47 protein-coding genes and 1 pseudogene (2 of these 48 only partly in view) are annotated in these 57,671 nt (G+C 57.1%); 19 read left to right on the top strand and 29 right to left on the bottom strand.

The window, feature by feature from the left end; all coding sequences use genetic code 11:
- The 3 genes in view from F8562_RS28905 to F8562_RS28915 are tightly spaced (each overlapping or abutting the next) and all read left to right on the top strand, a layout consistent with a single transcriptional unit that may run on beyond the window.
- Nucleotides 1-1,324, top strand: the 3' portion of a protein-coding gene (locus F8562_RS28905) for a TcfC E-set like domain-containing protein (protein WP_014837730.1). 1,214 nt of this gene lie to the left of the window's left edge; only the last 1,324 of its 2,538 coding nucleotides appear in the window; its start codon lies off the left edge, out of view; it ends in the stop codon at nucleotides 1,322-1,324.
- Complete coding sequence (locus tag F8562_RS28910) at nucleotides 1,314-2,933, top strand: hypothetical protein (RefSeq protein WP_014228277.1); 1,620 nt, start codon at nucleotides 1,314-1,316, stop codon at nucleotides 2,931-2,933. The genes F8562_RS28905 and F8562_RS28910 overlap by 11 nt, the downstream gene beginning before the upstream one ends.
- Nucleotides 2,930-3,613 (top strand): fimbria/pilus periplasmic chaperone, encoded by a 684-nt coding sequence (locus tag F8562_RS28915; protein WP_032694585.1) that lies wholly within the window; start codon nucleotides 2,930-2,932, stop codon nucleotides 3,611-3,613. The genes F8562_RS28910 and F8562_RS28915 overlap by 4 nt, the downstream gene beginning before the upstream one ends.
- A 6-nt stretch (nucleotides 3,614-3,619) precedes the next feature.
- On the opposite strand, the pseudogene F8562_RS28920 reads toward F8562_RS28915, so the two are convergent.
- Nucleotides 3,620-4,319: pseudogene (locus F8562_RS28920) on the bottom strand (helix-turn-helix transcriptional regulator).
- A 266-nt stretch (nucleotides 4,320-4,585) separates the two neighbouring features.
- A complete protein-coding gene (locus F8562_RS28925; RefSeq protein WP_014837728.1) occupies nucleotides 4,586-5,494 on the bottom strand; it encodes a LysR family transcriptional regulator in 909 nt (302 codons plus the stop codon).
- 180 nt (nucleotides 5,495-5,674) lie between these two features.
- Between F8562_RS28925 and F8562_RS28930 the strand changes: the two genes are divergently transcribed.
- Complete coding sequence (locus F8562_RS28930) at nucleotides 5,675-6,424, top strand: SDR family NAD(P)-dependent oxidoreductase (RefSeq protein WP_014837727.1); 750 nt, start codon at nucleotides 5,675-5,677, stop codon at nucleotides 6,422-6,424.
- A 127-nt stretch (nucleotides 6,425-6,551) separates the two neighbouring features.
- Entirely contained in the window at nucleotides 6,552-6,968 is a 417-nt protein-coding gene (locus F8562_RS28935) for an Exc2 family lipoprotein (protein WP_014228272.1), read from the top strand.
- A 37-nt stretch (nucleotides 6,969-7,005) separates the two neighbouring features.
- On the opposite strand, the gene F8562_RS28940 is transcribed toward F8562_RS28935, so the two are convergent.
- The 10 genes from F8562_RS28940 to F8562_RS28985 form a co-directional block, all read right to left on the bottom strand.
- Complete coding sequence (locus tag F8562_RS28940; RefSeq protein ID WP_014837726.1) at nucleotides 7,006-8,157, bottom strand: Gfo/Idh/MocA family protein; 1,152 nt, start codon at nucleotides 8,155-8,157, stop codon at nucleotides 7,006-7,008.
- Nucleotides 8,154-9,182: a sugar phosphate isomerase/epimerase family protein gene (locus F8562_RS28945; protein WP_014837725.1), complete on the bottom strand. Its 1,029-nt coding sequence runs from the start codon at nucleotides 9,180-9,182 to the stop codon at nucleotides 8,154-8,156. The genes F8562_RS28940 and F8562_RS28945 overlap by 4 nt, the downstream gene beginning before the upstream one ends.
- Before the next feature lie 16 nt (nucleotides 9,183-9,198).
- Entirely contained in the window at nucleotides 9,199-10,365 is a 1,167-nt protein-coding gene (locus tag F8562_RS28950) for an MFS transporter (RefSeq protein ID WP_094909241.1), read from the bottom strand.
- A gap of 150 nt (nucleotides 10,366-10,515) precedes the next feature.
- Nucleotides 10,516-11,892: a phenylalanine transporter gene (gene pheP, locus F8562_RS28955; protein WP_014228268.1), complete on the bottom strand. Its 1,377-nt coding sequence runs from the start codon at nucleotides 11,890-11,892 to the stop codon at nucleotides 10,516-10,518.
- Between the two features lie 142 nt (nucleotides 11,893-12,034).
- The gene (locus tag F8562_RS28960) at nucleotides 12,035-14,272 is read right to left on the bottom strand and encodes a TonB-dependent receptor (protein WP_014837724.1); all 2,238 of its coding nucleotides are present in this window, start codon (nucleotides 14,270-14,272) and stop codon (nucleotides 12,035-12,037) included.
- Nucleotides 14,273-14,614: 342 nt separating this feature from the next.
- Nucleotides 14,615-15,568, bottom strand: a complete 954-nt coding sequence (locus F8562_RS28965; protein WP_014228266.1) for an aldo/keto reductase — start codon at nucleotides 15,566-15,568, stop codon at nucleotides 14,615-14,617.
- Between the two features lie 131 nt (nucleotides 15,569-15,699).
- Nucleotides 15,700-16,476 (bottom strand): ABC transporter substrate-binding protein, encoded by a 777-nt coding sequence (locus F8562_RS28970; protein ID WP_004848539.1) that lies wholly within the window; start codon nucleotides 16,474-16,476, stop codon nucleotides 15,700-15,702.
- Nucleotides 16,477-16,495: 19 nt separating this feature from the next.
- Entirely contained in the window at nucleotides 16,496-17,674 is a 1,179-nt protein-coding gene (locus F8562_RS28975; protein WP_014837722.1) for a M20 aminoacylase family protein, read from the bottom strand.
- Nucleotides 17,675-18,115: 441 nt separating this feature from the next.
- On the bottom strand, nucleotides 18,116-18,598 hold the full coding sequence (locus F8562_RS28980; RefSeq protein ID WP_014228264.1) for an RcnB family protein: 483 nt from the start codon (nucleotides 18,596-18,598) through the stop codon (nucleotides 18,116-18,118).
- Between the two features lie 308 nt (nucleotides 18,599-18,906).
- A complete protein-coding gene (locus F8562_RS28985; protein ID WP_004130158.1) occupies nucleotides 18,907-19,299 on the bottom strand; it encodes a hypothetical protein in 393 nt (130 codons plus the stop codon).
- Nucleotides 19,300-19,573: 274 nt separating this feature from the next.
- Here F8562_RS28985 and F8562_RS28995 point away from each other — a divergent pair, with 274 nt between their 5' ends.
- The 8 genes from F8562_RS28995 (at nucleotide 19,574) to F8562_RS29030 (ending at nucleotide 29,400) form a co-directional block, all read left to right on the top strand.
- Nucleotides 19,574-20,692, top strand: coding sequence for an ABC transporter substrate-binding protein (locus F8562_RS28995; protein ID WP_009654147.1), 1,119 nt, complete (start codon nucleotides 19,574-19,576; stop codon nucleotides 20,690-20,692).
- 6 nt (nucleotides 20,693-20,698) lie between these two features.
- The gene (locus F8562_RS29000; RefSeq protein WP_014837720.1) at nucleotides 20,699-21,781 is read left to right on the top strand and encodes a FecCD family ABC transporter permease; all 1,083 of its coding nucleotides are present in this window, start codon (nucleotides 20,699-20,701) and stop codon (nucleotides 21,779-21,781) included.
- Nucleotides 21,778-22,569 carry an ABC transporter ATP-binding protein gene (locus F8562_RS29005; RefSeq protein ID WP_014837719.1) on the top strand — a complete coding sequence of 264 codons (792 nt, stop codon included), beginning with the start codon at nucleotides 21,778-21,780 and terminating at the stop codon, nucleotides 22,567-22,569. Before F8562_RS29000 ends, F8562_RS29005 begins: the two co-directional genes overlap by 4 nt.
- 282 nt (nucleotides 22,570-22,851) lie before the next feature.
- Nucleotides 22,852-23,775, top strand: a complete 924-nt coding sequence (locus tag F8562_RS29010; protein ID WP_014228261.1) for an aminoimidazole riboside kinase — start codon at nucleotides 22,852-22,854, stop codon at nucleotides 23,773-23,775.
- A 164-nt stretch (nucleotides 23,776-23,939) separates the two neighbouring features.
- Nucleotides 23,940-25,457, top strand: a complete 1,518-nt coding sequence (locus tag F8562_RS29015; protein WP_014228260.1) for a carbohydrate porin — start codon at nucleotides 23,940-23,942, stop codon at nucleotides 25,455-25,457.
- A gap of 137 nt (nucleotides 25,458-25,594) precedes the next feature.
- Nucleotides 25,595-26,965 carry a sucrose-specific PTS transporter subunit IIBC gene (locus F8562_RS29020; RefSeq protein WP_014837718.1) on the top strand — a complete coding sequence of 457 codons (1,371 nt, stop codon included), beginning with the start codon at nucleotides 25,595-25,597 and terminating at the stop codon, nucleotides 26,963-26,965.
- Nucleotides 26,965-28,365, top strand: a complete 1,401-nt coding sequence (locus tag F8562_RS29025) for a sucrose-6-phosphate hydrolase (protein ID WP_014837717.1) — start codon at nucleotides 26,965-26,967, stop codon at nucleotides 28,363-28,365. Before F8562_RS29020 ends, F8562_RS29025 begins: the two co-directional genes overlap by 1 nt.
- A 30-nt stretch (nucleotides 28,366-28,395) precedes the next feature.
- Nucleotides 28,396-29,400 (top strand): LacI family DNA-binding transcriptional regulator, encoded by a 1,005-nt coding sequence (locus tag F8562_RS29030; RefSeq protein ID WP_004848520.1) that lies wholly within the window; start codon nucleotides 28,396-28,398, stop codon nucleotides 29,398-29,400.
- A 146-nt stretch (nucleotides 29,401-29,546) separates the two neighbouring features.
- Here F8562_RS29030 and F8562_RS29035 read toward each other — a convergent pair whose 3' ends face one another.
- The 9 genes from F8562_RS29035 to F8562_RS29075 form a co-directional block, all read right to left on the bottom strand.
- Nucleotides 29,547-29,804 carry a hypothetical protein gene (locus F8562_RS29035; RefSeq protein ID WP_038424184.1) on the bottom strand — a complete coding sequence of 86 codons (258 nt, stop codon included), beginning with the start codon at nucleotides 29,802-29,804 and terminating at the stop codon, nucleotides 29,547-29,549.
- Nucleotides 29,791-30,129 carry a helix-turn-helix domain-containing protein gene (locus F8562_RS29040; RefSeq protein ID WP_038424183.1) on the bottom strand — a complete coding sequence of 113 codons (339 nt, stop codon included), beginning with the start codon at nucleotides 30,127-30,129 and terminating at the stop codon, nucleotides 29,791-29,793. The genes F8562_RS29035 and F8562_RS29040 overlap by 14 nt, the downstream gene beginning before the upstream one ends.
- Before the next feature lie 149 nt (nucleotides 30,130-30,278).
- Nucleotides 30,279-31,118: a BglG family transcription antiterminator LicT gene (gene licT, locus F8562_RS29045; RefSeq protein WP_014837715.1), complete on the bottom strand. Its 840-nt coding sequence runs from the start codon at nucleotides 31,116-31,118 to the stop codon at nucleotides 30,279-30,281.
- Entirely contained in the window at nucleotides 31,115-32,539 is a 1,425-nt protein-coding gene (locus F8562_RS29050) for a glycoside hydrolase family 1 protein (protein WP_014837714.1), read from the bottom strand. Before F8562_RS29050 ends, licT begins: the two co-directional genes overlap by 4 nt.
- The gene (locus F8562_RS29055; RefSeq protein ID WP_014837713.1) at nucleotides 32,536-34,416 is read right to left on the bottom strand and encodes a beta-glucoside-specific PTS transporter subunit IIABC; all 1,881 of its coding nucleotides are present in this window, start codon (nucleotides 34,414-34,416) and stop codon (nucleotides 32,536-32,538) included. The genes F8562_RS29050 and F8562_RS29055 overlap by 4 nt, the downstream gene beginning before the upstream one ends.
- Nucleotides 34,417-34,669: 253 nt before the next feature.
- Complete coding sequence (locus F8562_RS29060) at nucleotides 34,670-35,692, bottom strand: ABC transporter permease (RefSeq protein ID WP_170873311.1); 1,023 nt, start codon at nucleotides 35,690-35,692, stop codon at nucleotides 34,670-34,672.
- Nucleotides 35,693-35,711: 19 nt separating this feature from the next.
- Nucleotides 35,712-37,196 (bottom strand): sugar ABC transporter ATP-binding protein, encoded by a 1,485-nt coding sequence (locus F8562_RS29065; protein WP_004848509.1) that lies wholly within the window; start codon nucleotides 37,194-37,196, stop codon nucleotides 35,712-35,714.
- Between the two features lie 24 nt (nucleotides 37,197-37,220).
- Nucleotides 37,221-38,144, bottom strand: coding sequence for a sugar ABC transporter substrate-binding protein (locus F8562_RS29070; RefSeq protein WP_004848507.1), 924 nt, complete (start codon nucleotides 38,142-38,144; stop codon nucleotides 37,221-37,223).
- A gap of 449 nt (nucleotides 38,145-38,593) precedes the next feature.
- Complete coding sequence (locus tag F8562_RS29075) at nucleotides 38,594-39,613, bottom strand: LacI family DNA-binding transcriptional regulator (RefSeq protein ID WP_151891961.1); 1,020 nt, start codon at nucleotides 39,611-39,613, stop codon at nucleotides 38,594-38,596.
- A 104-nt stretch (nucleotides 39,614-39,717) separates the two neighbouring features.
- On the opposite strand from F8562_RS29075, the gene F8562_RS29080 reads away from it, so the two are divergent.
- A complete protein-coding gene (locus F8562_RS29080) occupies nucleotides 39,718-40,725 on the top strand; it encodes a Gfo/Idh/MocA family oxidoreductase (RefSeq protein ID WP_014837710.1) in 1,008 nt (335 codons plus the stop codon).
- 97 nt (nucleotides 40,726-40,822) lie between these two features.
- Here F8562_RS29080 and F8562_RS29085 read toward each other — a convergent pair whose 3' ends face one another.
- Nucleotides 40,823-41,800 carry a Gfo/Idh/MocA family protein gene (locus F8562_RS29085; RefSeq protein WP_014837709.1) on the bottom strand — a complete coding sequence of 326 codons (978 nt, stop codon included), beginning with the start codon at nucleotides 41,798-41,800 and terminating at the stop codon, nucleotides 40,823-40,825.
- A 162-nt stretch (nucleotides 41,801-41,962) separates the two neighbouring features.
- Here F8562_RS29085 and F8562_RS29090 point away from each other — a divergent pair, with 162 nt between their 5' ends.
- Nucleotides 41,963-42,838, top strand: a complete 876-nt coding sequence (locus tag F8562_RS29090; protein WP_014228247.1) for an extended-spectrum class A beta-lactamase OXY-1-1 — start codon at nucleotides 41,963-41,965, stop codon at nucleotides 42,836-42,838.
- 267 nt (nucleotides 42,839-43,105) lie between these two features.
- On the opposite strand, the gene F8562_RS29095 is transcribed toward F8562_RS29090, so the two are convergent.
- From F8562_RS29095 to cadC, 6 genes are all read right to left on the bottom strand, one after another.
- Nucleotides 43,106-43,519 carry a hypothetical protein gene (locus F8562_RS29095; RefSeq protein WP_014228246.1) on the bottom strand — a complete coding sequence of 138 codons (414 nt, stop codon included), beginning with the start codon at nucleotides 43,517-43,519 and terminating at the stop codon, nucleotides 43,106-43,108.
- Nucleotides 43,520-43,671: 152 nt separating this feature from the next.
- Nucleotides 43,672-45,189, bottom strand: a complete 1,518-nt coding sequence (gene lysS / locus F8562_RS29100) for a lysine--tRNA ligase (protein WP_004848495.1) — start codon at nucleotides 45,187-45,189, stop codon at nucleotides 43,672-43,674.
- 341 nt (nucleotides 45,190-45,530) lie between these two features.
- Nucleotides 45,531-47,006: a dipeptide permease DtpD gene (gene dtpD / locus F8562_RS29110; RefSeq protein WP_014837706.1), complete on the bottom strand. Its 1,476-nt coding sequence runs from the start codon at nucleotides 47,004-47,006 to the stop codon at nucleotides 45,531-45,533.
- Between the two features lie 59 nt (nucleotides 47,007-47,065).
- Nucleotides 47,066-49,213 (bottom strand): lysine decarboxylase CadA, encoded by a 2,148-nt coding sequence (gene cadA, locus F8562_RS29115; RefSeq protein ID WP_004848492.1) that lies wholly within the window; start codon nucleotides 49,211-49,213, stop codon nucleotides 47,066-47,068.
- Between the two features lie 81 nt (nucleotides 49,214-49,294).
- Nucleotides 49,295-50,632, bottom strand: a complete 1,338-nt coding sequence (cadB, locus tag F8562_RS29120) for a cadaverine/lysine antiporter (protein WP_004848490.1) — start codon at nucleotides 50,630-50,632, stop codon at nucleotides 49,295-49,297.
- Between the two features lie 364 nt (nucleotides 50,633-50,996).
- Nucleotides 50,997-52,529 (bottom strand): lysine decarboxylation/transport transcriptional activator CadC, encoded by a 1,533-nt coding sequence (gene cadC, locus F8562_RS29130; protein WP_042934040.1) that lies wholly within the window; start codon nucleotides 52,527-52,529, stop codon nucleotides 50,997-50,999.
- A gap of 352 nt (nucleotides 52,530-52,881) precedes the next feature.
- Here cadC and F8562_RS29135 point away from each other — a divergent pair, with 352 nt between their 5' ends.
- Complete coding sequence (locus F8562_RS29135; protein ID WP_014837704.1) at nucleotides 52,882-53,748, top strand: GNAT family N-acetyltransferase; 867 nt, start codon at nucleotides 52,882-52,884, stop codon at nucleotides 53,746-53,748.
- A 37-nt stretch (nucleotides 53,749-53,785) separates the two neighbouring features.
- Here the strand turns inward: F8562_RS29135 and F8562_RS29140 are convergent, their stop codons facing one another.
- Nucleotides 53,786-54,661 (bottom strand): LysR substrate-binding domain-containing protein, encoded by an 876-nt coding sequence (locus F8562_RS29140; RefSeq protein ID WP_014837703.1) that lies wholly within the window; start codon nucleotides 54,659-54,661, stop codon nucleotides 53,786-53,788.
- A gap of 137 nt (nucleotides 54,662-54,798) precedes the next feature.
- Between F8562_RS29140 and F8562_RS29145 the strand changes: the two genes are divergently transcribed.
- From F8562_RS29145 to F8562_RS29155, 3 genes are all read left to right on the top strand, one after another.
- Nucleotides 54,799-55,341, top strand: coding sequence for a hypothetical protein (locus tag F8562_RS29145; RefSeq protein ID WP_014837702.1), 543 nt, complete (start codon nucleotides 54,799-54,801; stop codon nucleotides 55,339-55,341).
- 9 nt (nucleotides 55,342-55,350) lie between these two features.
- Complete coding sequence (locus tag F8562_RS29150; protein WP_014837701.1) at nucleotides 55,351-56,178, top strand: MBL fold metallo-hydrolase; 828 nt, start codon at nucleotides 55,351-55,353, stop codon at nucleotides 56,176-56,178.
- 185 nt (nucleotides 56,179-56,363) lie between these two features.
- Nucleotides 56,364-57,671, top strand: partial view of a glycosyl hydrolase family 28 protein gene (locus F8562_RS29155; protein ID WP_014837700.1) — the 5' portion only. It continues 669 nt past the right edge of the window; the window shows 1,308 of its 1,977 coding nt (coding positions 1-1,308); it begins with the start codon at nucleotides 56,364-56,366; the stop codon falls past the right edge of the window.

Here is a 57,671-nt window from a genome sequence, read left to right on the forward strand (position 1 = left end):
TCTGAAAACCACGCTCTACGGTTTTGACAATAACGGCGTCAATGAAACGGAAGCGAACGTTATTTTCAACAACGCGTTCAGCTTTAACCAGCAGGGGCTGCTCGCTACCGACGGCAGCTGGCAGAGTACCTCCACCTTCAATATGAGTTTACCGGACGGGTACGGCAACCTGTGGGGATCGCGCCAGTACAGTTCCATCGGTAACGCGCTACCGATGCAGCAAAACGACTATGTGACCGTCGGCGCCAACGCGAACCTGCGCAAAATCGCGCCGTTCCTCGGTACGCTGAGCGTCAGCCGAACCAATAACAAATATACCGGGAGCACCTATACCAACGTCGATTACGATCAATCGCTGCTAGCCAATCGCTACGCGACGATTTCTCTGCGCGCCGGTATTCAGAATTATCAGTACAACACCCACGAAAATCTGCGCGATAAGTACGTCAATATTGACGTTTCTATCCCCTTCTCCGCCTGGCTTAGCACCGGCGTGTCCAGCCAGAACGGTAACATGCTGGCGAACGCCACGCTGCGCAAGAGCTTTGACAACAGCGCCATTACTCAGGTGGGAGCATCGGTTTCAAAACAGATTAAACAGAACAAAAATGACGATAGCCGCTATCGCACCGACGATTACGCCGCCAATGGTTACGTCAGCTATGACACCAAATATAACGCTGGCACCGTCTCCGTCAGCCGCTCATCGCAGCACAGTTCAAACTACAGCCTGAGCTCGCAGGGCAGCGTGGCCTGGACGGAAAAAAATATCTATGCCGGAAAAGGCACCCAAACCGCGGGCCTGGTGGTGAATACCCATTTCAGCGGCAAGGGCAGGATGATGGCGCAGATCAACGGCCAGAACTACCCGCTGACCGGCAAAAGCAACTTCATCAGTCTTCCGCCTTACGCGGAATATAAAGTGGAGCTGATGAACGACAAAAATTCGGAAGACAGCGTCGATATCGTGACCGGCCGACGTAACAAAGTCGTGCTCTATCCCGGCAACGTCAGCGTGCTTAACCCGGAAGTCAAACAGCTCGTCACCGTATTTGGCCGGGTGAAAGACCGTCGCGGCGGTTACTACGCCAACGCCGATATTCATAACCACATTGGTAAAACGCGCACCGACGAACTCGGCGAGTTCGCCATGGACGTCGATAAGCGCTTCCCGGTAATCACCCTGGTCGATAAATTCGGCGGCATATGCGAAGTGGATCTGGATCTGACAGAGGCGAAAGGCGCCGTATGGGTCGGTGAGATCCCTTGTGAGATCCAACAACAAACGGCATCAGTGACTGGAGATGTTAAGAATGTCTATTAAACCCCAGGCCATCATGCTGCTGGCCGGCTGGCTGCTGGCCGCGCCGGCTATGGCGCTCACCGCTACCAACGACGGGAGCGGCAGCAACACCTATATGTTTATCGACAATGATGTCGATGATGAATATTTCATCACCACCAGCTCCCTCTCCCCGCGCTTCACCGGGGCCAATATCTGGACGAAATATAAAACGAACCAGCGTAGTCTGGGATATCTGGGCAACTCGGGCTGGAGTTACAGTAACCGCTATTTTGATCTCTGGATCGACAACTCCCCCATTAACCAACCGTTTCTCGGGCTCCGCTGCATGTCTACTGGCGCAAACTGCCCGGCTTCCGGCTATATCCCTGCGGATGTCCTCGACAAAGACGGTTACTATCACGCGATGTCCGGCAACAGCGTAGCAAACGGTTACTACGGCGCCGGAGTGCTGAGCCAGTCGGCCTATGAGTATTTTCGCAATCAGCCGGTGGGAACCATCGATAGTTTGCAGCTTAATCTCTGCTATATGGACTCCAAAGCCGATTATGACTTTGCTTCCGGCGTTCGCTGTAAAGATCTCCCCAGCGGAGGAAAGTGGGTTTACTATACGATGAACCTTGAAAAGGTCTCGCATCTGACCTTAAACAGTACCGGATCTATGGCGGAAGTGTGGATTGCCAGCGACGGTACGCCAAGCGTTAACCTCGGCTCTGAATTGTGCCAGATGGGCGTAGTCGGGAGCGCTTCCGGGATCATTTGTAAAATGGTGTCTTACAACTTTCAGGAGACCAAAACTCTCACCACCTCACTTGATTTCCGGATGGTTATCGACACGGCGATGCTGGGATTTTCCCCTTCTTCGTCTGACGTAAAGTACAGCGGTGATGGGGCTAGCTGGACTAATTTCGGTACTGCCATTACCTATAACAAGGTTTTCAAGCCGTCAGGCGAGTACGTCTACGTATTCCTGTCCAATGCCTTTTTCCAAAAAGCCCTCAAGGCAGGAACGGATTTAACCAACAAGAATGAACTGTTTACCTTCTATTTTGATAACTCCGTCACCCCGCAATCGGGTTATTATCAGTTCACGCCTTCCACATTAATTAACATCATCCCGCGGGAATACGGCATCAGCATTGTTGCCAGCGACGGGCGTTCTCATCCCAAAGCATCCGGCAAGATCGGTAGCGAAGAGCCCATCACTTTTGAATATAAAGTCACCACCTCCGCGTCGCGTCAGGCCGACAGTATTACCGCCCAGGTCATCGGCGACTCCATCAACATATATGGTCTGCCGTACTGCCTGTTTACCTCAGCGGACGAGACGCTAAAAGTCCCCATCCCGGCCTACCTCGAATGGACGTCCGCTGCCGGTAAAGCGGTAAAAGTCCGCAACAGCTGCGGTGAAAACCCTGTCGATATGACCAACGCCGCCTGGGTACAGACGGCCTGGAACGCTAACGTCAACGATGGTTTCTTTTTTACCACCACGCTGAAACTGCTGTTTCCGATGGATGACCCGCATTCACAGTTCACCACCGATGGACATGACTGGATGGGGACCGTCAGCGCCACCGGGGATGTAAAAGTGACCGCCACATGGGTCGGCGTCGATCGGGGGGTATGATGCAAAAAATCCTGGCCATCGGATTGTGCGGGCTGTGTGTCCAGCCCGCTTCCGCGGTGTACTTTGATTCCATCATTTATGATATGGATGCCAGTAAAGATTTTATCTCCCGGCCGCTAGTCAACGATACAAAAAGCACTAACTTATATACCATTTCGGCTTACAAAATCTCCCGGCCGGGCAACGGTGATGAAATACCGGTGCCCGGTCAGAGCAAAGACCTGGTCTGGTCGCCGCTGCAGTTCACCGTACAGGCCAAAGGTCAGGAATATTTTAAACTCTATTATCGCGGGCCCAAAGATGACGTTGAGCGATATTATCGGGTGATCTTTAAGGAAACGCCCGTCACGGTTTTCCCCTGGCGCATGGATCAGAAAAAAATGGCGGTTGTCCCTTCGGTGTCGATGAGCACGATTCTCATCGTGCGCCCCCGCAAGACGCGATTCCAGTATGAAATTAACGAAGCCACGGGCACCATTAAAAACACCGGCAACACCTATTTTAGAGTCATTCTGCAGAAAGGCTGCAATGGTGACGATGAAAGTTCAACGCAATTTTATATGCTACCAGGGGAGAGCTGGACAGGCCCCGAAGCGAACAATAGCCACAGGAAATATATTGTCGCATTAGGCCGCTATCATCAGTTAGGAAACGGCTGTTTTATAGATTCGCCGGGTTAAGCGCTGCTAATCCAGAGCGGGTATGGTATGCCTGAAGCGCAGCTCGCGCAGGCGATTGAGTCCGCCGAACTTCTTGCATAAAGAGTATTGAAAGCGGTAGACGCTGCGGGTATCGCACGCCATGATGCGGGCGATATCCTGACTGGAATGCCCGCCTGCCAGCAGGCGCAGCGTCTTCATTTCATGCTCAGTCAGCGACGGGGTGCGCCGACAGCGAAGATTCCGCCCCAGCATGATGCGTTTTATTTTCTTGATTAAGCTGCTCAAGCTATCGTTGACTTCCACCACCGACCATAATAATCCGGAGCGCAGCATCCAAAAATTAGCCATGGGCAGCATGCTTTTATCCGCGAGTAAAATAATCTTCAGACCGGTCTCCTGCAGTTTTTCAGCCCAGCCCTCATGCAGAAAATACAAGATATTGTCGAGGGAGAAGTCCACCACCACCATTCCTTCAGGCAGAAAACAGGTGAGTTCACGAAAAACCAAATCATTGACCGCTCGCTTAAAAAAATAGTTTTTATCCGGCCATACAGAAAACTTCCTCTCTCCGCAAAGGGATCGCTCCATTTTATCTTCCGCTTCAATAGGGCAGTTTAAACCACACGCCATACATTTAATCTCACGGTTACCTGCCGGCATTATATTTACCTCTTGAGTGGCTAAAAAATACTTTCAAAAAAGATACATACGTAATACCAAACATACTATAAACAAAATAAATTGCTGCTATTATATTTACTGTAAACAAAGAAAAAAAAGACTAATCTATAATTCCAGACCTTAGGGCAAATAACATTAACACATTTCATTAAATATTTTAATAAAACACCCACTGAATTTAACCATGTCATATTATATAGAAAAATATATCCCCATACTGTAAGCGGGCGTAATATTTATTGTTACTTGATTTATAATCACACGATGAATATTTTTCACAGGCTGCCATTATATGTTGGTTCCTCTCATTTAGCCCCCTTTTACCGCTGCCGGAAATGCCTCCGCCAGCCAGTCGATAAATACGCGCAGCCGGGATGTGACGTGGCGATTCTGCGCATAAACCACGTGAAAGGGATAAGGGGCCGGGCGCCATTTGCTGAGTATTTCCACTAGTGTTCCGTTCACCAGCGCATTTCTCAACGAATATGAGAAGGTCTGCACAATACCCAGCCCAGCCTCCGCAGCCGCGATATGCGCGTTGCTCTCATTTACGCCAAGGTGATGTTCCGTTTTGATCTCCTGACTGATGTCGTTATCCAGAAAGCGGAACGGGAAGGCTCTTCCGCTGGCGGGAGATAAATAGCTGACCAGCCGATGTCCGTTCTTCAGCTCATCGGGATACGCGGGAATGCCGTAGAGCCTGAAATAGCCCGGCGTAGCGCAGGTCACAATCGTTGCTTCGCCGATTTTGCGTGCGATCAGGGTCGAGTCATCCAGCGGCCCGCCCCTGATCGCGCAGTCGATATTGCCGCTGATAAGGTCCGAGGGGCTGTCGGCGACCGCCAGATCGATGCGGATATCCGGATAGGTCGTCATAAAATCAGCCAGCAGCGGGATCAGCACGTCGCGAGCGGTGGAGCCGCCTACCGCGACGCGCAGGTGGCCCTTTGGCTTATTGCGGGAAGCGCGAAACGAGGCATCAATCTCGTCCAGATCTTTCAGAATTCGCACCGCTTTTTCATAGTATTCACGCCCTTCCGGCGTGACGGTAATGCGTCGGGTTGTGCGCTGCAGCAGGCACACGCCAAGATGCGATTCAAGCTGTTGAATCGCTTTACTGAGAGTGGCGTTGGGCATATTCAGGGAGTCTGCGGCCCGGGTAAAACTGTTGGCTTCGACAACGCGCGTAAAGACTTTAAGGGCTGAAAACCGATCCATTATTCATTTTTCCTGATAATAGCCGCTGATTATTCACCGGTATGAAGAGTGTTTTTCACATTACTCCGTTTTTTGCATCCGTGGCTGACGGTAGAGTGACCCCCGTACTCAGTCGCCAGGTAGTCACGGTAAGTGGATGACTCAATTGGCATATTCATACTTTAGTTAAGGAAGTGCACCATGAGTAAAAAACTTTCGGCAAAAATCGCGTTAGTCACCGGCGGCACCTCGGGCATCGGCCTGGCATCAGCCCGGGAGCTGGCCTCGCAGGGAGCGACGGTCTATATCACCGGTCGCCGTCAGGAAGAGCTTGACGCGGCGGTCGCGTTAATCGGTCCCACCGCCAGCGGGATCCGCGCCGATGCCTCGGTATTAAGCGACCTCGATAGGGTGTTTTCGACCATTGCCAGCGAATCAGGGCGACTGGATGTGCTTTTTGCCAATGCGGGCGGCGGCGATATGATGCCGCTGGGCGCCATAACGGAAGAGCACTTCGATCGCATTTTCGCTACCAACGTGCGCGGCGTACTGTTCACCGTCCAGAAGGCCTTGCCGCTGTTGACCCAGGGGGCTTCCATCATCCTTACCGGCTCGACCGCGGCGGTGAAAGGCACCGCGAACTTCAGCGTGTACAGCGCCAGTAAGGCCGCCGTGCGTAATCTGGCCCGCTCATGGGCGCTGGACCTGAAGGCGCGCGCTATCCGCGTGAATGTGGTCAGCCCGGGGCCCGTCCGTACGCCCGGTCTGGGGGGACTTGTCGCCCCAGAGCAACGTCAGGGGCTCTTCGATATGCTGGCCGCCGACGTCCCGCTGGGCCGCATTGGCGAGCCGGAAGAAGTGGCTAAAACGGTGGCTTTCCTGGCCTCTGACGACGCGAGCTTTATTAACGCCGCTGAAATCTACGTTGATGGCGGGCTGGCGCAGATCTAAAAAATGCTGCCTGAAGACCCTTGGATTCATGGGTCTTCAGGTGCTACCGTACAGACATAATTAGCCGTTTTGTCCTGTACCTGAATTATCAGAGTACCTTTTCTAATAATTATGGATGATGATATCAATGAAACTAAAAATAGCGTTTATCGCGCTTGGCTGTTCGCTTGCCGCCCTTTCCGGCTGTACCTCCTCAAAATCTTCCCCGGAACGCCACGCTTACTATTTTGTCTCACACCGCAGCGATTTCGTCGGCGGTAACTTCGTTAGTAACCGTCAGGAAAACTACCGCTTAAATCTGCCGAACTTTACCGATATCTATGCCCGCGGCCAGCAGGACAGAAAGTCGGGGATGAGCGAAAGCGACGCCCGCCGTACCGCCGACGCAATCAGGCAGCAGGTGGCTGAGGGCACAAAAACCCAGCACGCATTTACCGGCAACGTCAGCGATAAATGGGATAACGAAATGGAAAATAAAGACGCCGTGCTGTTCGGTAATGAACTGGCCGGAACGTATCTCGACGGCTATTTTGGCGTGAAATAACCCAGCGGGTGCGCGAAATGCGCACCGCGCCTTCGGCTTACCTTTCCACCTTCACCCAGCGCTGCAGCTGATGGCTTTTCACTATCGCCGCAATGATGTACATCACGTCCGCCCCCTCGTAGAACGAGGCGAAACGCCGTGACGATGCCGGCGGCATCTCACCGGCGCGCACCGCCTGATAAAAGCTCAGCATCATATTTTTAAACGCATCGGGCCAGCCTTCATTATGCCCGCCGGGGAAGTGGGCGCTGGCGGCGGCCTCGCCGAGCATCAGGCTCGGATCGTCGCTCAGCAGCTGGTTTGGCCCCTGGCGATGGCCAATCCACAGCCGCTGCGGCACTTCCTGATCCCAGGCCAGCGAGCAGCGGCTGCCGCCGATCTCCACCGTCAGGCCGTTTTTTCTCCCGGCGCTGACCTGCGAAACGATAAAGCTCCCCTTGCTGCCATCGTCGAAGCGAAACAGAACCGACCCCAAATCTTCGGTATCGACGGGCCGCGCTTCATACGCGATATCATCGCGATGCTGGCTGAACGTCGCGTCGCCGGCCACGGGCGCCTGGCGCGTCGGCCAGACGATGGAGAGATCCGCCATCACCTCCACAATGCGTCGGCCGGTCATAAACTGCACCGTATCGCACCAGTGGGAACCAATGTCGGCCATCGCCCGCGAGGCCCCGCCCTGCGCCGAATCCACCCGCCAGTTATAGTCGGTCTCCAGCAGCATCCAGTCCTGCAAATAGCTGCCGTGCGCCGCAAACAGCCTTCCGACATCGCCGTTGCGCATCATCGCCGCCGCCTGCTGCACCATGGCAAACTGGCGATAAACAAAGCTGACGCCATGAATCACCCCGGCGCTTTCCGCCAGCGCCACCAGCTCACGGGCCTCCTCCGCGGTCATGCAGAGCGGCTTTTCCGAAAAGACGTGCAGTCCGGCGGAGAGGATCTGTCGGTTAATCCGCGCATGCAGATGGTTCGGCGTACAGTTATGCACCACCTGCAATCCGGGATGCGCCAGCAGCGCCTCAACGCTACCGTAGGCGTGCGCCACGTTGAGCTGGCGCGCCTTCTGCTGCGCCATCTCCAGCGAACCGTCGCACAGCGCCACCACCTCGATGTCGCCCACCCGGCGCAGCGCTTCCAGATGCGCCGGCCCGATAAAACCGGAGCCAATAATGCCGACCTGAATCATTCTCCTCCCTCCTTGCCTGCGGCGAAATCATCAAACGCCCGCCCGGAGACCGGGATGATATGGCGGCGGATAAACTCGCTGCCTTCGCGCGCGCCGACCTCCGCGTCCTTCAGGCAGCACTCCCACTCCAGCACCGCCCAGCCGTCAAAATCATACTCGGTGAGCTTGCTGAAAATCGTTTTGAAGTCGATCTGCCCATCGCCCAGCGAACGAAAACGCCCCGCCCGCTGCTGCCAGTTCTGATAGCCGCCGTAGACCCCGCTGCGCCCGTCGCGGCGGAATTCGGCGTCCTTGACGTGAAACGCTTTGATTCGCGAATGATAGATATCGATATACGCCAGGTAGTCCATCTGCTGAAGATGAAGGTGGCTGGGGTCATAGAGCATATTGCAGCGCGGATGGTTATCGACCCGCTGCAGGAAACGCTCGAAGGTCACGCCGTCATGCAGGTCTTCGCCGGGATGGATTTCGTAGCAGACATCCACGCCCTGTTCGTCAAAAACGTCCAGCAGCGGTCGCCAGCGCCGGGCCAGTTCATCGAAGGCCTCATCGAGAAGCGGCTGATTATGCGGCGGCCACGGATAAAAATAAGGCCACGCCAGCGCCCCGGAAAAGGTGGCATGCGCCTTCAGCCCCAGACGCGCCGAGGCCACCGCCGCCTGGCGTACTTTTTCTACCGCCCACTGCTGGCGCGCCTGCGGGTTACCGCGCAGCGCGGCGGGCGCAAACGCGTCAAAGGCCGTATCATAAGCCGGATGAACGGCCACCAGCTGCCCCTCAAGATGGGTGGACAGTTCGCAGATCGCCAGGCCCTGTTCCGCCAGGATGCCGCTCACCTCATCGCAGTAGGTCTGGCTCGCGGCGGCGCGTTCAACGTCGAAAATCGCCGGATGGTTGCAGGGGAGCTGCAGTGCCTGATAGCCCAAACCGGCGGCCCACTGCGCCAGGCCCTCCAGGGTATTAAACGGCGCCTGCGCGCCGATAAACTGCGCCAGGAAAATGCCCGGTCCTTTGATTGTTTTCATACCACCTCCTGAAAAATTAACGCTGCTCTTTCTCGTTGTACTGGAAAGAGAAAAGGAAAATCAGCGCGATAACCGCAGCGGCCACCGCCGGGATCCACCAGAAGGTCACCCACGCCTGCGGTACGCTCTGGCCTGCCACCAGATGGTTGTACAGCGCGCCGGAGATCTGCGACCCCAGCAGCATGCCGATACCGTAGGTGAACATCACGATCATGCTTTGCGCCTGGCCCTTCACTTTTTCACCGGCTACGCGGTCGGTATAGATAAAGCCGACAACAAAGAAAAAGTCATAGCACACGCCGTGCAGCAGGATGCCGAGATAGAGCAGGAAGCGCCCCTCTTCGCTGACCCCCAGCGCAAAGAAGGCGTAGCGCACAAACCACGCCGCCATGCCGATCAGCAGCATGTATTTCACCCCGAGGCGGCGGAACAGCAGCGGGATCACCAGCATAAAGAAAATTTCTGACATCTGACCGAACGACATCGCGGTGCTGACGTCCGCGATGCCGGCATCCGCCAGATAAGAGGCGGTATAGGCGTAGTAGGTCCCCAGCGGAATCGAAATCAGCGTCGCGCAGAGGGAGAAAATCAGGAAGTGGCGCGTTTTCAGCAGCGCGAAAGCGTCGGCGCACAGCAGATCGCGAAACTGGACCGGCGTCCCTTTCGCCGGCGCCGGCGTGTGCGGTAGCGTCAGGCTATAAACGGCCAACGCCGCCGAGCAGAGCGCCGCCAGGGTAAAAATGCCGGTGGTATCGGAGATACCGGTGACGCCGATGAAGATACCGGCGATAATCCAGCCGATGGTGCCGAAGACGCGCACCACCGGAAAGGTTTTATCGACGTTCGCCAGGCTGTGGAAAGCGATGTTGTTGGTCAGCGCCTGCGGGACAAACCACAAAATAACCGCTCCGGCCAGATGCATCACCGCCATCACCTTCTGCGAAGCGAAAAAGCGATCGACCAGCATTCCCAGCACAAACGGCGAGAGAATAGACGCAATCGGCCCGGCGGAGAAAGCATCGCCGATCAGCAGCGACATCTCATAGCGGGTCATCACCAGCCCCAGCGTCACCGACCAGCTACCCCAGATAAAGAACTGCATAAACATCATTAACGACAGCCGCGGCACCAGAAAACGGTGGGCTACGCGGGGACTTTCACGACCTTCGGTTGTTGTGACCATTTCGACCGCCCTCAAAAAGTAATCGATTACAAATACGCTCAAATAAAAAGTAATCGATTACAAAAAGAAGATCGCGGGCAAAATACGCTAAGCGCGAAGACGATCACAATAAAAAGAGATAATGCCCCGCCGGACGACGGGGCGATCGCGCTACGCCGGACGGCGCAGGGTTTTAAAGGCCACAAACAGGAACAGGATCCACACCGGCAGCAGAATCGCCGACAGGCGCATCCCGTCAATGGTGCACATCAGCACCAGGATCAGCCCCAGAAAGGCGATACAGATATAGTTTCCGGCGGGCGACAGCAGCGCTTTAAACTTCGACTCGCGCCCCTTGCGCCGCTGGGCGGCGCGGAACTTGAGGTGCGCCAGGCAGATCATAATCCAGTTCAGCAGCAGCGTCGCTACCACCAGCGCCATCAGCAGGCCGAGGGCTTTTTGCGGCAGCAGGTAGTTAAGCAGCACCACCAGCGAAGTAATGACTCCCGATAGCAGCAGGGAGTTAACCGGCACGCCGCGCTTGCTGACGCGGGCGAGAAACTTCGGCGCATTGCCCTGCACCGACAGACCGAACAGCATCCGGCTATTCGAGTAAACGCCGCTGTTATAAACCGACAGCGACGCTACCAGAATCACGAAGTTCAGCGCGGAAGCCACCACGTTGCTGTCGAGATTATGAAAGATCATCACGAACGGGCTGCTGTCGGATTTGATTTCCACCCACGGATAGAGCGCCAGCAGAACCACCAGCGAACCGATATAAAACAGCAGGATACGATATACCACCTGGTTAACCGCTTTCGGGATGCTCTTTTCCGGGTTCTGCGCTTCCGCGGCGGTAATGCCGATAAGCTCCAGTCCGCCGAAGGAGAACATAATCACCGCCAGCGACACGATCAGGCCGTGCCAGCCGGTGGCGAAGAAACCGCCGTGTTTCCACAGGTTATCGATTCCCGCCTTGCTGCCGCCGTGGCCGCCGAACAGCATCCACAGGCCAAAGCCGATCATGCCGATAATCGCCAGCACCTTAATCAGCGCGAACCAGAACTCCGCTTCGCCGTACAGGCGCACGTTCACCAGGTTTACGGCGTTGATAATGATGAAGAACGCGGCGGCCCAGATCCACGTCGGCACATCCGGCAGCCAGTACTGCATATAAATCCCGGCGGCGGTCAGCTCCGCCATCCCGACCAGGACGAACATCACCCAGTAGTTCCAGCCGGAAAGAAAACCGGCGAACGGGCCCCAGTATTTATAAGCAAAGTGGGCAAAGGAGCCTGAAACCGGTTCTTCGACGACCATTTCGCCCAGCTGGCGCATGATCAGAAAGGCAACTATCCCGGCGACGGCATAGCCGAGCAGTACGGCCGGTCCCGCCATTTGAATCGCCGGCCCGATGCCGAGAAACAGGCCGGTACCGATGGCGCCGCCAAGGGCGATAAGTTGAATATGTCGGTTCTGTAAACCGCGATGAAGCGTCGGGCCGCTTTCCTCTACGGCATCCGACGATGTTGACGCGTCTTTCACGTCGATCCCCTGTGTGTATATATGAAGGGGCACCTTTTAACACTTATACCCTTCATACTTCAAGCCGCAGATGCCTTGGCTTTATACATTCATTGATTTATTACAACCGGCGAGCCGCCCTGCCCGCTCCTGCGGTTTTGCCTTAAAATTCGTAGCCGACCGAAACCTTGAACGTGCGCGGTTCGCCGCGGAACAGATAGGTTCCGCTGTCGTCCGCGCCGGACCAGTAGTTCTCATCCGTCACGTTATCGACGCCCGCGCGTACCGTCATCTGATTCTGGTTCTCGTTAAGCGTCAGACGATAGCGCACGCCGAGATCCAGGGTCGTGAAGCTATCAATCTTCTTGCTGTTCGCCTGGTCGGCATACTGCGAACCCGAGTGATTGAGGCGTGCGGTGGCGGTCAGGCCGTCGATAGGTTTGATGTCATACTCTGCGCCAAGCACCGCGTAGAAGCCCGGTACGCCGATGGCCGTTTTACCATCATTGACGCCATCCTTGGTTTTCGACAGTTCGGCTTTCAGCCAGGTCGCGCTGGCGTTAAGGCGCAGGCCGTACAGCGGTTCGCCGAAAACGTTAAATTCCACGCCGCGATTGCGCTGCTCGCCGTTGAGGCCATAGCGTTTCTGGCTATCCAGGAAGGCGGAAGGCATTTTAATTTCAAACAGCGCCAGCGAGCCGCCAATGCGGCCAAAATCCGCCTTCATCCCGACTTCGTTTTGTTTTGAGTGAATAATTCCGACGCTTTCCCCATAGTTAGCGGCGGAGGTTGGCGCATTGCTGCCCGGCTGCAGGGCTTCGGTATGGTTAGCGTATAAAGAGAGAACCTGCCACGGCTTATAGACCACGCCATAGGTCGGCATCCAGCGGCTGTCGTCATACGCATCGCTTTGCAGGCCGGTGACTTTATCGTAGTTGCGCACCACCACTTTTTGATGACGGGCGCCGACGGTGAACAGCAGCGTATCGTCCAGCACGCCGAGGGTGTCGCTCAGCAGCCAGCCCTGGGAACGGGTGCGGCCGCTGGTGAGCGGATCGCCATAGTCGCCGCCGAATGAAGCGTTCGCCGGGGGCGCAACCGGACGGGTATCGTAAATATTCACCAGCGGGTTATCCGCCGCCTTCGACATTCGCCACGCGGTTTTGTCGTTCTGGGTTTTCGCCGAATAGCCGACGTTGATCTTGTGCGACACAAAACCGGTGGCAAATTCGCCGCGTATCCCGGCCATGCCGCTGGCGGTATCCATATAGCGGTTGGTGTCCAGGCGCCCCGCCGTGGCGTTGCCCGCCCGGTCAATCAGCTTCGAGGCGCTATAGAGACCGATTTCATGGGCATGCTGCGCCCCCAGAGCGGCGTAGGCGGTCCATTTATCGACAATGTCGTATTCCATTCTCAGCATACCGAACTCATTTTCGATATCGCTGTAAGCCCATTTTTGCGTGTAGTTGTGGGTGTTATCCGGCAGGCGCGGAATAAAATCGACGCCCGAAATGTTGATGCCCATCGGGCTACCGTGGAAGGTTTTTTTCTGATAGCCAAAGTCAAACGAGCTGCGCATCCGTTCGCCGCGATAATCGAGCCCTATGGAGGCCAGCGTGGTTCTGCGCTTATCACTCTCCACCGCCGCCTCGCCTTCGCGGTGCACCAGATTCACCCGCGCGCCGAACTGGTTGTCGTCGCCAAAGCGGCGGCCCAAATCCAGCGTGCCGCCGACCTGAGAATCCGAGGTATAGTCGACGCCCACGCGGGCGGTCGGGGTATCTTCCGCGCGCTTAGGCTCCAGGTTGATCATCCCGCCGACGCCGGAGCTGGCCGCACCGTTAAGCAGAGCGTTGGCGCCTTTAAAAATTTCGACCCGCTCAAGCATGGCGGTATCCACCACCTGACGCGGCACCACGCCCGCCAGCCCGCTCAGGGTCATATCATCGCCGTCAAATTTAAGGCCGCGAATGCGGTAGGTCTCGGCGTAGTTACCGTAGCCCTGCACCGGCTGAACCCCGGCATCGTTACTCACTACGTCGGCGATGGTTTTCGCCTGCTGATCCTCGATAAGCTTCGAGGTAAAGCCGATGATACTAAACGGAACGTCCATCGCGTTTTGTTCGCCGAGCATCCCGAGACGGCCGCCGTTGGCGATCTGGCCGTCAAGATAGGCGGGCACCACCAGGTCGCCGCCGGCTTTAAAATCGCTGGCGGATGCGGCCTGAACGACCATCGTTTCTTCGCTTTTCTGGCGTTCGGCGACGTTTTCCGCCGCCGTTGCCGAATGGGAGATAGCGCCAACAGTTAACGCCAGCAGCGTTTTCCGCAGCGGGAAAGCCGGTGCGGCGCGGCCGCTTAAGTTGGCAGAGACGGCCAGCGCCGGGAGAGTGCGTTTCATAAGATCAGTCCTGAACAAAATCAACGATCCGATAGTGGCTCCGCCGCCGAAATTCGCGTTTCCGGTCTTGCGCCTGTGAGCCCCATCCAGTGCCTTCGCCGTTTCCCTGTGAGCCCGCGACGTACGCAGGTTATCTCCTGATAAAACCACAAACAAGAAGAAGAATGAGAACTATACTCATTATCTTATCGTAATCAAGCCTGGCTTTTGCCGTCTGGAAAAACGTTTCATTTTTCGCTGAAAGGGATTCGCCGCAGAGGTTTGGGCTGAAGGTGAGGAAGCGCGCGCAGCAAAACGCGGAGAGACAAAAGGCCGGAACCCGACAGGCTCCGGCCTCAATCACTACGCGCTGGCGGTATCCAGACGCGCCAGCTGCCCGGCGCTCAGGCTCAGCGCGGCGGCGCGAGCAAAGCTCTCCACCTGAGCGAGGCTGGTGGCGCTGGCGATGGGCGCCGTCACGCCGTCGCGGCTCATCAGCCAGGCCAGCGCGACCTCGGCAGGTTTAGCGCCGCTTTGCTCCGCCACTTCAACCAGGGTATCGACAATACGCAGCCCGCGAGGATTGAGATATTTGCCGATACCGCCCCCGCGCTGGCTTTGCGCCAGGTCGGACTGCTGGCGGTATTTGCCGGTCAGGAAGCCGGACGCCAGGCTGTAGTAGGTCACCACGCCGATATCGCGGCTGATGCACAGGTCGCAGAGCGCGCCCTCAAAAGCCGAGCGATGATAAAGATTGTATTCCGGCTGCAGCACCTGCCAGGCCGGCAGGCCGCTTTTACGCGACACCTCCAGCGCGCCTGAAAGCTGCTGCGCATCGAGGTTCGAGGCGCCCATGGCGCGGATTTTCCCCGCCTGCTGTAGGGCGTGGAAGGCGTCGAGGGTTTCGGCGACCGGCGTTTCCGGGTCCGGCCAGTGGGCGAAATAGAGGTCAATATAATCGGTATTCAGACGTCGCAGGGAGTCGTCCACTGCCTGCTGGATCCAGGCTTTTTTCAACCCTTTATGACCGGGAAGGCCTAAATCGGAACCCACTTTGGTGAAGAGCTTTACCTTATCGCGCATGCCTGGCCGCGCCTGTAGCCAGCGGCCGATAATGGTTTCAGACTCGCCGCCCTGGTTGCCATCCGCCCAGCGGGAGTAGACATCCGCCGTGTCGATAGCATCGAAGCCGTGGTCTATAAATGCATCAAGAATGGCAAAACTGGTTTTTTCATCAATGGTCCAGCCAAAAACGTTACCGCCAAACACCAGCGGGGCGATGGAAAATCCGGTTTTGCCCAAGGGACGTGTCATCATGCCGTTCACTCCTTATCGCTTATATTCAGTATCCTTCGGAACGCCGTGAGGGCCAGAAAAGGACAATTACGGGATAGTAAGAAAAGGAAGCTTGAAGCGGGCTATCCGTGCCCGCTGAATGCATAACAACATTATGTCCCGGAATAGACGTCAAAGCTAAAATATTTCCCGGCTAACTTTTTATAGGTGCCGTCGGCGAGAATAGTGGCAATCGCGCCGTTAATCTCCTGGCGCAGGGCATCGTCCTCTTTGCGCAGGCCAATCGCCGCGCCGGCGCCGAACAGCTTGTCGTCCTTCAGGTGGCCGCCAACGAAGGCAAAATCTTTACCCTGCGGCTGCTGCAGGAAGCTATAGTCGGCCATCATCCCGGAAAGCACCGCGCCGTCAATACGCCCGGACTCCAGATCCTGAACCACGCGATCCGCCCCCTGATAGGCGACGATATTGATCCCCGCCGTGCGCCAGTGCTGGTTAACGTAAGTCTCCTGCGCCGAGCCCTGCTCTACGCCGATGGTTTTGCCCTTCAGCTGCTCGACGGTATTCCCGGCCAGGGTGTTTTTACGCGCCACGAGGAACACCGGGCCGTTGTACAGCTTGTCGCTAAAGCCGATCTGCTCTTTACGCTTCTCGGTCATATACATGCCGGAGAGGATCGCGTCGAACTTACGCGCCTTCAGCGCCGGAATAATGCCGTCGAAGTTGCTTTCCACCCACACGCACTTCGCCTGCAGCTGGGCGCAAATCGCGTTGCCGAGGTCAATATCAAAACCCGCCAGCTTACCCTGCGGATCTTTCCATTCAAACGGCGCGAAAGTCGGATCGACTCCAAAGCGAATTTCCTTATTTTCTGCGGCCAGGGCTGAAGTTGAGGCCATCAGCGCGACCCACAGCAGAAGAGATTTTTTCATTATTTACGGACTCCAGAGATCAACGGCAGTGTGTTTCAACTAACCGGGCGAACAGCGTCGCGCCGGTAGAAATAATGTCATCATTAAAGTCATAGCCGGGGTTGTGCACCATACAGCTGCCCTTCCCGCCTTTCTCGCCATTGCCCAGCAGGAAGTAGCAGCCGGGGCGCTGCTGGAGCATAAAAGCGAAATCTTCGCTGGCGTTCATCGGCGAAATGGATTCCAGCACGCCCTCCTCGCCAAAGACGTCCAGCGCCAGCGCTTTGGCGAATTCGGTCTCTTCGACGCTGTTGGTCAGTACCGGATAGGAGTCAAAAACCACTACCTCGCTGCTGGCGCCGTAGCTTTTGGCGGTAAAATCAGCGAGCTCCTTGATCCGTTTAATCAGCAGGTCGCGAATTTCCGGCTTCATCGCCCGCACGCTCAGCTCCATCACCACGTTCTCAGGGATGACGTTGGAGGCGATACCCGCCTGGAAGGTGCCGATGCTCACCACCGCGGTTTCGCCCGGCGGTACGTTACGCGCAACGATGCTTTGCAGATTCATCACCAGCGCCGCGCCGGTAACAATGGGATCGACGGTGCGCTCGGGGTGCGCGCCGTGGCCGCCGTAGCCGGTAATGGTGATTTTTACCGTATCCGCCGAGGCCATAAAATTCCCGGCGTAAAAGCCGATTTTCCCCACCGGCAGGCCCGGCATATTGTGCAGGCCGAAGATGCGCTCGCAGGGAAAGCGCTCAAACAGGCCGTCTTTGATCATTAAATCCGCGCCGCCGATCGCTTCTTCCGCGGGCTGGAAAATCAGGTGTACCGTGCCGTTGAACTGGCAGGCCGGCGAGGCGATATATTTCGCCGCCGCCAGCAGAATGGTGGTGTGGCCGTCGTGGCCGCAGGCGTGCATTTTTCCGGCCACGGTGCTGGCCCAGGGGAGATCGGTCGCTTCGAAAATCGGCAGCGCGTCCATGTCGGCGCGCAGGCCGATAGTGCGCGGCGAATCGCCCTTGCTTAACGTTCCTACCACCCCGGTTTTCGCCAGCCCGCGGGTCACCGTATAGCCCCACTCGGTCAGTTTTCCGGCCACCAGCTCGCTGGTATTAAACTCTTCCAGGCTTAATTCCGGATGGGCGTGTAAATAATGACGGATCGCAATCATTTCATCTTCGGTGGCTTTAATTTCAGGAATTACACAGTCGGTCATGCCGGTCTCCGGGATATAGAATCAGGTGCTAAGCTTTAATAACTTAACGTGCTAAGGGTTTATTGCAAGCAGGATTTCTTATTCCGCGCGGGGTTTTCATCTGATTTATTCATAGCGATTTAACGGCGAAGCGGATGAGTTTTACTATCACCTGAACCATGAAACGTCTTACATTCTCTGCCTTTTATTAACCATGAAGCACAATACTCATTTATAAAGCCTAAATAAGCAGATAAAACATCAAAGAAGAGGCGCAAGGATGATATTTTCAACTTTGCGGTTTTTAAGCGGATTTGATGTGAGAACAGGGGCGGGTGGGCATCGCCGGATAGCGCCAGGCTGGCCGGACTACCGTCCCTCAGACGCGGGGAAATCGGTAGCGCGGACAGGTGCACAGCACCGCCTCCGGGGGAGGCGGTTGCGAGGTTAAAGCAGAAAAGGTTAGTGACTCAGCGCGCCGTTAATCAGGATCGACGTAATAATCCCGGTCGCGGCGGCAATCAGCACATAGTTACCGTCAATATAGGACCAGTGCTGCCCGTGCGGCGGTGCCGGTAATCCGCGATCGTTCCAGTCGTTTATCCGGTAATCATTGCCGCGATAACGTTCCGGAGCCGGCTGACCTTTGCGAAAATCATGGCCGTTCCACGCGAAGTGGTCCCGCTCATGGCGCTCCTGATGAGAGTTACCCTGCGGCCCCTTGTCACCGCGCGATGGGCCACGGTTATCGTCGTTACCCTGATGGTTGTTGGCCTGCGGCCCCTTGCCCGGCCCCTGCTGACGGTTGCCGTCCGGGCCGCCGCGGCCGGCGTCTTGCTGCCAGACCTGCTGCTGACCGTGGTTGTTGCCGCCAGGGCCATCCGCCCAGGAGACGGAAGTCAAAGCACAAGATAGAATAATCGCCAGTGAAAGAATCTTTTTCATAATACACCTCCTGATATATTTCCTTTGTACCGGGAAAATGTGGAGGAATAGTGAGTAACAATATAACCAGGACAATTCCTGGCTTATACCTTTGATCTTTTAAGGCGCATGTCCTGGCTGCGTGCATTCCCCCCGTTCACCTGGCAACCGGTGCTCCCGGGGACTTATAAATTCGCCGCCGTAGTGCGGCTAAAAATCCAGGGCGAGAGCATGATAACGTTTTAAAAATATTATCCCGACGCTGAACAAAGCGCACCAAATAACAAAAAAGGCCGCTTTCGCGACCTTTTTTAGAAAATAGCCAGAGATTACTCAGTGACTTTGGTTTTTAGCTCTTCGGCACCCTGCTTGGTTTTATCCCAGCCTTCTTTGCTGACCTCTTTGGTCTTATTCCAGCCTTTTTCGGTGCCTTCTTTAGTCGCGTTCCAGCCCTTCTCAGTCCCTTCTTTGGTCTTATTCCAGGTTTTCTGCGCGCCTTCGCTGACTTCGCTGCCTACGCTGTCGCTTTTGCCTTCTGCCGCGTGTTTGGCTTTCAGCTGCTGCTCTTCACCCTGGTGCTGGGCCTCGTGCAGTTTTTCTTTCGCGGTGTTCGCCCCTTCATGGGCCGCCGCGACGGTATCGTCGGTTGCGTGTGTCGTTGTTGCAGCAAAAACAGGAGCTGCTACCAGAATCGCAGATAACGCAATCATTGCTTTTTTCATAATGTCCTCTCTCGCTAACGAACTTAATGTTATGAGTCGCATTTAGCATGGCACAAGATTTTACCGTCTGGCTTTAGGGATTGTTCTTAAAACTGATTTCGGACTTTTCTATCGACTTTTGGTCTGCCGCGTCCCGCTTCTGATTGCGCGAATAAATTCCAACAAATTTGTTACATTTTAAGTCATTTGCCGTTGATATACTTGCCGTTTATGTTTACACGAGAATAATTCTCAGAATCATTATATTTATAAATTAGCAAACGGAACGCATATTATGGCAAGAAAATCAGTAGGTTCGTTCATCCTTACTGCCCTGATTTCCACTCCTCTCTGTAGCTTTGCCGCGCAATATCCGCTCACCGTCACCGATCTCGACGGCCGCGCGATTACGCTCCAGCATGAGCCACAGCGCATTATCCTGCAGGATGGTCGCGATATTATGGCCATGGCTCTGCTCGACCGCGACAACCCCTTCAGGCGCGTCGTGGCATGGAATAACCTGGCCAGAAAACAGGACATCAATACCTGGAAAATGCTGCAAGAGAAGTGGCCGCAATCCGCTCAGATCCTCGATATGGGCTTTAGCGATAAGGGCAACGTTGACCTTGAGAGCGTCATTTCCCGCCAGCCGGACCTGATGATCGCCCAGCTTCGCGCGAAGCCCGCGCTGGAGGAGAGCGGTGTCATCAGCAAGCTCAGCGCGCTGAATATTCCCGTGCTGTTCGTCGATTATGAAATCAACCCCGGCAAAGACACCGCCCCGAGTATCGATCTGCTGGGGAAAGTCCTTAACCGTGAAGAAAACGCCAAAGCCTATACCGACTATTACCGTCAGCAGCTGGACGCCATCCGCCAGAAAACCGCGAACATCACGCCGAAGGCTAACGTTTTTGTCGAGGCGCTGGCGGGTAATAGCGATGCCTGCTGCTTTACCCACGGCCACAACGGCTGGGGCGGTCTGGTCGAAGCCGTCGGCGCGAACAATATCGGCTCGCAGCTGCTGCCGGGCGCTTCCGGCTTTGTGTCGCTGGAAAAAGTGATTAGCATGAAGCCGGATGCCTATATTATGACCGGTTCAAAACGCGGGAATAGCCAGGTGCTGCCGCTCGGTTTACAGGCCGATCCCCAGGAGGTCAATCGTCAGGCGGAGCGGCTGCTGTCGCGCACCGGCGTGAGCAACATCCCGACGATTGAAGCAAAACGCGCTTACGGCATTTACCACCACTTCTACAACCATCCGTGGAATATCGTCGGTATGGCGTATCTGGCGAAGGATATCTATCCCCAGACCTTCAGCGACCTCAACCCTGACGATAGCTGGCACTACATTGTCCGTCATTTCACCACCCTGCCGGATCTGCCGTTTGTTTTTTCCTGGCAACAAGGTGAGTAATTAGCCATGAGTCTCTCTCCTGAATCCGATATCGTCGCGTTCGGCGTCGATAGCCATGACGTAATGGCAAACTACCGTCACATTGTGCGCCGCCGCGCCATCATGCTGCTGCTGCTGACGCTGTTGATTGTCGCCTCGCTGCTGCTCGACTTCGTGATGGGGCCATCCGGCCTGTCGCTGCAGGCGCTTTGGCAAACCCTTACCGACCCGGCCAGCGCCAGCGCCGGGACGCGGGCGATCGTCTGGGATATCCGCATGCCCTATGCGCTGATGGCGATCGTCGTCGGCCTGGCTCTCGGCCTCGCCGGGGCGGAAATGCAGACCATCCTTAACAATCCGCTGGCGAGCCCGTTTACGCTCGGCGTCTCCTCGGCGGCGGCATTCGGCGCGGCGCTGGCTATCGTGCTGGGGATAGGAATTCCCGGGGTTCCCGGCCAGTGGTTTGTCTCGGCCAACGCTTTTATCTTCGCCCTGCTGGCGGCGCTGCTGCTGGACGGCATTACGCGCTGGACCCAGGTCGCCACCTCCGGCGTCATTCTGTTCGGGATCGCGCTGGTGTTCACCTTCAATGCGCTGGTATCGATGCTGCAGTTTGTCGCCAACGAAGATACCCTCCAGGGGCTGGTGTTCTGGACGATGGGCAGCATTGACCGCGCCTCATGGCAAAAGGTGGGGTTCCTGCTTGCGATACTGGCGGTCGTCATGCCGCTATCAATGCGCAGCGCGTGGAAGCTGACCGCGCTGCGCCTCGGCGAGGACCGGGCCGTCAGCTTCGGCATCAACGTGCGCCGCCTGCGCCTGACCACCCTGCTGCGCATCAGCGTTCTGTCGGCGATTTCGGTGGCGTTCGTTGGCCCAATCGGTTTTATCGGCCTGGTGGCGCCGCATATCGCCAGGCTGGTTTTCGGCGAAGATCACCGCTTTTACCTGCCGGCCAGCGCGTTAATCGGCGCCCTCGTCCTGTCGCTGGCTTCGGTTGCGGCAAAAAACCTGATTCCCGGCGCAGTGATTCCGGTGGGTATCGTCACCTCGCTGGTGGGGGTGCCTTTTTTCCTGAGCATCATTTTGCGCCATCGGGGGCACGTATGAGCCATATTGTATCCGGACTGGCGCTGACCCATTTCAGCGCCGGTTATCCCAGACGTCAGGTGATCCGCGACCTTACGGTACCGCGGCTGCAGCGCGGTAAAATCACCGCGCTGCTCGGCCCCAACGGCAGCGGAAAATCCACCCTGATGCGGGCGATGGCCGGGCTGGGGCCGTCCGCGGGCGAGCTGTCGCTGGACGGTGAGAATCTGCTTGCCCTCCCCTTTGCCCGGCGTGCGGAAAAAGTGGTCTACCTGCCGCAGACGCTGCCCGCCGGCGTGCACTTGCGGGTGCTGGAGTCGATTATTGTCGCTCAACGCGCCGCCGGAGGAGCGCACAGCCCGGAAAATCAGGCGCAGGTGATGTCGCTGCTGCGCCAGCTAGGCATTGAACATCTGGCGCTGAGCTACCTCGACCGGCTATCCGGCGGGCAGAAGCAGCTCGTCGGCCTGGCGCAATCGCTTATCCGTCAGCCAGCCCTGCTGCTGCTGGATGAGCCCCTTAGCGCGCTGGATTTAAACTATCAGTTCCACGTGATGGATCTGGTGCGTGAGGAGACGCAGAGGCGCAACATCATCACGCTGGTGGTGGTTCACGACATCAATATCGCCCTGCGCCACGCGGATCACGTGCTGATGTTGAAAGAGGGGCAACTGCTGGGGGACGGCGCGCCGGCCGAGGTGATTACCCCGCAGGCTCTGGCGGCGGTTTACGGCGTGCGCGGGCGCATCGAGCCCTGTTCTCAGGGGGTGATGCAGGTGATTATCGACGGTCTGGCGGCGGGGGCTTAAGCGGCTGCGGCGTTTCACATCAAGCCCTGAGGTCCTCTCTCTGCCTGGGCTTTGCCGGAGGCGGCGCGCTGCGCCTCTCCGGCCTACCGCGTTATGCCGCCATCTCGCCCGCCGCCACCGGAAGCCCCTCCCGCCTGGCCGAATCATCACTCTTTTGCTAACCAGCTCACGTTTTTATGCCCTGATTGGCACTTTTCCGCCCGTGACGTTCCCCTCATTCTGTCGCTATGCTTTAATGTGCTAAACCGGTTTAATTAAGTTTAGCTATGGAGAATTTTCAACATGAATGCAAAAGTTTGGGTTCTGGGAGACGCGGTAGTGGACCTGCTGCCGGAGAGCGAAGGCCGCCTGCTGCGCTGCCCCGGCGGCGCCCCGGCTAACGTGGCGGTCGGTATCGCCCGCCTTGGCGGCGACAGCGGATTTATCGGCCGCGTCGGCGACGATCCGTTTGGCCGCTTTATGCGCCATACCCTGCAACAAGAGCAGGTCGACGTCAGCCATATGCGCCTCGACGGCCAGCACCGTACCTCAACCGTGGTGGTCGACCTGGACGATCAGGGGGAACGTACCTTTACCTTTATGGTGCGCCCCAGCGCGGACCTGTTCCTGGCGGAAGAAGACCTGCCGCAGTTTACCGCCAACCAGTGGCTGCACGTCTGCTCCATCGCGCTCAGCGCCGAGCCCAGCCGCAGCACCACCTTCTCGGCGATGGAAAGCATCAAACATGCCGGCGGCCGGGTCAGCTTTGACCCCAATATCCGCCCGGACCTCTGGCAGGATCAGGAGCTGCTGCACGCCTGCCTCGATCGCGCCCTGCGCTTGGCCAACGTGGTGAAGCTGTCGGAAGAGGAGCTGGTATTCATCAGCGGCAGTGATGATTTAGCCTACGGAATCGCCAGCGTGACCGAACGCTATCAGCCTGAACTGCTGCTGGTGACCCAGGGCAAAGCCGGCGTACTTGCCGCCTTTCAGCAGCAGTTTACCCATTTCAGCGCCAAGCCCGTTGTCAGCGTGGACACCACCGGCGCGGGTGACGCATTTGTCGCCGGACTGCTCGCAAGCCTTGCTGCCAACGGGATGCCGACGGATATCGCTGCGCTGGAACCGACGCTCACGCTGGCGCAAACCTGCGGCGCCCTGGCGACAACGGCGAAAGGCGCCATGACCGCCCTGCCATACCAGCGCGATCTTAATCGCCAGTTTTGATCCTTCAGGCCGCCGCGCGCGGCCCACTTTGTTGCATCCATCACATTTATTAAACCGGTTTAGCAAAATCCATTTCAAAATGTTAAGGGTCGTGTTTAACATAGCGCCTAAACCGGTTTAGCAAAAAACAACATTTTACATTTTCCTTTCGGGATGCAACCAGCATGTATAAAAAAAGCACACTCGCCGTCCTTATCGCTTTGCTAACCGGCGCCGCCTCAGCCCACGCGCAAACGGATCTCAGCACGATCGAAGCCCGTTTGATCGCCCTGGAAAAACGCCTGCAGGAGGCGGAAAACCGGGCACAGACTGCGGAAAACCGCGCCGAGTCGGCAGAGAAACAGGTCCAGCAGCTCACCGCGCAGCAGCAGAAAAATCAGGACACGACGCAGGAAGTGGTTCAACGTACCGCCAAACTCGAGAAGAAGGCCGATGAGAAAAGCGGCTTTGAGTTTCACGGCTACGCCCGCTCCGGCGTGATAATGAATGATTCCGCCGCCAGCACCAAATCCGGCGCCTACATGACGCCAGCGGGGGAAACCGGCGGGGCTATCGGTCGTCTGGGAAACCAGGCGGATACCTATGTTGAAATGAACCTTGAACACAAGCAGACCCTGGATAATGGCGCGACGACCCGTTTCAAAGTGATGGTCGCCGACGGACAAACCACTTATAACGACTGGACGGCAAGCAGCAGCGATTTGAACGTTCGTCAGGCCTTTGTCGAACTGGGCAACTTGCCCACCTTCACAGGGGCGTTTAAAGGCTCCACCCTGTGGGCCGGGAAACGCTTCGACCGCGACAACTTTGATATTCACTGGATTGACTCTGACGTTGTGTTCCTCGCCGGTACCGGCGGCGGTATTTACGACGTCAGGTGGAACGACAGCATCCGCAGCAACCTCTCGCTTTACGGGCGCAATTTCGGCGATATTGCTGACTCGAGCAACAGCGTGCAGAACTATATCCTCAGCATAAACAACTTCATCGGTCCGGTGCAGGTGATGGTCAGCGGGATGCGGGCAAAAGACAACGACGACCGTCAGGATACCAACGGTAACCCGGTCAAAGGCGATGCGGCAAATACCGGGGTACATACGCTGCTCGGCCTGCACAACGACAGTTTTTACGGTCTGCGTGAAGGCACCAGCAAAACCGCCCTGCTCTACGGTCACGGCCTGGGCGCGGAAGTTAAAGGTATCGGCTCTGACGGCGCGCTACGGTCGGGAGCCAACACCTGGCGCTTCGCCAGCTATGGCACCACCCCGCTCAGCGAAAACTGGTCTATCGCCCCGGCGATCCTGGCGCAAAGCAGTAAAGGCCGTTATGCCGATGGCGACAGCTATCAGTGGGCCACGCTCAACATGCGCCTGATCCAGGAGATCAACCAGAACTTCGCTCTCGCTTACGAAGGCAGCTACCAGTATATGGATCTCAAACCCGAAGGTTATAACGATCGTCATGCGGTAAACGGTAGCTTCTACAAGCTCACCTTCGCCCCGACATTTAAGGTCGGCAGCATCGGTGATTTCTTCAGCCGCCCTGAAATCCGCCTTTACACCTCGTGGATGGACTGGAGCAAAAAACTGAATAATTACGCCAGCGATGACGCGCTGGGCAGCAATGGTTTTACCTCGGGCGGCGAATGGTCGTTCGGTATGCAGATGGAAACCTGGTTCTGACGGTGAACGCCTGACGACAGGCCCCTCCGGGGCGACGACGCGCCTTTCATCGCCCCGGACACAATAACGACGCAGAGACTGCGCCCCCGTTAACGCGGGACGACAACACGAATTTTTTTACGCATTCAGAGGGTACTATGGATTTTGAACAGATTTCCCGCTCGCTGCTTCCGCTTCTGGGAGGCAAGGAAAATATCGCCAGCGCCGCGCACTGCGCCACGCGCCTGCGCCTGGTGCTGGTCGATGACGCGCTGGCCGACCAGCAGGCTATCGGCAAAATTGAAGGGGTTAAGGGCTGTTTCCGCAATGCCGGGCAGATGCAGATTATTTTCGGCACCGGGGTGGTGAATAAAGTCTACGCCGCCTTTATTCAGGCGGCAGGTATTAGCGAATCCAGCAAATCGGAGGCCGCCGACATCGCGGCGAAAAAGCTTAATCCTTTCCAGCGCATCGCGCGCCTGCTGTCGAACATCTTCGTACCGATTATCCCGGCTATCGTCGCCTCCGGCCTGCTGATGGGCCTGCTGGGGATGGTCAAAACCTACGGCTGGGTTGATCCGAGCAACGCCCTCTACATCATGCTGGATATGTGCAGTTCGGCGGCGTTTATCATTCTGCCGATCCTGATTGGCTTTACCGCTGCCCGCGAATTCGGCGGTAACCCCTATCTCGGCGCGACGCTCGGCGGCATTCTGACCCACCCGGCGCTGACTAACGCCTGGGGCGTGGCCGCCGGTTTCCATACCATGAACTTCTTCGGCCTCGAAATCGCCATGATCGGCTATCAGGGGACGGTGTTCCCGGTTCTGCTGGCGGTGTGGTTTATGAGCATCGTTGAGAAGCAGCTGCGCCGCGCGATCCCCGATGCCCTGGACCTGATCCTGACGCCGTTCCTGACGGTGATTATTTCCGGTTTTATCGCCCTGCTGATTATCGGCCCGGCCGGTCGCGCGCTCGGCGACGGCATTTCGTTTGTCCTCAGCACCCTGATTAGCCACGCCGGCTGGCTGGCCGGGCTGCTGTTTGGCGGTCTCTATTCGGTTATCGTCATTACCGGTATTCACCACAGCTTCCACGCCATCGAAGCCGGGCTGCTGGGCAATCCGTCCATCGGGGTCAACTTCCTGCTGCCGATCTGGTCCATGGCCAACGTCGCCCAGGGCGGCGCCTGCCTGGCGGTATGGTTTAAAACCAAAGACGTCAAAATCAAAGCCATTGCGCTGCCCTCGGCGTTTTCCGCTATGCTGGGCATCACCGAGGCGGCGATTTTTGGTATCAACTTACGCTTCATGAAGCCGTTTATCGCGGCGCTGATCGGCGGCGCGGCGGGCGGCGCGTGGGTCGTGTCAGTGCACGTCTATATGACCGCAGTCGGCCTGACGGCGATTCCCGGCATGGCCATCGTGCAGGCCAGCTCGCTGCTGAACTACATTATCGGCATGGTCATCGCCTTTGGCGTCGCTTTCGTCGTCTCTCTGCTGCTGAAATACAAAACGGACGCTGAATAATGTCACTACCATCACGTCTGCCTGCGATTTTGCAGGCCGTTATGCAGGGCCAGCCGCGCGCGCTGGCCGATAGCCATTATCCGCGCTGGCACCATGCGCCGGTGACCGGGCTGATGAACGACCCCAACGGCTTTGTCGAGTTTGCCGGGCGCTATCATCTGTTCTACCAGTGGAACCCGCTCGCCTGCGATCATAAGTTCAAGTGCTGGGCGCACTGGAGTTCAGAGGATCTGCTGCGCTGGCGGCATGAGCCTATTGCGCTGATGCCGGATGAAGAGTACGACCGCAACGGCTGCTACTCCGGCAGCGCGGTGGATAACAACGGTACGCTCACCCTGTGCTATACCGGCAACGTGAAGTTTGACGACGGCGGCCGAACCGCGTGGCAGTGCCTGGCGACGGAAAACGCCGACGGTACCTTCCGCAAAATCGGTCCGGTCCTGCCGCTGCCGGAGGGCTATACCGGCCACGTGCGCGACCCGAAGGTCTGGCGGCATAAAGACCGCTGGTACATGGTGCTGGGGGCGCAGGATCGGCAAAAGCGCGGTAAGGTGCTGCTGTTCAGCTCCCCGGACCTTCATCAGTGGCGCAGCGAGGGCGAAATCGCCGGCTACGGCCTCAATGGCCTCGACGACGCCGGCTATATGTGGGAGTGTCCGGATCTGTTTCCGCTCGGCGACCAGCATATTCTGATCTGCTGCCCGCAGGGGATTGCCCGCGAAGACGAGCGCTTCCTCAATACCTATCCGGCGGTGTGGATGGCCGGTAGTTTCGACGACCACCGCGCCGCGTTCAAACACGGCGAGCTGCACGAGCTGGACGCCGGGTTTGAGTTTTATGCCCCGCAAACCATGCACACCAGCGATGGCCGCCGCCTGCTGGTCGGCTGGATGGGCGTCCCGGACGGTGAAGAGATGCTTCAGCCGACGCTTGCCAGCGGCTGGATCCACCAGATGACCTGCCTGCGCGAGCTGGAATTTATCGACGGCCGGCTCTACCAGCGTCCGCTGCGCGAGCTGACCGCCCTGCGCGGCGAAGCGCACGGCTGGCCGGGGAACACCCTGCCGCTGGCGCCGATGGAAATCGCCCTGCAAACCGCCGGCGACGACGCGCTAAGCCTTGATTTCGGCGGCGCGTTAACCCTGGAGCGCGACGCCAGCGGTATCCGTCTGGCGCGACGCAGCCTCGCCAGCGACGAAATGCACTATCGCTACTGGCGCGGCGAGGTGCGCTCGCTGCGGATTTTCATCGATCGGTCGAGCGTGGAGATTTTCATCAACGACGGCGAGGGGGTGATGAGCAGCCGCTGCTTCCCCGATTATCCGGCGCAGCTGATTTTCTCCGGCAGCGCGCCGGATGCATTCTGCTACTGGCCGCTGCGAACATGCATGATAGAATAAGCGTTTTGCTTTCAGGCTCATGGCGTCGTAATGAAAACCAAACGCGTAACCATTAAAGATATCGCCGAACTGGCGGGCGTTTCCAAAGCGACCGCCAGCCTGGTGCTGAACGGTCGTGGCAAGGAGCTGCGCGTGGCGCAGGAAACGCGCGAGCGCGTGCTGGCGATTGCCCGCGAGCAGCACTATCAGCCGAGCATTCACGCCCGCTCGCTGCGCGATAACCGCAGCCACACCATCGGCCTGGTGGTGCCGGAGATCACCAACTACGGCTTTGCGGTCTTTTCCCATGAGCTGGAGATGCTGTGCCGCGAAGCGGGCGTCCAGCTGCTGATCTCCTGTACCGATGAAAACCCCGGTCAGGAGAGCATGGTGGTCAATAACATGATTGCCCGCCAGGTTGACGGCCTGATCGTCGCCTCCTGTATGCACAACGATGCCGACTACCTGAAGCTCAGCGAACAGCTGCCGGTGGTGCTGTTTGACCGCTGTCCTACTGAAAGCGCGCTGCCGCTGGTGATGACCGATTCGATTACCCCGACGGCGGAGCTGATTTCCCGCATCGCGCCTCAGCATCACGATGAGTTCTGGTTTTTAGGCGGCCAGCCGCGTCTGTCGCCCTCCCGCGATCGCCTGGCCGGGTTTACGCAGGGTCTGACTCAGGCGGGCATTGCGCTGCGCCCGGAGTGGGTGATCAACGGCAACTATCACCCCAGCTCCGGCTATGAGATGTTCGCCGCCCTCTGCGCGCGCCTGGGCCGGCCGCCAAAGGCGCTGTTTACCGCCGCCTGTGGTCTGCTGGAAGGGGTGCTGCGCTATATGAGCCAGCACCATTTGCTGGATTCAGACATCCACCTGGCAAGTTTTGACGATCACTATCTCTACGATTCGCTGTCGCTGCGTATTGATACCGTCCAGCAGGACAACCGCCAGCTGGCCTGGCACTGCTACGATTTAATCAGCCAGCTGATTGACGGCAACACGCCTGAGCCGCTACAGCGCTACCTGCCGGCGACGCTGCAGTTTCGGCATCGGTGATACTACGGAGGTTTAAAAGGTTATCGAAACGCGTTAACGGACTATTTGTCTTGCCGCGTTGAAAATGCAGTGGCACCGGACGCATTAAAGCCACGACTTACGTAGTCTCAAAATCTCTTCTGGCGCGCCTTCAAATATGAAAGGATTTAAAAACATCCTTCCCCAGAAGAGTTTTCTGTCCACTTCACTTGCAAACCAGGGGCAGGTACAATTGCGCCTCTGACTAAAGGAAGCTCCGGCACATAAACCGCTATCGCCTCTTTCCGCTCCAGATAACTGCGGCCGTAGTTGAAAATAAACCGACCGTTGTCTCTGCTTAACACTCCGGCGACAACGGGTTCTGTTGCTCCAGGCAGCCAGATCCAGACATACACTTGCTCAAGGCTATTCTCAGAAGTCATCATTTATCACCTTCCTTGAGTGATGAACCGAACGCGGCATTAATGACAACGTTTTCTCTGCATTAGCAATATGTAACGCCAGAGCAGACCGATCTGGCGTAAACAGCGGCACGCCCACTATTGTCGCCAGTTCAAATACCGCGCCAATCGCACATCCCATATCGCCTTCCTCAGCACGATAAACCAGCCCACGCGACACGCCAGCACGTTCTGCCAGCTCCTCGATAGTGAGTCTGGATTCTATGCGTGCGGAGCGGATCATCATTCCCAGCAACCGTGCTGCATCGCGACTGTAACGAGAGTAAGTTCGGGTTGACGGCTTTGCCATAATGCTTCTCTTGTCTTATTAATAGAACGTAGTTAGCGATTATAACCTGTTTATAGAACACTACAAATGAGCCAACTCAGTCATTCCAAAGAGCTCATGTCCCATAAAAAAAACAGAAATGGCTATTACGCCCTACTAATAGAACACAATCACGCATCCAGTCCCGCGATCCGCACCAGATGAACGGTGAGCCACAGCAGTTCGTTGCCGCCGAGGGTGATATCGAGCTGGGCTTTGACGTAGTCGCGGATTAGCAGCGCGCAGCGGTATGCGTCCGGATACGCCTTAATCACCTGCACCAGCAGAAAACTGTCCCGCGCGCCGTCCAGCTCCCCCTCCTGTAAACGCTGGAGGAAAAACTGCATATGGACCAGAAAGCGCGAGTAGTTTATCGAGTCGGTGTCTATCTGCTGCTTAAAGTGGTACTGCACGAGATTAAAAATATCCTTCAGCATTTTCACCGACTGCATGGTCTGCGCCACGTCGTCGCCCTCGCTCTGGCCGTTTACCAGATGAAAGGCGATATTCCCGGCTTCCTCCTCCGGCAGTTCGATCCCGTACTGCTGGCGAATAATCGTCACCGCCTCGCTGGCGACGCGGAACTGCTGCGGATAAAAACGCCTGACTTCCGGCAGCAGGCGATTTTGAATGGCGATCCCTTTGCGGCTGCGCTCGATGGCAAAGGTCAAGTGGTCGGCGAGGGTAAAGAAAATCTGCTCGCGAACCTTGCTGGCAAGCTGCATATTGGCGCGGGAAATAATCATTGCCGCCATTTCGATCACCTCGTCCGGAATGGCGGAGAGCGCTTCAAGATAGCCGCTGCGGGCGCCGAGCGCCTGGGTCACGAACAGCTTCTCAATCTTCTCCGGGGCGATCTCATCCCCGGGTCTGCTGTTGAAGCCAATGCCTTTCCCCATGACGATGACCTCCCTGCTATCGTCATCCATAGAGAGCACCAGGCTATTATTGAGCACCTTCTGAACAATCATCTCTGCGACTCGTCGTGGTTGCCGTTCTGCGCGATGACATCCTTATACCACCAGAAGCTGCGTTTGCAGATCCTTTGCAGGCGCTTCAGGTCATCCTCGCCGCGATCGACATAAATAAAACCGTAGCGCTTGGCGTATCCCTGGTGGGTGCTGACCACGTCAATCGCCGCCCACGGGCAGTAGCCCATCAGCTCGACGCCGTCGGCTATCGCCAGCCGCATTTGCTCGATATGCGCCTGTAAGAAGGCGATGCGATAGTCATCATTTACCGTCCCGTCATGCTCCAGCTTGTCCGGCGCGCCCATCCCGTTTTCGCTAATCAGAATCGGCAGACCGTAGCGCTCGCACACTTTACGCAGCGTCAGGCGCAGCCCCACCGGGTCAACAACCCAGCCGTAGGGGGTTTTGCCAACCCACGGATTTTCCGCCGGACGATAAACCCCCTCTTCGCCCAGCATAATTTGCTGATCGCCCGCGCGGGGCGCAACGTCCCCGCCGTCGCCCCGGCTGGCGGCAATGGTGGCGGTCGAGTAGTAATTAATGGCGATAAAGTCCGGCCTCCCCTGCTGCAAAATCAGCGCATCCTCCGGCTGCAGTTCCGGCGCGAGGCCGCGATCCTGCATATAGGCCCACGCCAGGGCGTTGTAGCGCCCATGCACCGCAACGTCCAGAAAGCTCCAGCAGCGCAGCGTCTCCCAGTTATGCGCGGCGATGGCGTCCTCCGGCTTACAGCTTTCGGCGTACATCGACGTGGTGTTTATCGCCGGGCCGATGCGCAGCCCGGGGAACTCGCGGTGGCACAGGGCGAAGATCTGCGCCTGGGCCAGCATCATATGATGATTCTGCTGGTACAGCGCCTTCTTATCCGGCAGTTCACGATCGGCGGGCACGCCAATCGCGCCGGGATGCAGAATCATGGTGTTCTGTTCGTTGATGGTCAGCCAGAGCGGAACTTTGGCGGCAAATTCGCTGAACAGCAGCCTGGCATAGCGCACGAATGCCTCCCCGGTTTTGCGGTTCAGCCAGCCGCCTTTTAGCTCCAGCGCCCACGGCAGATCGAAGTGGTAGAGCGTCACGATGGGGGTGATCCCGTGGCGCGTCAGGGCGTCGATCAGGCGGTGATAAAAGGCCAGCCCATCCGGATTCACCGAGCCATCGCCGTCAGGTATCACCCGCGACCAGGCCACCGAAAAACGGTAGGCCTTCAGCCCCATCTGCGCCATCAGCGCGACGTCCTCCTCTACGCGATGATAGTGGTCGCTGGCGATGCGGAAGTCCGCCGTTCCCGGCGGATGGCTAAGCATGTCGACTACCGACGGCCCTTTACCGTCTTCATTCCACGCGCCCTCAACCTGATAGGCCGAGGTGGAGGCGCCCCACAGAAAACCGTCCGGGAACCGGGCCTGCTGTTGATAAATCATACCTGCGCCTCCTTAGCGGATTGCACCATCAGGGGTTCGCCGTAATCCACCTGCGCGGCGGCGGTGAGGCGCAGAGCGCGCTGCCCATCGCCGTTGACCACGATCACCGGGGTAATCAGGTCGTATCCGGCCTGTTCGATGGCGGGAATATCAAAGCGGATCAGCGCCTGCCCTGCTTCCACCCTATCACCCACCTTCAGCGTAGAGCTAAAGTGCTGGCCGTTAAGATTGACGGTGTCGATACCGATATGGATCAGCAGCTCAACACCGCTGTCGCTCTGCAGGCCAACGGCGTGGCAGGAGGGCAGAAACATCATTACCGTGCCGCTAAACGGCGCGCGCAGTACCCCTTCTTCGGGACGAATCGCCAGCCCCTCGCCCAGCAGGCCGCCGGAAAAGACGTCGTCGTTCACGTCGCTGAGCGCCAGCACCTGACCGCGCAGCGGGCTTAATACTTCCGTCTCCCCCTCGCTTTTAGCGCTCACCGCAGGCTGCGGCGCCTCGTCCACCGCTTCTTGTTCCTCAGGAACATCTTTGAAGGCGATAAACCAGGTCAGGGTAAAGGTCACCACGATGGAAATCGCGCAGGTCACCAGCGCATGAACGATGTTCATCGGGTTTTCACCGATAAACGCCGGCAGCGCCGCGAGGCCTGGCGAGACAAACGCGTAGCGCACCAGCCCGCTCACCCCGGCATAGACCCCGGCGCAGCCGCCACCGATCATCGCGGCAATCAGCACCCGGCGGAACTTGAGCAGCACCCCGTACAGCGCCGGTTCGGTGATCCCCAGCAGCGCGGTAAAGCCCGACGAAGAGGCCAGCTGGCGCAGGTTGCTATTTTTGGTTTTCAGCGCCACGCACAGCGTCGCCGCTCCCATCGCCACGTTTGATGCCAGCATCCCCGGGCCGTTAATCATCTCGTAACCGCTTTTACTCAGCTGACCGGTGGCGATCGGCGTCATCGCCCAGGCGGTGCCGGTAATGATCAGGAAGGGCTGCAGGGTGCCCATCAGCATCGGGATTAACCAGCTGGCGTGGCGGTCGATAGCGCCCGCCCCGGCGGCGACCAGATCGTTAAGCAAAATGCCCGCCGGGCCGACCACCACCAGCGCCAGCGGCGCGGTAATCAGCAGAATCAGCATCGGCTTAACGAAAAACTTGATAATCGATGGCGACACTTTTTCGGCAAAGCGCTCCACCCACGACATCAGCCACACGGTCAGAATAATCGGCAGCACCGAACCGGCGTAATCGGAAAGCAGGACGTTGATGCCGACAAAATCCACCGCTTTACCGGCCGCCAGCATCTGGCCGATGCCCGGATGCAGCAGCACGCCCGCGAGGGTCATCGCCAGAATCGGATTGCATTCAAACTTCAGCGACGCGCCGTAGGCCAGCAGCACCGGCAGGAAGAAGAAGGCGGCGTCGGCAATAATATTCAGCAGCTGATACGTCGAGCTGGTTTCGCTAATCCACCCCGTGAGCTTGAGGATGGCCAGCAGCGCTTTAATCATCCCCGCGCCGGTAATCGCCGGGATCACCGGGGTAAAGGTGGTCGAAATGACGCTGATAATCCGGGCGACGATGCCGGCCGGCTTCGCGTTTTTATCGCCGCCTGCCGGGCCTTTTTTCTCCGGCAGCGCCTTATTGAGCAGGCGATAAACCTGCTGCACCTCATTGCCGATAACTATCTGGAACTGGCCGCCCTTCTCCACTACGCTGATCACGCCGGGAAGGGCGCCAATCTGCGCATCGTTAACCTTTGCGCGGTCGTTGAACTCCATGCGCAGCCGGGTCGCGCAATGGGTGAGCATACGGATGTTCTCCGCACCGCCCACCGCGTGGAGGATTTTGTCTGCTGTTTCGTTATAGTTCATAGTGTTCCCTGGTGTTGGGGCAAAAAAAAAGACCAAAACAGAGACGCTCCCCTTGGCGGGAGAGCATTTCTATTTTGGTCTTGCCTGCTTTCGCAGTAGCACGCCATCATAAAAATGGGTTATTTCGGCGGATTATCTAAGCGCCCCTGCGTAATGACAATGGCGACCGAACAAAAGTGTGAACTGGATTAAGTAAATTCTTATTTAAAATAATTTATGGCCTACGGCGATAGCGGCTGCAGGCCATAAAAAATCAATGCTTTTTGCGGTTGCGGCGCATATCGATAGTCACCGCCGCGACGATAATGATGCCTTTGATAATATCCTGCACGTAGGCGTCGACGCCGACAAAGGTAAACCCGCTTTTAATCAGGCCGAGGATCATCGCGCCGATTAAGGTCCCGGTGATGCGCCCCACCCCGCCCATCAGGCTGCTGCCGCCGATAACCGCCGCGGCGATAGCATCCAGTTCGTAGGACATGCCCATGCTCGACTGCCCGCTGCTGACGCGCGCCGCCAGCACCACGCCCGCCAGGCCGGAGAGCGCCCCGGCGATGGCATAGACGATCACCAGGTATTTATTCACGTTGATACCGGAGACCTTGGCCGACGTCATGTTACCGCCGATAGCGTAAACGTATTTACCGTAGCGGGTATGCTTCAGGGCGATATGGAAGACCGCGGCGACGACGAAGAAAATAATCACCGGCATCGCCCCCTGGCCGATGGCGGTAAAGCTGTCGGATAGGAAGCTGATGGGGTTGCCCTGGGTGTAGTACTGCGCCAGACCGCGCGCCGACACCATCATTCCAAGCGTCGCGATAAACGGCGGGATGCCGGTGCGGGTCACCAGAAAGCCGTTGGTTAAGCCGCAGAGAAGACCGACGCCGATGCCGGCGCCAATCGGGATAATCGCCGGCATATTGACCAGTGACGGGAACATCGGCGACAGGCTATCGGAGGTTTGCGCGAGGCTTGCCGCCACCACGGCGGCGAGAGCGATCACCGAGCCGGAGGAGAGGTCAATGCCGGTGGTAATAATGACCTGGGTGACCCCGACGGCGATAATACCGATAATCGCTACCTGCAAAACAATTAATATCAGGCGATTGGTGTTTAATAAAAAGGACTGGTCGCGGACGTACCAGCCGGCAATTTCAAACGTCAGGGCAATCACCAGCATGACGATAAATATCCCGGTATCTTTCGGCAGCCGGTGGCGTAATTGCCCAAAGAAAGAGGGTTTCTCAGTGATCGGGGTCGCCGTTATTTTCATATTGCTCATTCTCTGTGCCTCAATGGGATGCCAACGACAAAATGGTTTCCTGGTCGGCGTCCTCTTTATTGAGGATGCCGGTAATACGCCCTTCATGCATGACCATCACCCGATCGCTCATCCCGAGAATCTCCGGCAATTCTGAAGAGACCATAATCACCGCCACGCCGCGGTTGGCCAGCTCGCTGATCAGATGGTAAATTTCCGCTTTCGCCCCGACGTCGATTCCGCGCGTCGGCTCATCGAGAATCAGTATTTTCGGCTGGGCCAGCAGCCAGCGGGCAATCAGTACCTTCTGCTGATTACCGCCGCTGAGGTTATTAATAATCTGATCCATGGTGGGGGTTTTAATATTCAGGCGGCGGATCTGCTCCATGCAGTCTTCGGCCATTTTGAGGTGCTGAACAAAGCCGGTTTTACCGATATATTCCGGCATTTTGACGATGCTCATATTCTCCAGCACCGACAGCACGAGAAACAGTCCGGACTTTTTGCGGTCTTCCGTCAGCAGCGCCATCCCTTTTTCAATCGCCGTCGAAGGCGAGTCAATCGTGACCGGCACTCCCTCAATCAGCACTTCGCCGCTATCGGCTTTATCCATGCCGAACAGGCTCTCCATCACTTCGCTACGCCCGGCCCCCACCAGCCCCGCCACGCCGAGGATTTCGCCGCGGCGTACGCTAAAGTTGATATCGTGAAAGACCCCCTTGCGCGACAGATTGCGGACGGTCAGCACCTCTTCGCCAATGGCGTTATTGAACTTGGGAAAGAGCTGGGTGAGCTCCCGGCCGACCATCTGGGTGATCAGCGACTGACGGGTAAACTCGGTGGTATGTTTACTGCCGACCCAGGTGCCATCGCGAAATACGCTGATCTCATCGGTAATCGCGAAAATCTCATCCATTTTATGGCTGATATAAATAATGGCTTTTCCCTGCTGGCGTAAATCGCGAATAATGGTAAACAGATGCGCCACTTCGCTTTCGGTTAACGCCGAGGTCGGCTCATCCATAATCACAATATCCGCGTTCCACGAAACCGCTTTGGCAATTTCCACCATCTGCTGGGAGGCGATACTTAACTCCCCCACCAGCCGGTCGGCGGATAGCCGGATATTGAGTTTATCCAGCAGATCCTGCGTCTGGCGGGCAAGCTGGCGATGATCGACAAAACCGTATTTCATCGGCTCGCGGCCGAGCCAGATATTTTCCGCCACCGTCATATGCGGCACCAGATTCAGCTCCTGGTGGATCATCGAGATCCCGGCGCGCAGCGCGTCCATCGTATCCTGAAACTGGACCGGCTCCCCTTTAACGCGGATCGCGCCCTTATCGGGACGGTAGATCCCGATCAGGCATTTCATCAGCGTGGATTTTCCGGCGCCGTTTTCGCCCATCAGCGCGTGCACCGTCCCCGGGCGCACGCGTAATGAGACGTTGTCGAGCGCCTTCACGCCGGGGAAGAATTTACTGATCCCTTCGGCTTCAAGTGCAAAAGCGTTCATACTTCACCTCCGTACCCTGAGCGACTATTTCTGGTTGCGATTAACGAACTCAGCCATGTTGTCTTTGGTGATCAGCTGGTAAGGGACGTCGATGATCTTTTCCACTTTCTCGCCGTTGGCCAGCTTAATGGCGGCATCCACAGCGCCTTCGCCCTGCCCTTTGGCATCCTGGAAAATCGTGGCGATCATCTTGCCGTTTTTGAGCATTTGCAGGGCATCGGGCGTCCCGTCCACCCCGGCAATCAGGATATGGTTCGGGTTTTTACCCAGCGCCTGCAGCGCGCCGATAGCCATTTCATCGTTGTTGGAGGCGATGGCCTGAATGTCTTCGCCGCTGGTCATCCAGTTACTGACCACGTCAACGGCATCGTTGCGGGTAAATTTCGCGGTCTGCTTCTGCACGATTTTGATATCCGGGTACTTCGCCACCACCTCTTCGACGCCTTTGGTGCGGTCACGGGTCGATTCATTCGCCAGGTCGCCGAGCAGAATGGCGACGTTCCCTTTGCCGTTCATCGCTTTGGCTAACGCTTCCATCTGTAAGCGCCCCGCCAGCACCGAGTCGGAGCCAACGTAGGCCATTTTGTCGGTCAGCTGCGCCTGCGGGCGGCGGTTAACAAAGATCAGCGGAATGCCCGCTTTGGTCGCCTGGTCCATAATCGGTTTGACCGCGTTGGTGTCGACCGGGTTGACGATAATCGCGTCGACGCCCTGGCCAATAAAGTTCTGTACCTGCTGTAGCTGCTGGGAGACGTCGCCTTTGGCATCTTCCACCTGCGCCTTAACGCCATCTTTTTGCATCTCTTTTTGCATTGCGGTGCGCAGAATCGTCAGGAAGTTGTCATCGAATAGCGCCATGGAAACACCGACCGAAATATCTTTCGCCATCACGACCGCTGGCAGCATGCAGGCTATCAAAGAGGCAACAACCGTTTTCTTAATATTCATCGTGGATCCTTTATTTTCAGGTACATCGGTTAGGTAAGGTAAAATGAAAAAATAGTTTCATTAATTGTGCGTTAAGCGCCTGCTTTTCCAGCTTTTTGAAAAAACAGCCCGCGCGCTGGTGCATTTTTTGTTGTTGATCGAAATCACAAAATTCAGTTGTTTTAAAATGGTTTTTTGAAACATTAGTCCATTTATAGCGGAAGAAAAATTCCAGACCGTTTATTTCATTAACAACACATATGAAACTTTTATAAGTAAATAACTGAAATGAAAATTTTAAAACTACGTGTTAACAGAACTTTGACACACATCTAACATTGACGCATAAATGCGCAAAAAATGAGAGGCAGGCGACGGTTTGCCGCGCGGCGCGCCGATAGCGGCAGCGGTTTAAAACGAGACAGGAGATAGGGTGTAAAAGGGGATGTCGCCCCGCGGGCCGCGGGCGCTCAGTCGACGTTTTCAGCGCTGTAAAGGATAAATTCGACCTTGCCGTCGCTGAACAGATGCGGCTGATAGCCGGTTTCCAGATGGCGCAGGGCCAGCTCCACCGCCAGACGGGCATGCTGGCGCGGGTTTTGATCGATCGTCAGCGCCATTCCCCCCTGGGCCAGCTGTTCACGGGTGGTGCTGTAGCGTTCATGGGTCATCCAGCAGCACTCGCCGTAGCGGCGATGGCGAGCCAGCGCCTGCGCCACCTGCGTGTTGCCCAGCCCGGTATTGTAGATGCCCACCACGTCGCGGTTGCGGCGCAGGGCCTCTTCCAGCAGGCGGTCGATTCGCTGTCGGTTGTCCTCCCCCGCCAAAACCTCGCCCAGCAGCAGATGCGGAAAGCGCTGGCTAATCACCTCGCGAAATCCCTGAATCCGCAAGCGATGAGCGCTGAAGTCCTGGCGCCCGCTGAGCATCAGCACTTCTCCAGACCAGTGCGCCATTAACCCCATCATCATGCCCGCGGTGCGGCCGGCCTGCTGCTGATCGATCCCGACGTGGCAAAGCCTCTGCGCGCCGGGGAGATCGGTGACCAGCGTAATCACCGGCACGTTCGCCTCGCGACACTGGCGCAAGGCGTCATAGACCCGCGGATGTTCGTTGCCAAAGACAATTATCGCATGGCGCTTTTTGCTGCTGCGGATAAGGCTTTTCGCCAGCTTTTCCGGCGCGGACTCCGCCACCAGCGTGCGGTGCAGCGTCAGCCGGCGATAGCCAAGGCTATCCGCCACGTCGGCGAAATCCTGCGTCAGACGGGAGAAAAAGCGCGAATCGTTATCGCTGAGAAACACTTCTATTTGCCACGGGAGACGGCGCTCTTCCGGCAGAATGCGCTTCAGCCCGGCCTCCCGCGCGGCCTGCAGCACCCTGCGCGTGGTTTCCGGCGACACGCCGCCGCGTTCGTTAAGCACCCGGTCAACGGTCGCGACGCCCACGCCAATCCGTTTAGCCAGCGCCTCCAGCGAAATGCTTTTCATCGTCTCGTCTCCCCCATGATGGAAATCCATCAAAACGCCCGTGTCGGTCAGTGTAGCAAACGGATTACTTTGGCAACGCTAAATCCCTCTTTCTGGAGAAAAAAATGACCTGCATTCGTTTTGCATTGTTGGGCAGCGGTTTTATTGGCCAGGTTCACGCCGCCAGCCTAGCTCGCCATGAGCGAACCCTTCTGGCCATGGTGGCCGACGCCGATCCCGAGCGGGCGAAAGCGCTGGCTTCCCGCTACGGCGCGCGGGCGGTAACCGTTGCCGAAGCCATCAATAGCGACGCCATTGACGCGGTACTGATCGCCAGCTCGACGCCTTCACACGCGGCGCTGCTGGAAGCCGCCGCGCGCGCGGGAAAAGCGGTCTACTGCGAAAAACCGATCGATCTTTCGCTGGCCCGCGCCCGCCAGGTCGTCGAGAAAGTGCTGCCGCTCGGGGTACCGGTGACCGTTGGCTTTAACCGCCGCTTCGACGCCAGCCACCAGCAGCTGCGCCGGGAGATCGAGGCGGGCGCGATTGGCAAAATCGAACTGGTTCAGATGGTATGTCGGGCATCGGTTATGCCGCCGCTGGAATATCTGCGCAGCTCCGGCGGCCAGATGCGCGACCAGGCGATTCACTTCTTTGACCTGCTGCGCTTTCTTACCGGTGATGAAGTGACGACCGTCGCCGCGCTGGGGGCTGCGCTGGCGCTGGCGGAAATTGCCGAATTCGACGATGTCGATACCTCCATTGTCATGCTGCGGATGCGCGGCGGCGCGCTGGCGCAGCTGGACAACACCCGGCGCACCGGCCACGGCTACGATGAGCGCATCAGCCTGCTCGGCCCGCAGGGAGTGATAGAGTCCGGCAGTCAGGCATCGCGCGGCGTCACGCTGTGGCAGGGAGCGCGCTGCATTCAGCCCGGACTCTATCCGGACTGGTTCAGTCGCGTCGAGGGGTCGTACTACGCGCATCTGGATGCTTTTGTCCGCTCGCTAGGCGGAGAAGCGGTGACGGACCTGCCGGGGCTGCTGGACGGGCTGCGGGCGCAGGCTATCGCCGAAGCCGCCGTGCTTTCCCTGCGGCAAGGGCAGTTTGTCAGCGTCGAACCGCTGGCGTAAAAAAGCCCCGTATGCGGTCGGCATACGGGGTGCTGGAAAACCTGAGCGTGATGGACGAAGTGCGGCGGCAGATTGGCGTGATATTTAACGAGGAGCGTTAACGGCGCGCCGTTGCCCCGGCCAGCGGGCGGATCGGCGAGTCCGTAAGCCCTTGCCCCACGCACCAGGCAAAATGTTCGGCCTGATAAAACAGCTGGTCGTAGCGGTTGCGCGGCTCCTCCCAGCGCAGCACCTGCCCGCCCTGGCTGGCGGCGAGGGTAAAATTCCCCGGCGCGTAGAACTGCCCGTCGAGGGTAAGGGTCGCATCGCGCCCGGCCACCACCGCGCCGCCCGGCGTGTTGCTGAACAGGGTGGTATTGAGCAATCCCTGTAAGCCGTTTTCCCAGTTAAACAGCATCGAAATCTGCCCGTTGACGCCTCTTTGGGCGGGACGCCCGCGGGCGATAATGTCCTGCGGCACGCCGCCGACCATCACGCAGAATGAGGTCAGATAGCTGCCGAGATCCATCATCGGCCCGCCGGCGAGATCGGCATTAAAAATGCGATGATCCGGGGTAAAAAACTCGCCGTGATCGGCGAGCAGCGTGTGCAGATCGCCCAGCACGCCGTCCTCCAGCAGCTGGCGAATCACGTCATACTTCGGCGCGTAGTCGCACCACATCGCCTCCATCGCCAGGGTCCCCTGCTTCATGGCCTCCGCTTTCAGCGCCGCGCCTTCCCGCCGGTTCAGCGCAAACGGCTTTTCAATCAGCACATGTTTGCCCGCCTGCAGCACCCGCAGCCCGTCGGGAAAGTGGTGGTTATGCGGCGTGGCAACGTAAACCGCATCAATATCCGGTCGCGCCAGCATCTCATCCACCTGAGCATAAGCCTGCGGGATCCCCCAGCGGGCGGCGAAATCGTCGGCTTTTTGCTGCGTGCGCGAGGAGACGGCAACCACCCGCTGGCGGCTGAGCTCTTTTAACGATTTCACAAAGCGCTCGGCAATCCAGCCGGGGCCAATAATGGCCCAACGCAGCGAGGGGATCGCCGAGGCGGCGGGATGGCGCGGTTTTGGTAACTGTGACGGGAACATAGCGGCTCCTGATTTTATTTTGCCGGGGGGAGACACTATAAGCAGGCGCAGAGGAGGACGAATAACGAATTTATGATGGAATTCCATCATCGACATAGTGCTTGTCAAAAGCGCGGGAGTCGCGGATAGTCCAGGCAGCTCATCACTATCAAGGAGTCTGAGATGTTGAAAAGTTCGTGGCGTAAAACCGCCCTGATGGCCGCCGCCGCCGTTCCGCTGCTGCTGGCGAGCGGTTCATTATGGGCCAGTGCCGATGCTATCCAGCAAAAGCTGGCTGATTTAGAAAAACGTTCCGGCGGTCGGCTGGGCGTAGCGCTGATTAACACGGCAGATGATTCGCAAACCCTCTATCGCGGCGATGAACGTTTTGCCATGTGCAGCACCGGTAAAGTGATGGCCGCCGCCGCGGTGTTAAAACAGAGCGAAAGCAATCCAGAGGTGGTGAATAAAAGGCTGGAGATTAAAAAATCGGATTTAGTGGTCTGGAGCCCGATCACCGAAAAACATCTGCAAAGCGGAATGACCCTGGCGGAACTCAGCGCGGCGGCGCTGCAGTACAGCGACAATACCGCGATGAATAAGATGATTAGCTACCTTGGCGGACCGGAAAAGGTGACCGCATTCGCCCAGAGTATCGGGGATGTCACTTTTCGTCTCGATCGTACGGAGCCGGCGCTGAACAGCGCGATTCCCGGCGATAAGCGCGATACCACCACCCCGTTGGCGATGGCCGAAAGCCTGCGCAAGCTGACGCTGGGCAATGCGCTGGGTGAACAGCAGCGCGCCCAGTTAGTGACGTGGCTAAAAGGCAATACCACCGGCGGGCAAAGCATTCGCGCAGGCCTGCCCGCAAGCTGGGCGGTCGGGGATAAAACCGGCGCCGGAGATTACGGCACCACCAACGATATCGCGGTGATCTGGCCGGAAAATCATGCCCCGCTGGTGCTGGTGACCTATTTTACCCAGCCGCAGCAGGATGCGAAAAGCCGCAAAGAGGTGTTAGCCGCGGCGGCAAAAATCGTCACCGAAGGGCTTTAACCCGGGAACAGGCCCGTTCTGCAACACTCTGCGCTTTGTTTCCCCGGTGGCGCTGCGCTGACCGGGCTACGGGTTCCCCGCCGTCTGCGGGCCGGTAGCCCGGACAGATGTGCAGCATCGCCTCCGGGAAATTCAGCCACTCTGCGCTTTGTTTCCCGGTGGCGCTGCGCTGACCGGGCTACGGGTTCCCCACCGTCTGCGGGCCGGTAGCCCGGACAGGCGCAGCGCGCCGCCTCCGGGACAGCCTGAATAGACAGCCGCCAAATATTAGTCGGTAATTTTAAACGTCAGCGCGTAAGCGCTGGTTTTCCTTTCATCGCGCGCTCCGCCCATCTGATAAACCCGCACCGTATATTTACCGCTGCTCATCAGACGTTGCTCAAAGGTATCACCGCTCAGAGAACCGTTAAAAATCGAATTATTATCAGGAGCGATAACATTGAAATAAGGATGCGGCCGCTGGCTGTTCATATTGATATGCATCATCTGGCCCGCTTTCGCCTCCAGCGTATAGTCGTTAACACCGTCACCGGTCACGGTGCTTTTTATTATCGTGCCGTTGCTGCCTTTATCAAAATGAACGGTATGGTTGTTGATATTATCACTTGCCATTGATAACACTGACGTAAATAAATAACTTGCACAGATCACGCCACCAACAATTAATTTTATTTTTTTCATTTAATTAACACCTTATGTTTTTTATGCGCGCTGTTATAGCACATAAGGTGTCCGGAGTAAGCTGATTCGCAATTATTGCTCGTCGGAATTAAACACGTCGAAATAAGGGCCCCCCGGTTCAGGGAAACGAGGGGACCTGGTTTTAGCGGGATTTACTTCTGCGGACGCATTGCCGGGAACAGAATCACGTCGCGAATGGTATGGCTGTTGGTAAACAGCATCACCATGCGGTCGATACCGATGCCCAGACCGGCCGTCGGCGGCAGGCCATATTCCAGCGCGGTGACGTAGTCTTCGTCGTAGAACATCGCTTCATCATCCCCCGCCGCTTTGGCGTTGACCTGATCCTGGAAACGCTGGGCCTGGTCTTCCGCGTCGTTCAGCTCGCTAAAGCCGTTGCCGATTTCACGCCCGCCGATAAAGAACTCGAAGCGATCGGTGATTTCCGGGTTCACGTCGTTACGGCGCGCCAGCGGCGAAACCTCCGCCGGATACTCGGTGATAAAGGTTGGCTGGATCAGATGGGCTTCCGCTACTTCGTCGAAAATCTCGGTGACGATACGCCCCAGCCCCCAGCTCTTCTCAACGTGAATACCGATGGATTCCGCCAGCGCTTTTGCCGCCTCGAAGTTATCCAGATCCGCCATCTCGGTTTCCGGACGGTATTTCTTGATCGCTTCGCGCATGGTCAGTTTTTCAAACGGCTTGCCGAAGTCGAACACCTGGTCGCCGTACGGGACTTCGGTTTTCCCCAGCACGGTCTGCGCCAGCGTGCGGAACAGAGATTCGGTCAGTTCGATCAGATCTTTGTAATCCGCATACGCCATATAGAGTTCCATCATGGTGAACTCAGGGTTGTGGCGCACGGAGATGCCTTCGTTACGGAAGTTGCGGTTGATTTCGAACACCCGTTCGAAGCCGCCGACCACCAGCCGTTTCAGATACAGCTCCGGCGCGATGCGCAGATACATATCCAGATCGAGCGCGTTGTGATGGGTGATGAACGGACGCGCGGAGGCGCCGCCGGGGATCACCTGCATCATCGGAGTCTCGACTTCCATAAAGCCGCGCGCGACCATGAACTGACGCATGGTGGCGAGGATCTGCGAACGCACCTTGAAGGTGTGGCGCGACTCTTCGTTGGAGATCAGATCCAGATAGCGCTGACGATAGCGCGCCTCCTGATCCTGCAGGCCGTGAAACTTGTCCGGCAGCGGGCGCAATGCCTTGGTCAGCAGGCGCAGCTCGGTGCAGTGAATGGAGAGTTCGCCGGTCTGGGTTTTAAACAGCTTACCGCGGGCGGCGATGATGTCGCCAAGATCCCATTTCTTAAACTGTTCGTTGTAGACGCCTTCCGCCAGATCGTCGCGGGCGACGTACAGCTGAATGCGGCCGCCGACGTCCTGTAAGGTGACGAAAGAGGCTTTCCCCATAATCCGGCGGGTCATCATGCGGCCAGCCACGGCGACCTCGACGTTCAGAGAGGTGAGCTCGTCGTTTTCCTTACCATCAAATTCCGCATGGAGCTGGTCAGAAGTGTGGTCACGGCGAAAATCGTTCGGGAACGCCACGCCCTGCTCGCGCAGCGCGGCCAGTTTTTCACGACGGGTTTTCAGTTCATTATTAAGGTCAATTGCCTCATCGGCACCTTGTGCTTGTTGTTCAGACATGTTGGTTCCTCATAACCCTGCTTGCAAACTTGCTTCGATAATTGAACCAGGTCACTCTCCAGCGCGGCCTGTTCCGGCGTCGACGCCAAAGAACAATCTTAAGGAGCCTGGCTTCAATTCCGGCTGATTTCGCTCAGCCATTGCTTCAGTAACAGTTTTTTATCTTCGGCTTCCGCGCCTGCCAGAATATCCTCCTCCTGTTCAGTAAACGGTGCAAGGAGCGGCTTGTCGCTCCACTGTTGGGGTTACCGATCCCCGGCTCGCGGTGTAAACGCCTTAGCCGGGCTACCAGCCAGCACGATTTTGTAGCCCCGGTAAGCCGGACCTGTCGCCAGACGGGGCTAGGCGCCGCCGCCGGGAAGTTCACCGGCGGCCGCGCGGCGTTTGCCGACGCTAAACGCGGCGGCGAAGGCGACGACGACAATCACCGCCACGCAGCCCAGCGTCCATTCGCCCATTTGGGCAAAGAAGTGCTGATACGCGGCAATCGCCGTATCGCTGATCTGCGACTCGGTGGTCTGCTGCGCCACCACTCCCGCCAGCCAGTTGGCTACCGCGCCGGTCGCCAGCATATAAATCCCGGTCAGTACCCCGGTGACGCCGGGCATATTGAGGCGGGTGATCTGCGCCATCGCTACCGGGTCGATAAACAGTTCGGCAAAGCCCATCAGCGCCAGGCCGGCCACTATCATGCCCATTGATGCCTGCCCTTCCGCCGCGCCGTGGCGCGCGTTAAGCGCCAGCAGCATAAAGCCGCAGCCCATCAGCACCAGGCCAAAGGCGAACTTCAGCCACACGCGCAGCGCCGAGCGGGTCGCGCCTTCCGGCCTTATCAGCCACGCCAGCACGACGCCCGCCGCCATCACCGCCACGGCGTTAACCGACTGGAACAGCGCGGTCGGCACCTCAATATTCAGCAGATGACGGTTAACAAAGTGGTCGATGAACAGGCTGATCGAACTCCCGCCCTGCTGCGCCAGAACCCAGAACAGAGTCCCGGTCAGCATCAGCAGAACGATTTGCCACAGCGCGCGGCGATGCTCCGGCGATTTGACCATAATGCGCGCTACCATCTGGGCGGCGAACACGCACACGATCGCCAGCAGATAGCCGGACCAGTTATTCTCCAGCAGCAGCGTGAAAAACACCGGCGCAACGCAGAGCATCACCACCAGCCAGCCCCAGGTCGGCAGCACAAACTTTACCGCCCGCAGCGCCTGTTTATCGACGCCGCGCGCGTGGCGGAAGTAGCGGCTACCGCTGAGGAAAATCATCAGGCCGACAAACATGCCGATTCCCGCCAGCGCAAAGCCGATATGCCAGCCGTACCACTGCGCCGCCAGCCCACAGGCGATAGGCGCGGCGATGGAGCCGACGTTACCGGCGGCGTACAGCAGCGAAAAACCGCCGTCGCGGCGAGGGTCGTCAACGGCGTAGAGCTCGCCCAGCAGGCAGCTGATGTTGGATTTGAACAGGCCGTAGCCGCAGATAATGATCGCCAGCGCGAGGTACAGGCTCCAGGTGGAATCGGATTCCACGCCCAGCACCACGTGGCCAAGCGTCATTAACAGTGCGCCGGCAATCACCGCCGTGCGGTTGCCGAGCAGGCGGTCGGCAAGCCAGCCGCCGAGAATAGGAGTGACGTACACGAGGGAAGCGTAAGCGCTGAACAGGCTGATAGCGTGGCTGTCATCAAAGCCGAGCTGATGGGTGAGGTAGAGGATGAGTAAGGCACGCATGCCGTAAAAGCTGAAATATTCCCAGATTTGGATCGCAACGATGTAATAAATCGCGCGCGGCTGTGAGGGTGTTTTCATGTGTTCTCCTTGCAGCGTGAAAAAGGGAAGTGGCAAGCCACTTCCCTGTTGTGCATCGATTATTTGTTATTTTCTTCTTTCAGCACTTTAACGGTGTAACGACCATCCGCCTGACGATAGGCGCCGTGGATATCGGTTTCGAAGCCCGGATAGTGGGCGCCGATTTCGCACAGCATCTGCAGGAACTCCAGCACCGGACGGCTCTCTTCGGTGATCATTTCACCCGGCATCACCAGCGGCACTCCCGGAGGATACGGCAGGATCATATTGGCGTTGACGCGGCCCACCATCTCTTCGAGATACACCTCTTCGGTCTGACCGTGCAGCTCTTTCTGGAACGCGGCGTACGGCGTGATCATCATGGTCGGCAGCACTTCGAACGCGCGGAACATCAGATCCGGCAGGTTGTGGTGCTCAATCAGTTTATGAATGTTCTGCGCCAGTTCCTGAACGCGCATGTTTTCGTAGAATTCCGGATCTTCACGATACAGCGACGGCAGCATGTTTTTCACCCGCAGGTTCAGGTCGAACGCGCGTTTGAAATCGGTCAGCGCACGCAGCAGGCTCAGCGCTTTGGTTTTGTCGATACCGATACTGAACAGGAACAGCAGGTTGTACGGACCGGTTTTTTCGACCACGATACCGTGCTCGTCGAGATACTTCGCCACGATGCTCGCCGGAATACCGAACTCATCCATGGTGCCGTCTTTCTTCATCCCCGGAGTCAGCAGCGTGACTTTAATCGGGTCGAGATACATGTGCTCGTTATCGATGTTTTTGAAGCCGTGCCACGCGCTGTCGGAGCGCAGCGGCCAGCATTCAGCGCCATCGATATGTTCCGGCTGCCAGACGTCGAAGAACCAGCCGTCGGACTCGCCTTTCAGGCGTTTGATCTCTTTACGGAACTTGATTGAACGTTCGATAGAGCCGTCAATCAGGCGCTTACCGGCGTTGCCTTTCATCATCGCCGCCGCGGTTTCCGTCGAGGCCACCACGCCGTAGTGCGGAGAAGTGGTGGTGTGCATCATGTAGGCTTCGTTAAAGGTTTCTTCGTTCACGTCGCCTTTAACGTGAATCATCGAGGCCTGAGAGAACGCCGCCAGCAGTTTGTGCGTGGACTGGGTTTCGTAAATCACTTTCCCTTCGACGCGGCCGCCGCTCATCCCGCATTTGCCTTCATAAATCGGCGAGAAGTTGGTGTAAGGCACCCACGCGGAGTCAAAGTGGATGGATTTCACATCCAGGGTTTTCTTGATGTAGTCCGTGTTGTACAGCAGACCGTCATAGGTGGAGTTGGTGATAACCGCGTGCACCGGCCAGGTCGCGTTCGGGGTTTCTTTCACGCGCTTCGCGATGGTCGCATGCTGGAATTCGCTCTGCGGGATACCGCCGAGGATACCGTAGGCGTTGCGGGTCGGGCGGAAGTAGATTGGCGTAATGTCGCTCATCATCATCAGATGGGTCAGCGATTTATGGCAGTTACGGTCAATCAGCACGGTGCTACCGGCCGGGGCGGAATACATGCCGACAATTTTGTTGGCGGTAGAGGTCCCGTTGGTCACCATGTAGCTGCGTTCCGCGTTGAAGACGCGGGCGATGTACTCTTCCGCTTCTTTGTGCGGGCCGCTGTGGTCCAGCAGAGAACCGAGTTCAGAAACCGAAATCGAGATATCGGATTTCATGGTATTAGAACCAAAGAAATCGTAGAAGATGCTGCCGACCGGGCTTTTCTGGAACGCGGTACCGCCCATATGGCCTGGGGTACAGAAGGTATATTTGCCTTCACGCACGTATTTAAACAGCGCTTTGGTCAGCGGCGGCAGAATGGTGTCGATATACTCGTCGGTATTCTGTTTGATTTTGTTGGCAATATCTTCCGCTGCGCCCAGCGCATATTCGAAGAAGCGAACCTGCATCCGCAGATCGTTGAGGCTCACGTCCAGCGTTGAGTAAGTGTTCGCAAAGGCGTACAGCGGCATGTATTCGTTCATTTTGCTGATGTCTTCGCACAGTTCGAGATTGTATTTATCCCAGTCGAAGATCACGCCGCACAGACGCGCATTGTTTTCGATAAGTTTTAATAAGTCTTCACGGTCGTTCGGGTAGACAATACGGAAGTCCAGGCGTTCGAGGGCGCGATGCAGTTCACGGATGGGTTCTTCTTTGAAGTAGACACCCATGTGATTCATGATTGCGATAACGTTCATAGTCAAATCTCCAGATAAAGAAAGCCCCTCCCGCCACGTCGTGACAGGTGATGGAAGGAGCCTCAGGAATAGGGTTGCTGATTAATGCGCGCTGGCGGTGCTGCTATCAGCGGAGTTGTCGTTGTTCTGGCGCTGGTGCATTTTGCGACCGTAGAACATCAGGATAATCAGGCTGACGATAAAGGTACCGGCCAGTTCGAAGGAGCTTGCCCCCATCAGGGCGATGAAGCAGAACGCGCAGCCGAGTACGGAGCAAATCAGGCTGACGAAGTTGCGTACATTGATGCCTTCGAAGCGAATCAGGTCAACGCAGGAGTAGAAGTAAGGCAGCATGGTCAGCAGTACCGCGATACCGGTCAGCTCACCGAACAGGTCAGACGCTTTGCCGCCGGTAGAGTTCATCAGGGTAATCAGCACCATCAGCGCGGTCATTTTCACCGCGGCCAGCAGCAGGCCTTTTTTCGGAATACCGTTGCTGTCGAGTTCGCCATACACTTTCGGGAAGTTACCGTCATTGGCGGCACGTACGCCGGCCTGACCCACCAGCATCATCCACGAGCCCAGCGAAGTCAGGCAGGCAAAGGCGGTGAAGGCGGAAACCATCGGCGCAGCCCAGCCGCCGAGAATGGTGGAGGCGCTCACTGCAAACGGCGCACCGGATGCGGCCATCTGAGAGGCAGGATACATACCCGCAATCACCTGGGTCGCGGCGATGTAGACGATACCGGCCATCGCGGTGCCCAGCATGGTGGCCAGCGGCACGGTGCGTTTCGGGTTTTTCACCATCCCGGTACTCACGGCGGCAGATTCTACCCCGACAAAGGCCCACAGGCAGAGCAGGATACTTTTGATTACCGCGTGGCTGTCAGTGGTGCTGGAGGTGTTCCAGTTTGCCTGATAGGTTGCGGCATCAAACCAGTGCCAGCCGACCACCGCGGTCATGACCACCGGAATAAGTACCAGTACCAGGCCAATTGTTGTCAGGCGGCTCACCCAAGTCCCGCCGAGCATATTCACGAAGGTGAATATCCATACGATGGCGATACAGGCAATACCTGCCGGCACCGGGTTATTTAAAATTGGGAAGAATGTTGATAAATAAGAGACGGCGGTAATACCGATTGCCAGGTTACCGATCCAGTTGGCGTGATAATAAAGCACGCCGGTCTGGAAACCGAACGCTGGGGATATTTCACCGGCGTAGGCAATTGGGCCACCCTGCTGCGGATTCTTGGTCGCCAGCCGGGCATAAACATAAGCCAGAGACATCGCGCCAATAATAGAAATCACCCAACCCCAGATGGCAATACCACCGATGCTAGCGAGGTTTGCAGGTAATAATGCAATACCGCTCCCCATCATATTACCGGCGACTACGCCGGTACAGGCAAATAGCCCGATCTTCTTGGCAGAACTCATGTTTGCTTTTCTCCTAAGTTTATTTGGGAGGTACAGATCATGATGATGAACCTTTTATTGACCCGACCAACTGCCAACAAGATTACGGATTAGTACGAGATAAGTCCTAAAGATAAAGTGAAATAACTGCAAACATCAGACAAATGATATTTTGACCTTTTTCGCGCAACATATCAGGATGACATGTTGATATCAGGAAAAGGTAAATTTAGATGTTTTTCATTGGGTTATGAGGTCAACTTCATGTTGAAAAAGTGTTACATGCGGAACCGGAGAGGTTATAAAAAATAACAACCCGGTGGCTCATGAGAAACATAATTTTAACCTCACCACGGCCAAAACCATGACCATGATGAGGGTTTACTTATTCTGAAGCGAGGAAGTTATCGAGATACGGAACCACGCGGGTCACGGAGGTCTGGAATACGGCGTTTTCAATCCAGTAAAATGTATTCTCACCCGGGCGTAAATTAAACGCCGTCAGGTAGGCATCGGCAGCTTCCCGGTTCTGCCCTTTCATTTCGTAGACTTTGCCCAGCAGCACGTAATTCATCCACGACATTTCCAGATCAATCCCGGCATTAATCGCGTCATAGGCTTCATCCACTTTTCCTTTGCCCAGCATATCCACCGTTTTAATCTGATAAAATATTGCCATATCTTTAATCCCCGGCATATTACCCACCCGGGTTATTTCGCTGTACAGATCGGCGAGCTGTTTCTCATCCAGCGGCTGCTGAGAATGGCGCAATACGTCAACCAGCGCCTTTTCCGCCCACGCATAGGTAAAGTCCGGCGACTGCTTATTCACGTCGGCAAGCAGGCTACTGGCTTTGCCCAGCGAATCAACGTCTCCGTTCATTAATAGCTGATGCGCCTGATAGAAATGGGTAAGCGCGATACTTTGCGACGGCTGATACTGCTTTAACATCTCCTGCATCCGCGCCGGCCACGGCTGCTTCAGCGCCTCAGAGAGGCTGCTCAGCAGGTCGTTCTGAATCGAAAGCTGGTTGTCGCTGGTGACAAAGTAACGCTTATCCATCATGGTCGAGCCGTCGGCGTTATCCACCACCTTCACCGACATGAAGCACTGCTGTGCGCGATAGTGCCGCTGGTTGACGAACTCAATGGTCAGGGTTTTACCGGAACTGCTCGGCTCATTGATGTTGTAGTTGGTTTTGTCGTGCACCATAAAGGTGGAGAAGGTGTTCAGCGAGGTGGTAATCAGGCTCCCCAACCCGATGGCATAGGAGTGCTGCGATGACCAGTTGTTGCAGGTGTTGCCGCTGAGCAGGTGAATATCGACATCACGCGGGTTAAGCAGCAACCGGGTTTTCGTGACCGGCGGGCGCGACTGCAGGGTTGACAGGGCCACCAGCGCCACGCAGCTCGCGAGGGCCAGCAGGAACAGACCCCAGACGATAAACGTGCTCAGCCGCTTGCGTTTTTCCGGCTTCGCCACCGCTGTGCTGTCTGGCGCAGCCGCATCGGGCTGCGGGGAGGTCAACGGCGCGTCAAACCCGACCGTCGTCGTTTCTGCGGGGATAACCGGCGTCGGCTCCTCCCCCTCTTCGGTACACCAGATCACCGGCACCGTCAGCTTATAGCCGCGTTTGGGTACGGTAGCGATATATTCAAGGCTGCCATCGTCGCCATCTTTCAGCGACTTACGTAGCTCGGAAACGCTTTGCGTGACGACGTGGCTGGTGACAACGTTGCGGGTCCAGACATTATCGATGAGCTCATCCCGACTGAGTACTTCGCCGGGATGACGGGCAAAGAAAACCAGAAGATCGATTAAGCGCGGTTCGAGAGTTAGCTGACGCCCCTTGCGGCTAATTTGGTTAACAGAGGGAGTAACCAGCCATTCTCCAACGCGAACAACAGGTTGTTGCATAAAAAAGAGCCCCAGGACGAAAAGGGAAAGGCGCGATGATACCACATTTACCCTACCTATTAATGATAGGGGTCATGACCATGAACGCAATATATTCCTCTTCGTTTTTGATGACTGGCAAACTTTCATTTGCTAAAGGCGTCTTTTGCCTGAGGGCGATGTTCCCTGGGGCGACAAAAGCGCGCCATTTTTAGCCCTATTTTCCCCGAATGTGTGACCTGAGCAAAGCTTAGGCGCGACAATCGTCGCCCATCCGTGGGGATATGCTATTTTTAGCTCGCCCGACAGAGATCGGACCGCCGAACAGATGGCCGAAAACAGTGCCTCACCCGCAGCGTAAGGAATGTCGACGATGAACTACAAATTAGATAAGCAAATTGTGCACAATGAGGTGTTAAGAAATAGCTTCATTGACCTGGCGATTAAAACCTTCGATCTCTCCTTTAAAGAGTGGTACCGCAAAGGGTACTGGACCGACGCCTATATTCCCTACGCCCTGGTGAGCAACAATAAAGTGATTGCTAACGCCTCCGCTAATATTATCGATCTGACCTGGCAGGGCGAACCCCGCCGCTATATTCAAATCGGCACCGTGATGACCGATATCGATCATCGTGATAAGGGCCTGGCCGGGCAGCTCGTCAGGGAGATTCTGACGGACTGGCAGGATAAGGCCGACGCCTTTTTCCTGTTTGCTAACCCGACAACCGTTGATTTTTATCCGAAATTTGGCTTCGAGCGCACCGCCGAACATCAATATATTATGCCGGTGGTACCGGCAGCGGGCGACTTCCGCAAGCTCGATATGGACCAGCCGGAAGAGGTTGCGCGATTACAGCGGTACTATCAAAAATCGAATCCGTTTTCACAGCTGCGGGTAGAGGATAACTTCGGTTTATTGATGTTCTACTGCTCCGCCTTTATGAAGCACTTCGTCTATTATTCCGACAAAAACCAGGCCATCGCGATTGCGATGCAAAACGGTCCGGCGCTGATCTGTTTTGATATTTTCTGCGACAGCGGACGCTCCCTGTCGGCCATTATTAACGAGCTCGCCGATGAAAATACGTACCAGGCTATCCTCGGCTTTACCCCCAAAGAGAATCGGACCGGCGAGTATGAAAAAATCGAAGGCGAAGATATTCTGTTTATCTACGGACAAAAAGAAAATATCTTCAAAGAGAATAAGCTGATGTTCCCGCTTTTATCCCACGCCTGAGGCTGCGCTTAACGCGTCTACGGCCCGCGACCGGGCCTTATTGCGCCAATAACCACTGTTCAAACGCCTGTAGCGCCGATTCGTTGACGCCGTTTTCCAGCGGCCTCACCAGGCAAAAGCGCTTGCTCAGGCTGCGGGCCTGTGGCCAGGGCGCAACCAGCGTCCCGTTTTCGAGCGCTTTTTCAACGTACACGTGCGGTACCAGCGCAACGCCCTGCCCGGCCAGCGCGGCGGCTATCGCCATCTCATGCAGATCGTAGCGCACGCCCCGCGCCGGATTATCCAGCGCAATCCCGCACTCTTCAGCATAGCGCTGCCAGGCGTCAGGATTCTGCCGTCGATGAATACGCGGCAGCGCGTTCAGCTGGCTGGCGAGACCTTCTCCCGTAAGTAGCCCGGCGTGGCATACCGGCACCAGTCTCTCTTCAAACAGAAACCGCAAGCGCATTCCTGCCCATGCGGGATGCTCGAAATGAACCGCCGCGTCAAAACCGCTGCCGGTGAGGATAAACGGGTCGGTTCTGACCGCGATATTCAGCGTGATATCCGGATTCCGGCGCTGAAAATCCCCCAGTCGGGGAATGAGCCAGCGGCTGGCAAAGGTCGGCGGCGCGGCGATTTCCAGGCTTCGGCTGCCGTCCGCAGCCCCCATCAGATACTGCGTATCTCGCTCAAGACGCTCCAGCGTCTCGCGGACATGGTGCGCATAGCGCGCGCCGTTGGGGTTCAGCCGCACCCGGCTCCCCGTCCGCTCAAACAGCTTGCAGTTTAACAGCGATTCCAGGCGGGCGATTTGCCGGCTGATCGCGCCTTCGGTAAGCGACAGCTCTTCCGCCGCGCGGGCAAAGTTACCGTGCCTGGCGGCAGCCTCAAAGGCCTGCAGCGAGGTACTGCTGGGGAGTTTTTTTCGCACGAACGCCGCCTCTGCTGAAGGTTTATCAATGATGAAATGTCATTGAATGGTGAAATAATATCGTTTTATAGCGCTTAATGCCCAACGTAGCATGATCAAACGTCAATAACATCATTCCATCATGCAGAGGGCAGCCCGTGTTATATATCGTTGAGTGCAGCTACGCCGACCCGCAAAGCGAAGCCGGCTGGAACAGGTTTTACAGCGAGGACAAGCTGCCTGCGCTGGTGTCCGTCAGCGGATTCCGCGCCTCGCAGCGCTTCAGGGCGCTCTCCTCCGGCTGCCCGGTCTATCTTGCTATTCATACCATCGAGCATGGCGATACGCTCGCCAGTGAAGCGTATCGCCAGAAAGGCGGCGGCAGCTTTTCCCGCTGGCAGGCGCATATTCGCGACTGGCGGCGAAACCTGTATCGCTACGGCGGCGTCTTTCCCGCCGTCGCTGAGGGGGATGTTTTGCTACTGAGCCCCGAGCCGCTGGACGTCGTTGAGTCGGAACTGGGATATCCGCCAACAAAACTTTCGGCCGCCGGGCTGGATAACAACCCGCCGCAGCGCGTGGCGTACGTTCTGCCGCGCCGGGAAGCCATGCTGCTGGCGGGACGGGAAAACGTCTCGATGTATGAGCCCATGGCCGGTCAGTTGCAAAGCCCGACTGAAATACAGCCCCCATCACGCTAAGAGGTTGATATGCACAAACCCGCTTTTCTCTCCCGCCAGATTGGCGATTTTCAGGTGGCGCCCCTCAGCGACGGCAGCATGGCCGCTGGCCTGGCGCTGCTGTCGGGTATTAATATCGACGATGCCGCAGACATTCAGCGCAGCGCGGGCGTCATTGACCCCGGCAATATCGACATTAGTGGCTATCTTATTCGCGGTCGGGGAAGAACGATTCTGGTCGACGCGGGTACGGGAGGCGGCGTGCTGGAAACCAGTCTGCGAGCGGCGGGGAGTGCGCCAGACGACGTGGATACTGTCCTGCTGACCCACGCTCACCCGGATCATATCGGCGGCCTGCTGGATGCCAACGGCGCGCCGCGCTATCGCCACGCCCGTCTTTATCTGCACCCTCTGGAAGCCGAGTACTGGCAGGACGACGCCATGCTAAACCGGGCCAATGCGCGGGGGCAGCGCAACTTCACGCTCGCCCGCCGCGCCCTGGACGCCTATTCCCGCAGCCTCGGTTTTCTGGATGAGCGCGAGGCCGTCGCGGGTATCCGCCCGCTATGGCTACCCGGGCACACGCCGGGCCATAGCGGGTTTCGCATCGACGCCGCGGCGCAAAGCCTGCTGATCTGGGGCGACATCGTCCATTTTCCGCATATTCAGACCGCCCGACCCGCCGCCGCCGTTGCTTTTGATTGCGATCCCGCGCAGGCCAGAGCGACGCGGGAAGCGATCCTCGCCCAGGCCGTCAGCGAAAACCTGCTGATTGCCGGTATGCACCTTGGCGGGTCGGGATTTGCGCATATCGTACCGACCTCGCACGGCTATCGTATTCAATATTCCGCGCCGTAAAGAGAAAGCGGGCCGGAGGTTAACGCCCTGGCCGCCTTTTCTTATCCAACAACGCTTTATTTTTCACCTGCTGAAAGATTGAACTGACTCGCGTTTATTTTTTGCCATAAATATAAAATGTCATTTTATTTTAAATGAATTTGTATTTTGTTTTTTTACAGGCGATATGACATTAAGGGAAATTTATGCGCAATACTTTTGGACCTTCACGCAGTATGCTGGCGCTGGCTATCGCGCTGGCTGGCCTCGCGGGCGGCTGTAATGACAGCGGCGGCCCCCGCGACAATCAGCAGGATGCGCCCGCCTCCGCGCCGCAGAATGTCTTCGTTCCCGCGCTTTCTGCCGATGAAAACAGCCTGGTGCTGGTTTGGGAAAAACCGGAATCAGAGACGCAGCAGGTGGTGGACTACGCGATTTACCGTCAGGGCGAGCGGCTGGGTCTGGCGCGCGAAAATCAAAACCATTTTTCACCGGCCAAACCCTATATTGATAACTTCTATCAGCGGGTCGCCAGCGACGGCTGGCAGCAGCCAATCGACTTGCGTACCTTTACGGTCACCCACCTGGAGCCGGATACGGAATACGCATTTACGGTGCGCGCGGTCTACGCCAATGGCAAAGAGTCGCCGGATAGCGCGGTGATTAAAGCGCGGACCAGCAAAACGCCGCACATCATCGAAGCCAGCACGTTCGGCGCGAAGGGTGACGGCACCACGCTGAATACCCAGGCGCTGCAGCAGGCGATCGATAGCTGCACCGTCGCGCACTATCCTCAGGGCTGTAAGGTGGTGATTTCCGACGGCGAATTCAAAACCGGCGCGCTGTTCCTGCACAGCGATATGACCCTGGAGATTGCCGCTGGCGCCACTCTGCTGGGTTCAGACGATCCGGCCCAGTACCCGCTGGAAAAAGGCTATTACCTCTATCCCTACAGCGACCATCCGCAGCCCCGCCGCCCGCCGTCATTAATTAACGTGCTGGAAGCGGACGATAAGGGCGAGTCTCCGGCCGGAACGTTTCGCAATATTCGCATCGTCGGTAAAGGCACGATTGACGGCAACGGCTGGACCCGGGGCGTCAAAAGCGGCGGCGAGGCCACCATCATCGACGAAATGGGGAACGCGCTGCCGCAATACCGGGCCAGCAATGCGGCAAAAATCAGCGCGGACGGCATTCTGGCAAAGCATCAGACCGAAGCGGCTATTGCGGAAGGCATCGAAAGCAATAGCGCCTATAAAAATCGCCGCTCCAGCCTGATGACCCTGCGCGGCGTGCAGAACCTCTATCTTGCCGGGCTGACGATCCGCAACCCCGCCTTTCACGGCGTGATGGTGCTGGAGTCAAAAAATATCACCCTCAATGGCCTGGTCCACCAGACCTTTGACGGCAATAACGCCGACGGCGTCGAGTTCGGCAATAGCCAGAATGCGCTGGTTTTCAACAACTTCTTCGATACCGGAGATGATTGCGTCAATTTCGCCGCCGGGTTTGGT

Origin of the sequence: Klebsiella sp. RCJ4 (genome assembly GCF_009025755.1) — a bacterium.
Taxonomy (GTDB): Bacteria; Pseudomonadota; Gammaproteobacteria; order Enterobacterales; family Enterobacteriaceae; genus Klebsiella; species Klebsiella michiganensis.

Excerpts from the sequence above, each read along its gene's own strand:
- F8562_RS28910 (WP_014228277.1), top strand. The coding sequence starts at position 1,314 with ATGTCTATTAAACCCCAGGCCATCATGCTGCTGGCCGGCTGGCTGCTG.
- F8562_RS28915 (WP_032694585.1), top strand. The coding sequence starts at position 2,930 with ATGATGCAAAAAATCCTGGCCATCGGATTGTGCGGGCTGTGTGTCCAG.
- F8562_RS28925 (WP_014837728.1), bottom strand. The coding sequence starts at position 5,494 with ATGGATCGGTTTTCAGCCCTTAAAGTCTTTACGCGCGTTGTCGAAGCC.
- F8562_RS28930 (WP_014837727.1), top strand. The coding sequence starts at position 5,675 with ATGAGTAAAAAACTTTCGGCAAAAATCGCGTTAGTCACCGGCGGCACC.
- F8562_RS28935 (WP_014228272.1), top strand. The coding sequence starts at position 6,552 with ATGAAACTAAAAATAGCGTTTATCGCGCTTGGCTGTTCGCTTGCCGCC.
- F8562_RS28940 (WP_014837726.1), bottom strand. The coding sequence starts at position 8,157 with ATGATTCAGGTCGGCATTATTGGCTCCGGTTTTATCGGGCCGGCGCAT.
- F8562_RS28945 (WP_014837725.1), bottom strand. The coding sequence starts at position 9,182 with ATGAAAACAATCAAAGGACCGGGCATTTTCCTGGCGCAGTTTATCGGC.
- F8562_RS28950 (WP_094909241.1), bottom strand. The coding sequence starts at position 10,365 with ATGGTCACAACAACCGAAGGTCGTGAAAGTCCCCGCGTAGCCCACCGT.
- F8562_RS28960 (WP_014837724.1), bottom strand. The coding sequence starts at position 14,272 with ATGAAACGCACTCTCCCGGCGCTGGCCGTCTCTGCCAACTTAAGCGGC.
- F8562_RS28965 (WP_014228266.1), bottom strand. The coding sequence starts at position 15,568 with ATGATGACACGTCCCTTGGGCAAAACCGGATTTTCCATCGCCCCGCTG.
- F8562_RS28970 (WP_004848539.1), bottom strand. The coding sequence starts at position 16,476 with ATGAAAAAATCTCTTCTGCTGTGGGTCGCGCTGATGGCCTCAACTTCA.
- F8562_RS28975 (WP_014837722.1), bottom strand. The coding sequence starts at position 17,674 with ATGACCGACTGTGTAATTCCTGAAATTAAAGCCACCGAAGATGAAATG.
- F8562_RS28980 (WP_014228264.1), bottom strand. The coding sequence starts at position 18,598 with ATGAAAAAGATTCTTTCACTGGCGATTATTCTATCTTGTGCTTTGACT.
- F8562_RS28985 (WP_004130158.1), bottom strand. The coding sequence starts at position 19,299 with ATGAAAAAAGCAATGATTGCGTTATCTGCGATTCTGGTAGCAGCTCCT.
- F8562_RS28995 (WP_009654147.1), top strand. The coding sequence starts at position 19,574 with ATGGCAAGAAAATCAGTAGGTTCGTTCATCCTTACTGCCCTGATTTCC.
- F8562_RS29000 (WP_014837720.1), top strand. The coding sequence starts at position 20,699 with ATGAGTCTCTCTCCTGAATCCGATATCGTCGCGTTCGGCGTCGATAGC.
- F8562_RS29005 (WP_014837719.1), top strand. The coding sequence starts at position 21,778 with ATGAGCCATATTGTATCCGGACTGGCGCTGACCCATTTCAGCGCCGGT.
- F8562_RS29010 (WP_014228261.1), top strand. The coding sequence starts at position 22,852 with ATGAATGCAAAAGTTTGGGTTCTGGGAGACGCGGTAGTGGACCTGCTG.
- F8562_RS29015 (WP_014228260.1), top strand. The coding sequence starts at position 23,940 with ATGTATAAAAAAAGCACACTCGCCGTCCTTATCGCTTTGCTAACCGGC.
- F8562_RS29020 (WP_014837718.1), top strand. The coding sequence starts at position 25,595 with ATGGATTTTGAACAGATTTCCCGCTCGCTGCTTCCGCTTCTGGGAGGC.
- F8562_RS29025 (WP_014837717.1), top strand. The coding sequence starts at position 26,965 with ATGTCACTACCATCACGTCTGCCTGCGATTTTGCAGGCCGTTATGCAG.
- F8562_RS29030 (WP_004848520.1), top strand. The coding sequence starts at position 28,396 with ATGAAAACCAAACGCGTAACCATTAAAGATATCGCCGAACTGGCGGGC.
- F8562_RS29035 (WP_038424184.1), bottom strand. The coding sequence starts at position 29,804 with ATGATGACTTCTGAGAATAGCCTTGAGCAAGTGTATGTCTGGATCTGG.
- F8562_RS29040 (WP_038424183.1), bottom strand. The coding sequence starts at position 30,129 with ATGGCAAAGCCGTCAACCCGAACTTACTCTCGTTACAGTCGCGATGCA.
- licT (WP_014837715.1), bottom strand. The coding sequence starts at position 31,118 with ATGATTGTTCAGAAGGTGCTCAATAATAGCCTGGTGCTCTCTATGGAT.
- F8562_RS29050 (WP_014837714.1), bottom strand. The coding sequence starts at position 32,539 with ATGATTTATCAACAGCAGGCCCGGTTCCCGGACGGTTTTCTGTGGGGC.
- F8562_RS29055 (WP_014837713.1), bottom strand. The coding sequence starts at position 34,416 with ATGAACTATAACGAAACAGCAGACAAAATCCTCCACGCGGTGGGCGGT.
- F8562_RS29060 (WP_170873311.1), bottom strand. The coding sequence starts at position 35,692 with ATGAAAATAACGGCGACCCCGATCACTGAGAAACCCTCTTTCTTTGGG.
- F8562_RS29065 (WP_004848509.1), bottom strand. The coding sequence starts at position 37,196 with ATGAACGCTTTTGCACTTGAAGCCGAAGGGATCAGTAAATTCTTCCCC.
- F8562_RS29070 (WP_004848507.1), bottom strand. The coding sequence starts at position 38,144 with ATGAATATTAAGAAAACGGTTGTTGCCTCTTTGATAGCCTGCATGCTG.
- F8562_RS29075 (WP_151891961.1), bottom strand. The coding sequence starts at position 39,613 with ATGAAAAGCATTTCGCTGGAGGCGCTGGCTAAACGGATTGGCGTGGGC.
- F8562_RS29080 (WP_014837710.1), top strand. The coding sequence starts at position 39,718 with ATGACCTGCATTCGTTTTGCATTGTTGGGCAGCGGTTTTATTGGCCAG.
- F8562_RS29085 (WP_014837709.1), bottom strand. The coding sequence starts at position 41,800 with ATGTTCCCGTCACAGTTACCAAAACCGCGCCATCCCGCCGCCTCGGCG.
- F8562_RS29090 (WP_014228247.1), top strand. The coding sequence starts at position 41,963 with ATGTTGAAAAGTTCGTGGCGTAAAACCGCCCTGATGGCCGCCGCCGCC.
- F8562_RS29095 (WP_014228246.1), bottom strand. The coding sequence starts at position 43,519 with ATGAAAAAAATAAAATTAATTGTTGGTGGCGTGATCTGTGCAAGTTAT.
- lysS (WP_004848495.1), bottom strand. The coding sequence starts at position 45,189 with ATGTCTGAACAACAAGCACAAGGTGCCGATGAGGCAATTGACCTTAAT.
- dtpD (WP_014837706.1), bottom strand. The coding sequence starts at position 47,006 with ATGAAAACACCCTCACAGCCGCGCGCGATTTATTACATCGTTGCGATC.
- cadA (WP_004848492.1), bottom strand. The coding sequence starts at position 49,213 with ATGAACGTTATCGCAATCATGAATCACATGGGTGTCTACTTCAAAGAA.
- cadB (WP_004848490.1), bottom strand. The coding sequence starts at position 50,632 with ATGAGTTCTGCCAAGAAGATCGGGCTATTTGCCTGTACCGGCGTAGTC.
- cadC (WP_042934040.1), bottom strand. The coding sequence starts at position 52,529 with ATGCAACAACCTGTTGTTCGCGTTGGAGAATGGCTGGTTACTCCCTCT.
- F8562_RS29135 (WP_014837704.1), top strand. The coding sequence starts at position 52,882 with ATGAACTACAAATTAGATAAGCAAATTGTGCACAATGAGGTGTTAAGA.
- F8562_RS29150 (WP_014837701.1), top strand. The coding sequence starts at position 55,351 with ATGCACAAACCCGCTTTTCTCTCCCGCCAGATTGGCGATTTTCAGGTG.